General features: G+C 71.4%; 51 protein-coding genes (1 of these 51 cut by a window edge). 24 read left to right on the plus strand and 27 right to left on the minus strand.

Translation table 11 applies throughout. The annotated features are described in order from the left end of the window. Positions 1-92: 92 nt before the first annotated feature. Positions 93-1100, plus strand: a complete 1008-nt coding sequence (locus ARTHRO9V_RS03545) for a GlxA family transcriptional regulator (RefSeq protein WP_159825619.1) — start codon at positions 93-95, stop codon at positions 1098-1100. 81 nt (positions 1101-1181) lie between these two features. Here the strand turns inward: ARTHRO9V_RS03545 and ARTHRO9V_RS03550 are convergent, their stop codons facing one another. Further along, the gene (locus ARTHRO9V_RS03550; RefSeq protein ID WP_157485563.1) at positions 1182-2195 is read right to left on the minus strand and encodes a hypothetical protein; all 1014 of its coding nucleotides are present in this window, start codon (positions 2193-2195) and stop codon (positions 1182-1184) included. Between the two features lie 103 nt (positions 2196-2298). Between ARTHRO9V_RS03550 and ARTHRO9V_RS03555 the strand changes: the two genes are divergently transcribed. Next, a complete protein-coding gene (locus ARTHRO9V_RS03555) occupies positions 2299-3633 on the plus strand; it encodes an ATP-dependent RecD-like DNA helicase (RefSeq protein WP_236557067.1) in 1335 nt (444 codons plus the stop codon). Positions 3634-3684: 51 nt separating this feature from the next. Here the strand turns inward: ARTHRO9V_RS03555 and ARTHRO9V_RS03560 are convergent, their stop codons facing one another. The 3 genes from ARTHRO9V_RS03560 to ARTHRO9V_RS03570 all read right to left on the minus strand — a co-directional run bounded on the left by ARTHRO9V_RS03560 (position 3685) and on the right by ARTHRO9V_RS03570 (position 7593). Then, positions 3685-4329 carry a heme oxygenase (biliverdin-producing) gene (locus ARTHRO9V_RS03560; RefSeq protein ID WP_159825623.1) on the minus strand — a complete coding sequence of 215 codons (645 nt, stop codon included), beginning with the start codon at positions 4327-4329 and terminating at the stop codon, positions 3685-3687. Positions 4330-4471: 142 nt separating this feature from the next. Then, on the minus strand, positions 4472-4924 hold the full coding sequence (locus tag ARTHRO9V_RS03565) for a DUF4383 domain-containing protein (protein ID WP_159825625.1): 453 nt from the start codon (positions 4922-4924) through the stop codon (positions 4472-4474). A 443-nt stretch (positions 4925-5367) separates the two neighbouring features. Then, complete coding sequence (locus ARTHRO9V_RS03570) at positions 5368-7593, minus strand: Ig-like domain-containing protein (RefSeq protein ID WP_159825627.1); 2226 nt, start codon at positions 7591-7593, stop codon at positions 5368-5370. A 217-nt stretch (positions 7594-7810) separates the two neighbouring features. Between ARTHRO9V_RS03570 and ARTHRO9V_RS03575 the strand changes: the two genes are divergently transcribed. Together ARTHRO9V_RS03575 and ARTHRO9V_RS03580 are read left to right on the plus strand one after the other, a co-directional pair. Beyond that, positions 7811-8392, plus strand: a complete 582-nt coding sequence (locus ARTHRO9V_RS03575; protein WP_043597810.1) for a LemA family protein — start codon at positions 7811-7813, stop codon at positions 8390-8392. 25 nt (positions 8393-8417) lie between these two features. Continuing rightward, positions 8418-9323, plus strand: coding sequence for a M48 family metalloprotease (locus tag ARTHRO9V_RS03580; RefSeq protein WP_056048814.1), 906 nt, complete (start codon positions 8418-8420; stop codon positions 9321-9323). On the opposite strand, the gene ARTHRO9V_RS03585 is transcribed toward ARTHRO9V_RS03580, so the two are convergent. Further along, complete coding sequence (locus tag ARTHRO9V_RS03585; RefSeq protein ID WP_236556894.1) at positions 9320-10570, minus strand: winged helix-turn-helix domain-containing protein; 1251 nt, start codon at positions 10568-10570, stop codon at positions 9320-9322. The genes ARTHRO9V_RS03580 and ARTHRO9V_RS03585 overlap by 4 nt on opposite strands. Positions 10571-10700: 130 nt before the next feature. Between ARTHRO9V_RS03585 and ARTHRO9V_RS03590 the strand changes: the two genes are divergently transcribed. Both ARTHRO9V_RS03590 and ilvA read left to right on the plus strand, forming a co-directional pair. Next, complete coding sequence (locus tag ARTHRO9V_RS03590) at positions 10701-11882, plus strand: AI-2E family transporter (RefSeq protein WP_159825629.1); 1182 nt, start codon at positions 10701-10703, stop codon at positions 11880-11882. Then, positions 11875-13113, plus strand: coding sequence for a threonine ammonia-lyase (ilvA, locus tag ARTHRO9V_RS03595; protein ID WP_159825631.1), 1239 nt, complete (start codon positions 11875-11877; stop codon positions 13111-13113). Before ARTHRO9V_RS03590 ends, ilvA begins: the two co-directional genes overlap by 8 nt. 357 nt (positions 13114-13470) lie before the next feature. Here the strand turns inward: ilvA and greA are convergent, their stop codons facing one another. Continuing rightward, the gene (greA, locus tag ARTHRO9V_RS03600) at positions 13471-13962 is read right to left on the minus strand and encodes a transcription elongation factor GreA (RefSeq protein WP_056048805.1); all 492 of its coding nucleotides are present in this window, start codon (positions 13960-13962) and stop codon (positions 13471-13473) included. 142 nt (positions 13963-14104) lie between these two features. Beyond that, a complete protein-coding gene (locus tag ARTHRO9V_RS03605; protein ID WP_236556896.1) occupies positions 14105-14527 on the minus strand; it encodes a DUF4307 domain-containing protein in 423 nt (140 codons plus the stop codon). Between the two features lie 69 nt (positions 14528-14596). On the opposite strand from ARTHRO9V_RS03605, the gene mca reads away from it, so the two are divergent. Both mca and ARTHRO9V_RS03615 read left to right on the plus strand, forming a co-directional pair. Next, complete coding sequence (gene mca, locus ARTHRO9V_RS03610; RefSeq protein ID WP_192122780.1) at positions 14597-15487, plus strand: mycothiol conjugate amidase Mca; 891 nt, start codon at positions 14597-14599, stop codon at positions 15485-15487. Next, positions 15484-15858: a hypothetical protein gene (locus ARTHRO9V_RS03615; protein WP_056048802.1), complete on the plus strand. Its 375-nt coding sequence runs from the start codon at positions 15484-15486 to the stop codon at positions 15856-15858. Before mca ends, ARTHRO9V_RS03615 begins: the two co-directional genes overlap by 4 nt. 58 nt (positions 15859-15916) lie before the next feature. On the opposite strand, the gene ARTHRO9V_RS03620 is transcribed toward ARTHRO9V_RS03615, so the two are convergent. Continuing rightward, entirely contained in the window at positions 15917-16693 is a 777-nt protein-coding gene (locus ARTHRO9V_RS03620) for a hemolysin III family protein (RefSeq protein ID WP_159825635.1), read from the minus strand. 85 nt (positions 16694-16778) lie between these two features. Between ARTHRO9V_RS03620 and ARTHRO9V_RS03625 the strand changes: the two genes are divergently transcribed. From ARTHRO9V_RS03625 to ARTHRO9V_RS03635, 3 genes are all read left to right on the plus strand, one after another. Further along, entirely contained in the window at positions 16779-17567 is a 789-nt protein-coding gene (locus tag ARTHRO9V_RS03625; protein ID WP_043597826.1) for an isoprenyl transferase, read from the plus strand. 478 nt (positions 17568-18045) lie between these two features. Continuing rightward, a complete protein-coding gene (locus tag ARTHRO9V_RS03630) occupies positions 18046-19173 on the plus strand; it encodes an aminotransferase class V-fold PLP-dependent enzyme (RefSeq protein WP_056048799.1) in 1128 nt (375 codons plus the stop codon). Positions 19174-19431: 258 nt separating this feature from the next. Continuing rightward, positions 19432-20775 (plus strand): PhoH family protein, encoded by a 1344-nt coding sequence (locus ARTHRO9V_RS03635; RefSeq protein WP_236557068.1) that lies wholly within the window; start codon positions 19432-19434, stop codon positions 20773-20775. Between the two features lie 1174 nt (positions 20776-21949). Here ARTHRO9V_RS03635 and ARTHRO9V_RS03640 read toward each other — a convergent pair. Beyond that, positions 21950-22306 carry a hypothetical protein gene (locus ARTHRO9V_RS03640; protein WP_159825637.1) on the minus strand — a complete coding sequence of 119 codons (357 nt, stop codon included), beginning with the start codon at positions 22304-22306 and terminating at the stop codon, positions 21950-21952. A 512-nt stretch (positions 22307-22818) separates the two neighbouring features. Between ARTHRO9V_RS03640 and ARTHRO9V_RS03645 the strand changes: the two genes are divergently transcribed. Next, positions 22819-23304 (plus strand): hypothetical protein, encoded by a 486-nt coding sequence (locus tag ARTHRO9V_RS03645; RefSeq protein WP_159825639.1) that lies wholly within the window; start codon positions 22819-22821, stop codon positions 23302-23304. A gap of 276 nt (positions 23305-23580) precedes the next feature. On the opposite strand, the gene ARTHRO9V_RS03650 is transcribed toward ARTHRO9V_RS03645, so the two are convergent. The 5 genes from ARTHRO9V_RS03650 to xseA form a co-directional block, all read right to left on the minus strand. Then, entirely contained in the window at positions 23581-24981 is a 1401-nt protein-coding gene (locus tag ARTHRO9V_RS03650) for a class II fumarate hydratase (RefSeq protein WP_255350807.1), read from the minus strand. An 85-nt stretch (positions 24982-25066) separates the two neighbouring features. Continuing rightward, positions 25067-25657: a carbonic anhydrase gene (locus ARTHRO9V_RS03655; RefSeq protein WP_056049244.1), complete on the minus strand. Its 591-nt coding sequence runs from the start codon at positions 25655-25657 to the stop codon at positions 25067-25069. Positions 25658-25799: 142 nt separating this feature from the next. Beyond that, complete coding sequence (locus ARTHRO9V_RS03660; protein ID WP_056048791.1) at positions 25800-26483, minus strand: DUF4245 domain-containing protein; 684 nt, start codon at positions 26481-26483, stop codon at positions 25800-25802. Then, positions 26480-26710: an exodeoxyribonuclease VII small subunit gene (locus ARTHRO9V_RS03665; protein ID WP_123571591.1), complete on the minus strand. Its 231-nt coding sequence runs from the start codon at positions 26708-26710 to the stop codon at positions 26480-26482. The genes ARTHRO9V_RS03660 and ARTHRO9V_RS03665 overlap by 4 nt, the downstream gene beginning before the upstream one ends. Before the next feature lie 9 nt (positions 26711-26719). Further along, a complete protein-coding gene (gene xseA, locus ARTHRO9V_RS03670; RefSeq protein ID WP_159825641.1) occupies positions 26720-28009 on the minus strand; it encodes an exodeoxyribonuclease VII large subunit in 1290 nt (429 codons plus the stop codon). Between the two features lie 124 nt (positions 28010-28133). On the opposite strand from xseA, the gene ARTHRO9V_RS03675 reads away from it, so the two are divergent. Both ARTHRO9V_RS03675 and ARTHRO9V_RS03680 read left to right on the plus strand, forming a co-directional pair. Continuing rightward, positions 28134-29198: a 4-hydroxy-3-methylbut-2-enyl diphosphate reductase gene (locus ARTHRO9V_RS03675; protein ID WP_233568507.1), complete on the plus strand. Its 1065-nt coding sequence runs from the start codon at positions 28134-28136 to the stop codon at positions 29196-29198. Continuing rightward, positions 29195-29776 (plus strand): DUF6264 family protein, encoded by a 582-nt coding sequence (locus ARTHRO9V_RS03680; RefSeq protein ID WP_159825643.1) that lies wholly within the window; start codon positions 29195-29197, stop codon positions 29774-29776. Before ARTHRO9V_RS03675 ends, ARTHRO9V_RS03680 begins: the two co-directional genes overlap by 4 nt. Positions 29777-29852: 76 nt before the next feature. Here ARTHRO9V_RS03680 and fbaA read toward each other — a convergent pair whose 3' ends face one another. Then, positions 29853-30881: a class II fructose-bisphosphate aldolase gene (fbaA, locus tag ARTHRO9V_RS03685; protein WP_159825645.1), complete on the minus strand. Its 1029-nt coding sequence runs from the start codon at positions 30879-30881 to the stop codon at positions 29853-29855. 111 nt (positions 30882-30992) lie between these two features. Between fbaA and glpX the strand changes: the two genes are divergently transcribed. Next, a complete protein-coding gene (gene glpX, locus ARTHRO9V_RS03690) occupies positions 30993-31991 on the plus strand; it encodes a class II fructose-bisphosphatase (RefSeq protein ID WP_043597850.1) in 999 nt (332 codons plus the stop codon). 58 nt (positions 31992-32049) lie between these two features. On the opposite strand, the gene ARTHRO9V_RS03695 is transcribed toward glpX, so the two are convergent. Then, positions 32050-33324 carry a DNA recombination protein RmuC gene (locus ARTHRO9V_RS03695; protein ID WP_159825647.1) on the minus strand — a complete coding sequence of 425 codons (1275 nt, stop codon included), beginning with the start codon at positions 33322-33324 and terminating at the stop codon, positions 32050-32052. Positions 33325-33429: 105 nt separating this feature from the next. After that, positions 33430-34059: an exonuclease domain-containing protein gene (locus tag ARTHRO9V_RS03700; protein WP_159825649.1), complete on the minus strand. Its 630-nt coding sequence runs from the start codon at positions 34057-34059 to the stop codon at positions 33430-33432. A gap of 119 nt (positions 34060-34178) precedes the next feature. Here ARTHRO9V_RS03700 and ychF point away from each other — a divergent pair, with 119 nt between their 5' ends. Beyond that, positions 34179-35252: a redox-regulated ATPase YchF gene (gene ychF / locus ARTHRO9V_RS03705; protein WP_159825651.1), complete on the plus strand. Its 1074-nt coding sequence runs from the start codon at positions 34179-34181 to the stop codon at positions 35250-35252. A 42-nt stretch (positions 35253-35294) separates the two neighbouring features. After that, positions 35295-36482 carry a N(5)-(carboxyethyl)ornithine synthase gene (locus ARTHRO9V_RS03710; protein ID WP_159825653.1) on the plus strand — a complete coding sequence of 396 codons (1188 nt, stop codon included), beginning with the start codon at positions 35295-35297 and terminating at the stop codon, positions 36480-36482. A 34-nt stretch (positions 36483-36516) separates the two neighbouring features. On the opposite strand, the gene ARTHRO9V_RS03715 is transcribed toward ARTHRO9V_RS03710, so the two are convergent. After that, positions 36517-37065, minus strand: a complete 549-nt coding sequence (locus tag ARTHRO9V_RS03715; protein ID WP_159825655.1) for a TetR/AcrR family transcriptional regulator — start codon at positions 37063-37065, stop codon at positions 36517-36519. A gap of 53 nt (positions 37066-37118) precedes the next feature. Between ARTHRO9V_RS03715 and ARTHRO9V_RS03720 the strand changes: the two genes are divergently transcribed. Next, the gene (locus tag ARTHRO9V_RS03720; protein WP_159825657.1) at positions 37119-37832 is read left to right on the plus strand and encodes an MBL fold metallo-hydrolase; all 714 of its coding nucleotides are present in this window, start codon (positions 37119-37121) and stop codon (positions 37830-37832) included. Positions 37833-37883: 51 nt separating this feature from the next. Here the strand turns inward: ARTHRO9V_RS03720 and ARTHRO9V_RS03725 are convergent, their stop codons facing one another. From ARTHRO9V_RS03725 to ARTHRO9V_RS03745, 5 genes are read right to left on the minus strand one after another with little or no spacing between them, the layout of a single operon-like run. Further along, positions 37884-40196: an FdhF/YdeP family oxidoreductase gene (locus ARTHRO9V_RS03725; protein ID WP_159825659.1), complete on the minus strand. Its 2313-nt coding sequence runs from the start codon at positions 40194-40196 to the stop codon at positions 37884-37886. Continuing rightward, the gene (gene fdhD, locus ARTHRO9V_RS03730; RefSeq protein WP_159825661.1) at positions 40193-41200 is read right to left on the minus strand and encodes a formate dehydrogenase accessory sulfurtransferase FdhD; all 1008 of its coding nucleotides are present in this window, start codon (positions 41198-41200) and stop codon (positions 40193-40195) included. Before fdhD ends, ARTHRO9V_RS03725 begins: the two co-directional genes overlap by 4 nt. 53 nt (positions 41201-41253) lie before the next feature. Beyond that, on the minus strand, positions 41254-42426 hold the full coding sequence (locus ARTHRO9V_RS03735) for a molybdopterin molybdotransferase MoeA (protein WP_159825663.1): 1173 nt from the start codon (positions 42424-42426) through the stop codon (positions 41254-41256). Further along, complete coding sequence (locus tag ARTHRO9V_RS03740) at positions 42423-42680, minus strand: DUF6457 domain-containing protein (RefSeq protein ID WP_158612919.1); 258 nt, start codon at positions 42678-42680, stop codon at positions 42423-42425. Before ARTHRO9V_RS03740 ends, ARTHRO9V_RS03735 begins: the two co-directional genes overlap by 4 nt. 9 nt (positions 42681-42689) lie before the next feature. Further along, the gene (locus tag ARTHRO9V_RS03745) at positions 42690-43310 is read right to left on the minus strand and encodes a molybdenum cofactor guanylyltransferase (protein ID WP_159825665.1); all 621 of its coding nucleotides are present in this window, start codon (positions 43308-43310) and stop codon (positions 42690-42692) included. Between the two features lie 187 nt (positions 43311-43497). On the opposite strand from ARTHRO9V_RS03745, the gene ARTHRO9V_RS03750 reads away from it, so the two are divergent. Beyond that, positions 43498-44205 (plus strand): hypothetical protein, encoded by a 708-nt coding sequence (locus tag ARTHRO9V_RS03750; RefSeq protein ID WP_159825667.1) that lies wholly within the window; start codon positions 43498-43500, stop codon positions 44203-44205. Between the two features lie 70 nt (positions 44206-44275). On the opposite strand, the gene ARTHRO9V_RS03755 is transcribed toward ARTHRO9V_RS03750, so the two are convergent. Continuing rightward, positions 44276-45256, minus strand: coding sequence for a bifunctional methionine sulfoxide reductase B/A protein (locus ARTHRO9V_RS03755; protein WP_082460582.1), 981 nt, complete (start codon positions 45254-45256; stop codon positions 44276-44278). Between the two features lie 123 nt (positions 45257-45379). On the opposite strand from ARTHRO9V_RS03755, the gene ARTHRO9V_RS03760 reads away from it, so the two are divergent. Next, a complete protein-coding gene (locus tag ARTHRO9V_RS03760) occupies positions 45380-46996 on the plus strand; it encodes an ABC-F family ATP-binding cassette domain-containing protein (RefSeq protein WP_159825669.1) in 1617 nt (538 codons plus the stop codon). Between the two features lie 44 nt (positions 46997-47040). On the opposite strand, the gene ARTHRO9V_RS03765 is transcribed toward ARTHRO9V_RS03760, so the two are convergent. From ARTHRO9V_RS03765 to ARTHRO9V_RS03775, 3 genes are all read right to left on the minus strand, one after another. Next, positions 47041-47967, minus strand: a complete 927-nt coding sequence (locus tag ARTHRO9V_RS03765; protein WP_159825671.1) for a glycerophosphodiester phosphodiesterase family protein — start codon at positions 47965-47967, stop codon at positions 47041-47043. 71 nt (positions 47968-48038) lie between these two features. Continuing rightward, a complete protein-coding gene (locus ARTHRO9V_RS03770) occupies positions 48039-49700 on the minus strand; it encodes a glycosyl hydrolase 53 family protein (RefSeq protein ID WP_159825673.1) in 1662 nt (553 codons plus the stop codon). A 130-nt stretch (positions 49701-49830) separates the two neighbouring features. Further along, positions 49831-51870 (minus strand): beta-galactosidase, encoded by a 2040-nt coding sequence (locus ARTHRO9V_RS03775; protein WP_159825675.1) that lies wholly within the window; start codon positions 51868-51870, stop codon positions 49831-49833. Between the two features lie 195 nt (positions 51871-52065). Between ARTHRO9V_RS03775 and ARTHRO9V_RS03780 the strand changes: the two genes are divergently transcribed. The 4 genes from ARTHRO9V_RS03780 to ARTHRO9V_RS03795 form a co-directional block, all read left to right on the plus strand. Further along, positions 52066-53373 (plus strand): ABC transporter substrate-binding protein, encoded by a 1308-nt coding sequence (locus tag ARTHRO9V_RS03780; RefSeq protein ID WP_159825677.1) that lies wholly within the window; start codon positions 52066-52068, stop codon positions 53371-53373. 81 nt (positions 53374-53454) lie between these two features. Next, on the plus strand, positions 53455-54465 hold the full coding sequence (locus ARTHRO9V_RS03785) for a carbohydrate ABC transporter permease (protein WP_123571571.1): 1011 nt from the start codon (positions 53455-53457) through the stop codon (positions 54463-54465). Between the two features lie 2 nt (positions 54466-54467). Continuing rightward, positions 54468-55424, plus strand: a complete 957-nt coding sequence (locus ARTHRO9V_RS03790) for a carbohydrate ABC transporter permease (protein WP_159825679.1) — start codon at positions 54468-54470, stop codon at positions 55422-55424. 79 nt (positions 55425-55503) lie between these two features. Continuing rightward, positions 55504-56510, plus strand: partial view of a LacI family DNA-binding transcriptional regulator gene (locus ARTHRO9V_RS03795; RefSeq protein ID WP_159825681.1) — the 5' portion only. It continues 7 nt past the right edge of the window; only the first 1007 of its 1014 coding nucleotides appear in the window; the start codon lies at positions 55504-55506; its stop codon lies off the right edge, out of view.

The raw sequence follows: 56510 nt of genomic DNA on the forward strand, positions 1-56510 counted from the left end.
GCCCGCCACGATGTGATCACCACGCCACGAGTAAAGATGGCGCGGTGACCACTTCGTGGCGGCGTGCGGCTCGACCCACCCCAGGAGTCCCGATGCCCCCGTTCCGCACCGTCGCCACGATCGTCGCCGACGGCGTCGCGCCGTTCGAGTTCGGCGTGCTCTGCGAGGTGTTCGGCCTCGACCGGACCGACGAGGGCGCGCCTCCGTTCGAGCACCGCATCGTGACCGAGCACCCGGGGCTCGTGCGCACGAACCAGGGCTTCTCGATCACGGTCGACCTCGACCTGGGCGCCGCGGCCGACGCCGACGTCGTGTGCGTGCCGGCCCTGTGGAACCGTCCCGACCAGGCCGAGCTCGTCTCCCCGGCGGTGCGCGAGCTGCTCGTCGCGGCCGAGGCCCGGGGGGCGTGGTTGCTCAGCGTCTGCAGCGGGGCGTTCGTCCTGGCCGAGGCCGGGCTGCTCGACGGCCGCCGGGCGACGACGCACTGGCGGTACTCCGACGCCCTGCAGCGCGAACACCCCGCGATCGAGGTCGACGCCGACGTGCTCTTCGTCGAGGACCGCCGGATCATCACGAGCGCGGGCACGGCCGCCGGCATCGACGCCTGCCTGCACCTCGTCCGCCGCGAGCACGGCGCCGCCGCGGCGAACGTGATCGCCCGCCGGATGGTCGTGCCGCCGCACCGCGACGGCGGTCAGAGCCAGTTCATCAAGACGCCCCTCCCGGTCGAGGTCGACGACTCGCTCGCGCCCCTGACCGACTGGATGCTCGGACACCTCCGCGACGACCTGAGCATCGAGGGGTTGGCCGCGAGGGCGCACATGTCGCCGCGCACCTTCGCCCGACGGTTCAAGGCCGAGCTGGGGGCGACGCCGGGGGCGTGGCTCACCCGCCAGCGCCTCCTGCGGTCGCAGGAGCTGCTCGAGGCGACGGGGCTCGGCATCGACGCGATCGCCGACGAGGTCGGCTTCGGTTCGGCAGCCGTCCTGCGACACCACTTCGCCCGCGTCCTCGGCACCACCCCGCGGGCCTACCGAGCGACCTTCGGCGGCGTCGACGACCTGCGCGACCTCGAGCGGGCCGGGGCGGCCACCGCCTGAGCGGGACCGTCCTCGACGGGCCGACCCGCGCTCCCCGCGTCCGGTCGACCCCGGGTGGCTACCGGGCGGCCACGGGCGGGCCTAGTCGAACGTCAGCTCGTCGGACGTGCTGATGCGCATCAGGTACGTGACGGTGAACGGGACGTCCTCGTCGATCGTGTAGCGCTTCCCGTCGAAGAGCGACTGGGCGCCGACGACGAGGTGGGCGGTGCCGGCCACGCCGGGCACCTGCCACTGCCCCGACGGGCCGGGCACGATCGAGACGACGGGGTGGACGGGCACGGTCCACGTCGGGTCGTCGGTGACCCGGTCGTCGACCTGGCGGCCGAAGGGGCACCCGGCCGGCAGCAGCACCTGCTGCGGGACGCACTGCTCGTCGAGCTGCTGGTCGACCATGTCCTGCACGGCCTCGACGAACTCGTCCCGGGGCTGCACCTCGATCGACACCCCCGACGTCGCCCCCACGCTGAGCACGTCGGCCTCGACGGTCGGGGCCTCGAGGTAGCGCGACGCATGGTCGAGCTCGAACCGCGAGGGGGCGAGCACCGTGAACCGGGTCGCGACGTCGGGGGCGTCGGTCGTCACGTCGCGGCCGTCCACCGTGAAGCGGGAGTCGTGCTGGGGCGTCACGTCGAGCTGCGCGGTGGGTGCCTGCACGAAGCGCCAGGCGTGGAACAGCCCGAACCGGGTCCCGGCCCGCTGGACGACGAACTGCGACTGCGCGGGCGCCTCGGCCGTGGCCGACGTGCCCTGCATCGAGTACGAGAGCGTGATCGCGTGCGTGTCGTCGCCGAGGTCGACGTCGCCCACCTCGGTCACGTCGTCGACGCCGCCGAGCGAGGGCACCTCGAGCAGGGCGTCGGCCAGCTGGTCGGTCGGCGTGACGCCGGCGAGGGTCAACGCGCTCGACGTGTCGCCGCGGTCGACCGCCGCCACGTAGCCGCGGACGAAACCGGCGCCGCTGTAGACGGTGGCGTTCAGTGCCACGACGGTGACCCAGAAACCGATCAGCACGAAGAGCAGCGCCCCGCCCCAGATCGCGACGAAGGGCCAGCCGAGCGGTGGGCGCGTCTCCTCCCCCACAGACGACGACATGACGACAACAATAGGAGGCGCGGGTCACGAAGAACCGAGCGTCACGCCCGTCACGGGTAGATTGGTGGCCTCCCCCGCCCCCTCCCGAAAGGTGCTCGTCGTCGTGAGCGTGGCCCTCTCCGCCGAACAGCAGGCGCTGTACGACGCGATCGAGAACACCCGCGAGCACATCTTCGTCACGGGACGGGCCGGCACGGGCAAGTCGACGCTGCTGAACCACCTGTCGTGGAACACCTCGAAGCAGATCGTCATCTGCGCCCCCACGGGCGTCGCCGCCCTCAACGTCGGCGGCCAGACGATCCACTCGCTGTTCCGCCTCTCGGTGGGGCTCATCGCCGACCACGACATCGAGCAGAACGCCGAGCTGCGCAAGCTGCTGAACACCATCGACACCCTCGTCATCGACGAGGTCTCGATGGTCAACGCCGACCTGATGGACGCCATCGACCGCTCGCTGCGGCAGGCCCGGCAGCGCAAGCACGAGCCGTTCGGCGGCGTCCAGGTCGTGCTGTTCGGCGACCCGTACCAGCTGCCGCCGGTGCCGGGCGACGCCGAAGAGCGCGAGTACTTCCGCGACAACTACCGCTCGATGTGGTTCTTCGACGCCAAGGTCTGGGCCGAGGCGAGCCTGCGCATCTACGAGCTGGCCTTCATCCACCGCCAGACCGAGGGCGACTTCAAAGAGATGCTCAACGCCGTGCGGCACGGTCGGGTCACGGCCGAGATCGCCGGGGCCCTCAACGGCGCCGGGGCACGACCCGTTCCGACCGACGGCGGGGCCATCACCCTGGCCACGCGCAACGACACCGTCAACCGCATCAACAAGGTCGAGCTCGATCGCCTGTCGGGCAAGGTGATGACCGCCAAGGCCGAGGTCAGCGGCGAGTTCGGCGGCCGGGCCTACCCGGCCGACGAGGCCCTCGAGCTCAAGGTCGGGGCCCGGGTGATGTTCCTCCGCAACGACTCCGAGCAACGCTGGGTGAACGGCACGACGGGCGTCGTCACCCGGGTGCGCGACACGGTCTTCGTCGAGGTCGACGGCGAGGTCCACGAGGTGCAGCCCGTCGTGTGGGAGAAGCACAAGTACTCGTACTCGGCGACCACCAAGCAGCTCAAGAAAGACGTCGTGGCCGAGTTCACGCAGTTCCCGCTGCGCCTCGCCTGGGCCGTCACGATCCACAAGTCCCAGGGCAAGACCTACGACCGGGCCATCGTCGACCTCGGCTCACGGGTGTTCAGCGCGGGGCAGACCTACGTCGCCCTCAGCCGCATCACCTCGCTCGAGGGGCTGTACCTGTCGCGCCCGCTGCGACCGGCCGACATCATCGTCGACCTCGACGTGCGCCGCTTCATGAGCGAGGCGTCACGCGTGCCGGCCATCAGGGCCGCAGCCGACGCCGGCGTGGGCGACGACGCGACGACGGCCGCCACGGGCTGACGACCCGGTCCGACCACGCGGTGGCCCGGGACCCACCCCGTCGGCGAACGGCTAGGCCGCGGCCTTCGCGGCGGCGAGGTCGGCGAACAGCTCCGTGCTGAAGCGGTACGCGGCGCACACCTCGTCGAGCACGTTCTCGCGCTCGTCGGCCGACCAGGCGACGGCGTCGAGCTGGCGGCGGTAGGTCGTCTTGAACGACTTCGGCTCGGCGATCTCGGCGAACAGGAAGAACCCGACGCCGTTCGTGTCGAATCCGAACCGTCGCTGCAGGATGCTGCGAATCAGGTGCCCGCCCGACAGGTCACCGAGGCAGCGCGTGTAGTGGTGCGCGATGAAGCCACCGGCCCAGGCCGACGCCTGCTCGATGCGATCGACGTACGCCCGAGTGGTCGGCAGCGGTGAGATCCGGGCCCGCCAGTCGGTACCGAGCAGGAACGCCAGGTCGGCCTCGATGGCCGGCAACCGGGTCAGCCCCGGCGCGAGGAACGGAGCCACCACCGCGTCGCCGGACCACCCCGCGGCGGCGTCCTCGAGGGCGGCGTAGACGAAGTAGTGCTGAGCGAGCAGCTGCACGTAGTCGTCCCGCGTGCCCCGGCCGATCAGCAGGTCGGTCATGAACGAGCAGCCGACGTCGGCGGGGACCCGCTCGGCCGTGCGCTCGCGCACCGCCTCGGAGAAGGGGATGACGACGGTCATGGTGCGCACCTCCTGGTCACCTGGGTTAGGTGACCCTAACCCTAGCCAGGGAGGCGCGGTGCCGGTAGCCCCCGGGGCCGATCCCGGCGGACGTGCAGCCGGATCGCAGCCCGTCGAGAGGTGCGGCGCCCTGCGGCAAGGGTCAACGGCGGCGGCGCTCGGCCCCCACGGCGGTCGCGAGGAGCAGCAGGCCGCCGACGAGGTGCGTGACGTTGTCGCCGAGGTTGAAGGCCAGGAAGTTGACGTCGGTGCCCTCGAGGAAGAAGCCGGCGACGCCGAAGATGACGAAGATCAGGCCGATCCAGGTGTTGATGTACCGCGCGCTCGCTCGCGACGACGCGCCGGCGATGATCAGCGCGGCACCGGCCAGCACCCAGACGACGACCAGCGCGGGGTTGAGGTTCCAGACGAACCAGAGCGACGCGCCCTGCGTGGAGAAGAACGTGCCCATGTCCTCGACGAGGAACCCGATGGCGCCGAGCAGGAGGAACACCGTGCCGACGAACAGGCCGGCCCCGCGGTTGGGCGACTCGCGGATGGTCGGCTCGTAGGGGGCCGGGGTCGCGGTCGTCGTGGTGCCGTGGGTGCTGCTCATGGTGAAGATGCCTCTCGTCCGTGGGTCAGCGTCCAGTATGCCCGCCGTGCGACGCACCCGCCTCGGCGTCACACCCCCGGCCCGGCGTGACGCCCCGGGAACGCGGGGTGTCGCGCCGGAACAGGGGTGTCACGCGGCCCGCGGGGCGCGTGACACCCCTGTTCCGGCGCGACACGCCCTGCCTAGCCCTGCCCTGCTCTACGTCGACAACTCAGGAGATCGGAGGATCGGCAGGCCGGCTCCGTCCGTTCGTGCGTCGGTTTCCTGAGTTGACGACGACGACGACGGTGACGACGGCGGCAGGCAATGCGGCAAGACCGGGACCACCGGCAGCCCGACGGCCTGGCAGCCGTCCGCGCGACCGCCGCCGCCCCGCCCGCCGCCGCCCCGACCGCCGTCGCGTGGACCGCAGTCGGGACGGCCGGCGACGGAGGCGCGTCAGGTCAGGCGTCGTCGGTGTCGATCTCGACGAACGACGTCCAGAGCCAGGCCGCGACGCAGAGGCCCGCGGTCACGGCGGCGGCCACGACGGCGCCTCCGATCGGGAAGGACGACGAGCCGCCCGTGAGCACGGCGGCGGCCGCCGTGACGCCGACGACCGTGAGTGCCACGTGCAGCGGGCGCGACCAGGCCCAGAGGCGTCGACCCGGCAGGGAGCCCACCGGCACGAGCGCGAGCACGAGCGATCCGAGCCCGGTCAGGCAGACCGTCGCGCTCGTCTCGAGGGCCAGCTCGGTGATGAACCCACCGGTGGCGGGGAGGGCGCCGTGGACGGCCCAGGCTCCGGCCGACACGACCACCAGGGCGGCGACCTGGAGGAGCGCGAGCAGCCCTGCCTCGCGATCGCCCACCTCGCCGGTCCGGCCGTGGTGCGCCTCCGACCGGGGCGCTGCGGTGAGGCTTCCGACGAGCACCACCCCGAGCACGAGGGGCGGGTCCAGGCCGAGCGACCGCGTCACCGCGCAGGCGACGACGGCGACGAGGAGGAGGCGCGGTGACATGCGGATGCGCGCCTCGCGGTCCGGGGAACGCCCCATCACCAGGGTGGGGACGACGACCGCGAGCACGTTGACCAGGGCGACTCCGACGACGATCCCGGCGAACAGGCGTGCGTAGCGGACCTCGTCGTCGAGGCCGGCCGCCAGCCCGACCACGGCGGCTCCGGCCGCGATGGTCAACCCGGCGGCGAGGCGCGGGTCGAGTGTGGCGGTCGAGAACGAGGTCGGGAGTTCCCGACGACGGTTCCGGCCGGTGAGCCGCGGGGCGCGAGGCGCGAGGCGACCTCGCATCGCCGTGGCCAGCAGACGTGCCGGGGCGACGACGAGCAGCACGAACGCGGCTGCGAGGCCGAGAGCGATCAACCATCCCGTCCCGGTCATCGTCCGGCCGAGGGACGGCAGGTCGCGACCGAACGTCGTCGCAGCCGCCCAGGAGTCCGCCTCCGGTGTGGTCGCTCCGGGTGGTACCTCGCCGACGCCACCGGGAGCACCTCCCGGCCCGCCACCGGTCCCTGGGGCTCCGGGCGTACCGGGAGACGGCACGGAGGGGACGGCGCCCCCGGACGCACCGGGCGCCGCCGTCGGTGCCGGAGCGGCCGAGGACGAAGGAGGCGCGGGCTGCGCGGCCGACGACGTCACCGTGATCGATATGCCCGCGCTGGGCGGCCCGACGTTCACCGACGGGTCGATCTGGGCGGCCTGGACCACGTGCTCTCCGTCGGCGAGGGCGGCGTCGGACGACGTGCAGGCCCATGCGCCGCCGGAGACCGTGGCCTGGCAGACGGGGGTGCTGTCGACGTAGGCGGTGACGGTCGCGCCGTCTTCTCCCGTCCCCGAGAAGGTGAGCGGTTGCGAGGTGACCCGTTCGCCGGCCCGGGGCGAGAGCACGGCCGGCGGGGCGGGTGGGTCACGGTCGATCGTGACGGTGACGCCGGTGGAGGTCGAGGACCGGGGCACGGCGGGAACGGAGTCCGAGGACTGGGACGCCGTGACCGTGTACCGGCCGGTCGGCCAGGTCGCCGACGGGAGCACCGCCGACCAGGCCCCGGCGCCGTCGGCCGTCGCCGAGACCGGCGCCGCGCCTCCGCCGACGCTGATGCGGGCACCGGGGAACGCGGTGCCCGCGACCTTGCCACCGACGGCGGGTCCGCCCTGGACCGTGGGAGGGCCGAGCACCGAGAACGGAGCGCTGACCGCGTCGTCGACCACGGCGGCGTTCGTCACGTCTCGGACCGTGAGGGTCTGGTCGGCACCGTCCTCCAGCGTCACCGGGCACGACCAGGGGACGCCGGCCGGGTCACCGGTGGGCAGGGTGACCTCGCAGAGGGCTCGACTGGGGACGCGGGGGTCGAGCACCCTCACGGTGGCTCCGGGCGTGCCGGTCCCGCCGACCACGACGGCGTTCACGTCCCGGTCTCCGACGTCGCCGATCGTGGGTGCGACCGGACCGGGAGGGGACTGGCCGAGCGACGGGCCGGGTGCGGGGGTGCCCGACGGGCTGCCCGCGGCGAGCGCGCCGACTCCGCCCGACAGGGCGAGCGAGAGACCCAGCACGACCGTCGCGAGGGTCGAGGCGACACGTCGTCCGTGTCGCGGCTCGACCACGAGCCGTCCGTCGACGGGGGTCGACGGACGCGGGGGACGCAGGGTCGGCGGCTCGAACACTGTCACCCATTCAGCACGTTCGCGGGGTACAAGTCAATCCGTTGTGCGGGGGAGATGCCCGGTCGGGCCCTCCTCGGGAGTCTGCTTCGAGATCACCCGGCGGGCAGGGACCCCACATGCAGCGCATTTATAGTGTCCAACGGACTCCCGACGACCCGACCCCGGTCGCGGGCGACCATCCGGCGCCCGCCGTCATCGGTCCACCACCTAGGAGTGACACGTCATGCAACCGGCCACGATCGGCATCTTGGTAGCAGCAGGGATCATCGTCCTGCTCGCGGTCATCATCGGCATCTACCTCTGGGCCACCTACAACTCGTTGGTGACCCTGAAGGTGCGCGTCGACGAGGCGTGGAGCGACATCACGATCCAGCTCAAACGCCGGGCCGACCTGATCCCCAACATCATCGAGGCGGTCAAGGGATACGCCTCGCACGAATCGTCCGTCTTCCAGAACGTGACGGCGGCCCGTGCCGAGACCATCGGGGCGGGCACACCGGCCGAGGCATCGGCTGCCGAAGGGCACATGCAGACCGCTCTGAAGAGCATCTTCGCCGTGGCCGAGGCCTACCCGCAGCTCCAGGCGAGCCAGAACTTCCTGCAGTTGCAGTCCGAGCTGGTCGACACCGAGGACAAGATCCAAGCCGCGCGCCGCTTCTACAACGGCGGCGTCCGCGAGTTCAACACCAAGAACCGCGTCTTCCCCAACTCCCTCTTCGCGAAGCGGCTCGGCTTCAGCGAGCGGGACTTCTTCGAGGTCTCCGAGCCGTCGGCGATCGCCGAACCGCCGCGCGTCCAGTTCTGATCCAGTCCGAGTCGTCCTCGACACCGTGTACTCCGCGATCTCGCGCAACAAGCGCAACACCGTCTTCATCGTCCTGATCTTCCTGGTGATCGTCGGGGCCCTCGGGTTCGCCGCGAGCGCCATCTGGAACAACGGGTCGATCGGTTTCCTGGTTCTCGGCGGTGCCGCGGTGTACGCCGTGATCCAGTACTTCGCGGCAAGCGGGCAGGCGCTCTCGATGAGCAACGCCCAGCAGGTCGACGGTGTGACGGCTCCGCGGTTGTACCGCACGGTCGAGAACCTCAGCATCACGATGGGCATGCCGATGCCCAAGGTCTACGTCGTGGTCGATCCGGCCCCCAACGCCTTCGCCACGGGCCGCGACCCGGAACACGCCGTGGTCGCCGCCACGACCGGCCTGCTCGAGATCATGGACGACAGTGAGCTCCAGGGCGTCATGGCTCACGAGCTCGGTCACGTGAAGAACTACGACATCCGTGTGTCGACCATGGTGTTCGGCCTCGTCGTGGCCGTGGGCTTCCTGGCCGACATCCTGTTGCGCATGTCGTTCTTCAGCGCGTTGTCAGGGGGGAACCGCAACTCGAACAACAACGGTGGGGGCGGCGGGAACCCCGTCTTCCTGGTGCTCGGTCTGGTGGCCATGATCATCGCCCCTCTCGCCGCGGCAGGTGTCCAGGCGGCCGTCTCGCGTCAGCGCGAGTACCTCGCCGATGCCACCGGGGCGTTGACGACGCGGTACCCCGAGGGTCTCGCCCGAGCCCTCGAGAAGCTCGGTGCCCAGGGGCGGCCCATGCGGCAGCAGAACACCTCGATGTCACACCTCTGGATCAGCGATCCGATGAAGCCCGGCGTGATGGACCGACTCTTCAGCACGCACCCTCCGCTCGCCGATCGCATCCAGCGGCTGCGACAGAACGCCGGGACCTTCTAACCGAGGGGGTCGGCCGGGCCGGCCGCGTCGGCCCGGCCGGTCAGCACCGTGCGGAGTCGGCCCGCCAGGTCGCCCCGATCAGCCACCTCGACGGCGTCCAGCCCCTGCCAGGCGGCCGCTCGGCGCAGCGTCGTCACGAGCCGCTCGACGTCGACGGGGAGGTCGCGCTCATGCCATGCCGCCTGCACCCGCAGGACGCCCGCCTGACGATCGCTCTTGAGGTCGACCCGTGCCACCAGCTGGTCGTCCTGCAGGACGGGGAGGACGTAGTAGCCGTGCACGCGTTTCTCGCGCGGGGTGTAGATCTCGATGCGGTAGCGGAAGTCGAAGAGGCGTTCCGCCCGGGGCCGGTGCCAGACGACGGGGTCGAACGGTGACAGCACGGCGTCGGCCTCGAGCCGACGGGGTACGCGGGCGTCACGGTGCAGCCACGCGGTCGCACCCCAACCCGGCAAGTCCACGGGTTCGACGACACCGTCGTCGTGGAGCTCGCGCAGGGCGGGTACGACGTCGGCGGCCTTGAGGCGGAAGTAGTCGGCGAGGTCGGCGGCCGTCGCGACCCCGGAGGCGCGGGCCGCGTGGGCGACGAGGCGCCGGTGGGCCTCGTGACGGTCGACGTCGACGGCCAGGACCTCGGCCGACAGCACCTGTTCGGGCAGTGCGTAGACGCGCTCGAACCGACGGCGACCGGCACTGACCAGGGCGCCCGTGCGGAACAGCGACTCGAGGCCGCGCTTCACGTCACCCCACCCCCACCACGGGCCCGTCCGGTCGGGCTGGGGGAAGAGGGCGGCGTCGGCCTCGACCAGGCTGGCCGGCAGCGGCCCCTTGTCGCGGATCTCGTCGAGCAGCCAGCGTTCCATGCGCGGACTCGTCGACAGCCACGAGGAGGCGTCCCCCCGCCATTTCGCGTCGTAGTCGCGCATGCGCCACCGCAACAGGGGCCAGGTCGACACCGGGACGATGGCGGCCTCGTGGGCCCAGTACTCGACGTACCGCCCACGGGGAGCGAAGGTGAGGCGGTCGAGGGTCGCGCGGTCGTACGCGCCCAGTCGTGCGAACGCGGGCAGGTAGTGGCTGCGCTCGAACACGTTCACCGAGTCGATCTGCAGCAGGCCGAGGCGATCGACGAGGCCGTTCAGCTGCCGCGTCCCCGGGCGGGCAGGGCCGTCGACGGGCCTCCCGAAGCCCTGCGCCGCCAAGGCGACGCGACGGGCCTGGGCGGGGGAGAGCTGCTGACGGGGCACGCGGACGACTGTAGCGACGGCCACCGACGCGCGCCGCGCCTCCTGGTGTCGCCTGGTCCCCGTCGACACATGCGTGCACCGGCATGTGGAGGGGTAGGTGACCGGCCCCGCAGGGCCATAAACTGACGCGATGATCTGGCGGAACCGCCCCACGCGCGGCGACGAGGTGCAGGGCGACGTCACGAGCGGTCGCGCGGCCGGTGTCGTCGCCGATCCGTCGGTGCCGCGGGGCATGGTCATCGCCGGGGCCTGGTCCTGGCGCATCCTGGTGATCGTGGCCGTGGCCGGCGTCGTCATCTGGTCGATCACCCAGCTGCGGGTCATCGTCATCCCCTTCTTGGTGGCCCTGTTGATCTCCGCGCTGCTCGTCCCGCTCTCGGGGTGGCTGCAGCGGCACCGCTGGCCCAAGTGGTTGGCGGTCGTGTCCGTCCTGGTGGGGTTCCTCGTCGTGGTCTCGGGCCTCGTCGTCCTGGTCGTCCTCCAGATCGTCGACGGCTGGCCCTCGTTGCGTGATCGCTCGATCGCCTCCTACGGCGACTTCAAGGACTTCCTGCTCACCTCGCCGTTGCACCTCACCGAGGCGCAGATCAACGGGTACGTGTCCGACGCGGTGGCGGCCGTCCAGCAAGACAGTCAGCCGCTCGTGCGCGGTGCGCTCTCGGTCGGGTCGACCGCGGGTCACGTCGCGGCCGGGCTCGTGCTCGGGCTCTTCGCGACGATCTTCGTGCTCGTCGGCGGGTCCGAGATCTGGCGGTGGGTCGTCCGGCTCTTCCCCCGGGCCTCGCACCCGGCGATCGACGGGGCGGGCCGCGCGGGCTGGCTCACCCTGACCAACTTCGTCAAGGTGCAGATCTTCGTCGCGTTCGTCGACGCCGTGGGCATCGGGTTGGGGGCGCTCTTCCTGGGCCTGCCCCTGGTGGCACCGATCGCCATCGCGGTCTTCCTCGGGTCGTTCGTGCCCGTCGTGGGCGCCGTCGCGACCGGAGCCGTCGCCGTCGTCATCGCCCTCGTCTACAACGGCTGGGTCGTGGCCCTGCTCATGCTCGCCGTGGTGATCCTCGTGCAGCAGATCGAGGGGCACCTGTTGCAGCCGTTCGTCATGGGCAGCGCCGTCAAGGTGCACCCGTTGGCCGTCGTCTTCGCCGTCGCGGCCGGCACCCTGGTCGCCGGAATCCCCGGCGCCCTCTTCGCGGTCCCGTTCGTGGCCGTGCTGAACGTCATGATCACCTACGTCGCGAGGGGTACGTGGCGAGAGAAGCCACGACCCGTCGAGCACGACGTCACGCGGCCCGGAGGCCTCACCGATGTCTGAACGCACCCTGGCCGGTCCCACCCTCGTCGAGATCGAGCAGGCGCGCGACCGCGTCTCGCAGGTCGTCCGCGTCACCCCGATGGAGACCTCGCAGTACCTCGCCGAGGTGCTCGGCTCGCGGGTGCACCTCAAGTGCGAGAACCTGCAGCGCACCGGGTCGTACAAGATCCGAGGCGCCTACAACCGCCTGACCCAGCTGAGCGACGACGAGAAGGCGCGCGGGGTCGTCGCCGCGTCGGCCGGCAACCACGCTCAGGGTGTCGCCCTGGCGGCCCGTGAACTCGGCATCGTGGCCACGATCTTCATGCCCGTCGGCGTGGCCCTGCCCAAGCTGCAGGCGACCCGGCACTACGGCGCCGACGTCGTCCTCCGGGGGCACACGGTCGAGCAGTCGCTGCGAGCCGCACAAGAGTTCGCCGACACGACCGGCGCCGTCTTCATTCCCCCGTTCGACCACGCCGACGTCGTGGCGGGCCAGGGCACGCTGGGGCTCGAGATCCTCGAACAGGTGCCCGACGTCGACACCGTGATCGTGCCCGTCGGCGGAGGTGGGCTGGCGGCCGGCGTCGCCAGCGCCCTGAAGCAGAGCGCGGCACGCACCGGGCGCGACGTCCGCATCATCGGCGTGCAGGCGGCCAACGCCGCCCCGTACGCCGTCTCGATGAAACTCGGCGTGCGGACCGACATCGACGCCCAGCCCACGATCGCCGACGGCATCGCCGTGGCGAAACCCGGCGTGCTCAACTTCGAGATCATCCGCGACACGGTCGACGAGATCGTCACGGTCAGCGACGACGACACGGCCCGGGCGATGCTCGTGCTGCTCGAGCGCGCGAAGCTCGTCGTCGAGGCCGCGGGTGCCGTGGGCATCGCCGCGATCCTCACCGAGCAGGTGCGTGACCTCGGCACGACCGTGGTGATCCTCAGCGGCGGCAACATCGACCCGCTGATGATGGAGCGCGTGATCGGTCGCGGCCTCGCGGCCGCCGCCCGCTACGTCAAGCTGCGCATCGGCATGCCCGACCGCCCCGGCCAGCTGACCCGCGTCAGCGAAGTGTTGTCGGACGCCAACGCGAACGTGGTCGAGGTGCTGCACACCCGCCACGGTCGCGGGCTCCAGATCAGCGAGGTCGAACTCGAGCTCAGCGTCGAGACGCGCGGGCCGGACCACGTCGAAGAGGTCCTGCAACGGCTCCGCGACGCCGGGTACGAGCCCAACGTCGACTTCTAGCCGACTCCGCGAGACGCGCCCCGCGCTTCCTGCCGGTGCCCGCGCCTCCTGACCAGGTCTGCGCGTCCTGACCGGGTGTTCGCCTGCTGAACGTGCCCGCGCCTCCTGACCAGGTCTGCGCGTCCCGACCGTGCCCGCGCCTCCTGACCGGGTCTGCGCGTCCCGACCGTGCCCGCGCCTCCTGACGGCACCGTGTCCCCGTCGGCAACTCAGGAGAACGGCCGCCCGCGGGCGCAGGACTGCCGCGGACGACGCCGTAGTCCGGAGTTGCCGACACCCCCGTCGAGGGTCCGGGCCCCCGTGGCCCGGGACGACGAAGGCCCCCGCTCCGTTCGAGCGGGGGCCTCGGCGTCGGACCTACGGCTGGTAGGTCTCGACGTTCGTGATCGACACCGAGATGTCCTTGCCGTTCGGGGCGGTGTAGCTGGTCGTCGTGCCGACCTTCAGCCCGTTGATGGCCTGGCCGAGCGGGCTGGTCTCGCTGTAGACCGAGAGGTCGCTGCCGGCGGCGATGATCTCGCGGTTGCCGAGCAGGAAGGTGCTCTCGTCGCCGGCGATGGTCGCCGTGACGACGGTGCCGGGGCCGACGATGCCGTCGGCGGCCGTCGAGTCACCGACCGTCGCGTGCTTCAGCAGGTTGATCAGCGTGCGGATGCGCGCCTCCATCTTGCCCTGCTCGTCCTTGGCGGCGTGGTAGCCGCCGTTCTCCTTCAGGTCGCCCTCTTCGCGGGCCGCCTCGATGCGTGACGCGATCTCGCGACGTCCCTCGCCGCTGAGGGTGTCGAGCTCGGCCTGCAGACGGTCGCGGGCGTCCGTCGTGAGCCAGGTGGTCTCGTTGTCAGTGCTCATGGTGTCTCCGTTTCGTGCGGCGGCCGAACCCGGTCGGGCGACTCGAGCCGAGGAGGCGCGGTGCCGGGAGCCGGGGCGAGGTCGCCCACCGAAAAAAGGAGACCGGCCGAGTGGCCGGTCTCGTCGTGCGATTCCGAGCAGTCTAGGGAAGCCAGCACCGGTAGATCAAGCCCGTGACCGCCCGTTCCGACGTCGCGAGCGAGGTCGTGTAGGTCACCGAACGGCGCTCCGAGGCGGGCAGGTGCACGATCTTCCAGCCGACGACCGCGAAGCCGCTGTTCTGCGCTTCTACCGCACAGTCGACCGCCGCGCCCGTGTCCGCGGTGACCGTGTACTGGACCTCGACGGCCCGGTCGGAGGTGACCTGGTAGCCCACGTCGGCGGATTCGAGCTGGGACGAGGTCCCGTCGAAGGCGGCGAAGACGACCCACGCCGCGAAGACGACGACGAAGGCGACGGCGACGGACAGGCCCACGACGAGGCGCCTGCGCCGACCCCGCGGCGAACGCCCGTACCGTGCGTCGAGGCGCGACGAGGGCGAGGTGACACGGGGCGTGGACGTCACGCGGATCTCCGTCCGATTAAGCTGTCCCCAGGGTAGCAACGTCTGCCCGGCACACATTGCGAGGAAGAATTGACCCTGCGCCTGCTGGCGGTCCACGCCCACCCCGACGACGAGTCCAGCAAGGGCTCGGCGACCTACGCCTACTACCGCAGCCTCGGCGTCGACGTCCTCGTCGTCAGCTGCACCGGCGGCGAGCAGGGGTCGATCCTCAACGAGCAGCTCGAGGCCCGAGCTCACGCCGAGCGTGACATCGCGGGCCTGCGCGTGCACGAGATGGCGGCCGCCCAGGCGGCGATGGGCATCGACCACCTGTGGCTGGGCTACGCCGATTCGGGCCTGCCGGCCGAGGGCGAGTCGGTCGCGGTCAACTCGTTCTCCACCATCCCGCTCGAGATCAGCGCCGAGCCGCTCGTCGCGATCATCCGTCGGTTCAAGCCGCAGGTGCTGGTGACCTACGACGAGAACGGCGGGTACCCCCACCCCGACCACATCCGCACGCACGAGATCTCGATGGCGGCCTACCGCGACGCCTCCGACCCCGAGCGCTACCCGGCGACCGGCGACGCGTGGCAGATCGACAAGGTCTACTACGACCGCATGTTCAGTGCCGGACGCATCGGCGCGATGATCACGCACCTGCGCGAGAGCGACCCCGAGTCGCCCCTCATCGAGTCGTTGACCGAGATGCTGGCCCGCTTCAGCGACCGGCCCGACCTGGCCACGACCCGCGTGCCGGTCTCCGACTTCTTCCCCGTGCGCGACGCCGCCCTTCGGTCGCACGCCAGCCAGGTGCCGCTCGACAGCGCGTTCTTCTTCTGGCCCCACGACCTCCAGGTCGCCGCCTGGCCCACCGAGGACTTCCAGCTCGTCGAGTCGAACGTCGGGTCCGACCTGCCCGAGGTCGACCTCTTCGCCGGGGTCGTCGACCCCGACACCGGCCTCGTGGGGGTGCAGCGATGAGCGTGCTCTCCGAATCGGTGGTCGCGGTCACGACCCGTCTGCTGGCGCAGCCGCAGACCCCCGACCCGACGCTGCCGCCGTCGACCATCCCCGACGAGGCCGTCACGCCCGGCGTCTGGGGTTTCGTCGCCATCGCGTTCGTCGCCGTCGCGACGGTGCTGATCGTCGTCGACATGACCCGTCGGGTCCGACGCACCCGGTACCGAGGCGAGGTGCGCGAGCGCATCCAGGCCGAGCGCGACGAGGCGACCCTGGCGGCCGCGGCTCTCGACGACGAAGAACTCCCCGGAGACGCCGATCGGCGGGCTCGCCCCGTCGAGGGCGACCTCGACGACGACGGCGACCGCAGGAGGCGCGAGCGCGACTCGTGACCGACGCGACCGGTGCCGGGGTGGCGACCCGCGCCTCCTCGGCTCGGACGACCTCGCGCTAGAAGGTCGGCGGGTCCAGGGCCACGAGCAGGATGCCCGTCCAGTGGCAGAGGTACGCCAGCACCGTCATGGTGTGGAACAGCTCGTGGAATCCGAAGTGCCCCGGTACGGGGTTCGGCCTCTTGATGCCGTAGAACACGGCACCCGCGATGTAGAGCGCGCCGCCGACCAGCACGAGCACCATCATCGCGACGTTCGCGTCGAGCAGGTCGACGATGAACCCCAGGGCGCCGACGCCCAGCAGGACGTAGAGCGGCACGTACAACCACCGCGGCGCGTTCAGGAAGAACACCCGGAAGAGGATGCCCAACACGGCGCCCGTCCAGACGAGCACGAGCAGCGTGACGCCCTTCGACGGCGGCAGGGCGATGACCGCGATCGGCGTGTAGGTGCCGGCGATCAGCAGGAAGATGTTGGCGTGGTCGAGGCGCTTCAGGAAGCGTTTCGCGTTCGGGCTCCACGGGAAGCGGTGGTAGGTCGCCGAGATGCCGAAGAGCAGGAGCGACGTGGTCATGAAGACCGCGCAGGCCCAGGTCGCCGCCACGCCCTGCGCGAGGACGACGAGCACCACGCCGGTCGCGATCGCGACCGGGAAGGTGGCCGCATGGATCCAGCCGCGCCAACTCGGTTTGCGCTCGATGTCGGGGTAGGCGAGGGCGTCGTCGAGCAACGGCAGGTTCGGGATGTCGGCCCCGTCGGACCCGTCTGCCCGGTCGGCCCCGTCGACCTCGTCGGCCCGGAGGCTCGCGCGATCTCCGTCGGTGTGGCTGGTCATGGGGCCGAGCCTAGGGGAGCGTCCGAGGAGGCGGGCTGAGAATCCTCGGCTCTGTGGACGGCCCGCCGTGGGCTACCGTAGCCCTGTGAAAAAGCGCCGTCCCTCTCCCCTCGCCAGGGGAGTCCTGTACGGCCTCTACCAGAACCGCATCCGCCGGAGCCTCGACGGTCAAGAGCTGCCGCACCACGTCGCCATGATCGTCGACGGCAACCGGCGCTGGGCCAAGCAGCGCATGCTCGAGACCGCTGCCCACGGGCACCGCGCGGGTGCCGCGAAGATCAGCGAGTTCCTCACCTGGTGCGACGACCTCGGCATCAAGGTGGTCACGCTGTACCTCCTCTCCGCCGACAACCTCGGCAACCGACAGTCCGACGAGTTGACCGAGCTCTTCGGCATCATCGGCGACGTCGCCGACGAGCTCTCGCGTCAGCGGGACTGGCGCGTGCAGCACGTCGGCGCGACCGACGACCTGCCGCCGGCGCTCTGCTCGGCCCTCCGCGAGGCCCAGGCCCGGACCGCCGACAAGACGGGGCTGCACGTGAACCTCGCCGTCGGCTACGGCGGGCGCCGTGAGATCGCCGACGCCATGCGCAGCATCGTGCGGGCGCACGACGCCGCGGGGGGCACTCTCGACGCCCTGGCCGAGGTGCTCACCCCCGAGCTCATCGCCGACCACCTCTACACCGGCGGCCAACCCGACCCCGACCTCGTGATCCGCACGTCGGGCGAGCAACGCTTGAGCGACTTCATGCTGTGGCAGAGCGCCCACAGCGAGTTCTACTTCGTCGAGGCCTTCTACCCCGACCTGCGCGAGGTCGACTTCCTCCGGGCCGTGCGCGACTTCGCCCTTCGGCACCGGCGCTACGGCAGCTGACGCCCGAGCGGCCGCCGACGCACTGACGGGGCTGGTGTCGGCAACTCCGGAATCCGGCTGCGCCGCGCCTCCTGAGGGGGTTCTGGTGTGTCGTTCTCCTGAGTTGCCGGCTGTGCGCGCGGTGACGGGGCTGGTGTCGGTGACTCCGGAATCCGGCTGCGCCGCGCCTCCAGGTGGGGTTCTGGTGTGTCGTTCTCCTGAGTTGCGGGCCGTGCGCGACTTCGCCCTCCCGCACCGGCGCTACGGCAGCTGACGCCCGAGCGGCCGCCGGCGCGGTGACCGGGCTGGTGCCGGCAACTCCGGAATCCGGCTGCGCCGCGCCTCCAGGTGGGGTTCTGGTGTGTCGTTCTCCTGAGTTGCCGGCCGTGTGCGGGCCTGCCGCGCACGCCCCCGCGCGGACGACCGGACGAGGAGGCGCGGGTCGGCGGACCGCGGACGGCACTACGGTGGACCAGTCACCGCCGCCTAGGAGAACACCGTGAAGACCATCGACGACCTCGCCTCGGGGTTCACCGACGAGCCCGGATACTTCGACTTCGCGAAGTGGGGTCCCATCTCGAGCTCCGTCGCCGACGAGCAGCGCTCGTTGGTCGAGGTGCAGGCGAGGGCCCGCTTCGGGTCCGAGATCGCCCTGACCGAGCAGGCCGGTCGCGTCGGACGGGCGATCTCGTCCCTCGTCGGCTTCGCACCCGACCACGTCGTCTTCCAGCCGAACACGAGCGAAGGGCTCACGCACACGCTGTTCGGTCTCACCGGGCAGGTGCTCATGTCGCCGCGCGACTACCCGAGCATGCCCGTCGCGGCGACCCGCTCCTCCGAGGCCCTGCGCGTGCTCGAGCCGGTCTGGATGGACCTCGACCACGACGTGGTCACGCCGGCCGTGGTGCAGCGTCACCTCACCGACTCGGTCACCGCCGTGGCCGTCAGCCTGGTGGACTACCGCACGGGGTACCTGGTCGACCTCGAGGGCATCCGCCAGGTGATCGGCGACCGGTTGCTGATCGTCGACGCGATCCAGGGGTTCGGTGTGGTCGACGCGCCCTACGCCGTGGCCGACGTCGTGGCGTCGGGCGGTCAGAAGTGGGTCCGCGCCGGGTGGGGGACGGGCTTCCTGGCCCTGAGCGACCGCGCTCTCTCGGCCCTGACACCGGTGTTCAGCGGTGTCGCCGGGAGCGACCTGACCCTCGGCGGCTCGTACCACGGACGGCAGCCGACCCGCCCGGGTGCTGCGGCGTTCCAGCTGACGAATCCCGACCCCATCGCCCAGGCGCGCCTCGCCACGGCCCTCGAGGACCTCGCCGACGTGGGCGTCGCCGCCGTCTCGCGGGCCGTGGCCGAGCGGGCCACGCGGGTGATCGACCTCGCCGACGAGTTCGCGGTGCCGGTGGTCTCGCCGCGCGACGAGGCGGAGCGCGCCGGCATCGTCGTGCTCGAACCCGCCCTCGACCAGATGACGACGCTGACGGCCGCACTGATCAACCACGGGGTCACGGCCACCGTGCGCGACACGACCGTGCGGCTGAGCGTGCACGTGTCCACGGGCGACGATTCGTTCGAGATGCTGCGGGGTGCGTTCACCTCGTTCGGCACGACCGTCTTCTACTAGGCGGGACCGCCCTGCGGGGTGGGGCTCGCGCGCCGCACCCTCGACCGTTACATGAGGGTCGTTCACCTGATCGTCACACGACACGGTGGCGTCGATGATGCGGATGTCGGAGGCGCGTCGTAGGTTCTTCACATCGGGCAAGGAGCCCGATCGAGACGGCCACGAAAGTTCGCCTCGCAACTGCTCCGCGGCCGTCTCTGCCGAAGGTACCCGGGTGCCCAGCCGCCCGAGGACGGAGTGGTCGTGACCGCGTCGAACATCACCTCAACCGAACGCAACACCGCAGCAACGGCGGGGGGTGACCAGTCGGTCGCACAACGCACGTACGTGCTCGACACCTCGGTGTTGCTGTCCGATCCGCAGGCGCTCTTCCGCTTCGCCGAGCACGACGTGGTGCTTCCCGTCGTCGTCGTCAGCGAACTCGAGGGCAAACGTCACGACCCCGAGCTGGGCTACTTCGCGCGTCAAGCCCTGCGCCTGCTCGACGACCTCCGCGTGAAGCACGACCGTCTCGACTTCCCGGTGGCCGTGGGTGACGGGGGCTCCCTGCGGGTCGAGCTCAACCACTCGAACATGTCGGTCCTGCCCTCGGGCCTGCAGTTGAACGACGCCGACTCGCGCATCCTCGCCGTCGCGTCGAACCTCGCCGCCGACGGGCTGGCCGTCACGGTCGTCTCGAAAGACCTGCCCCTGCGGGTGAAGGCCGCGTCGATCGGACTGGCCGCCGAAGAATACCGGGCCGAACAGGTCGTCGACAGCGGGTACACCGGGCAGACCTCGATCGACGTCTCGAGCGAGCAGATGGCCTCGTTCTACGAGTCCGAGAAGATCTCCGCCCGCGCACTCGCGGACGTCCCCGTGAACACCGGGGTGGTGGTGCACTCGGAGCGCGGCTCGGCACTGGGGCGCGTGGTCGCCCGCGGCGAGGCTCGTCTCGTCCGCGGCGATCGCGACGTCTTCGGGCTGCACGGTCGATCGGCCGAGCAGCGCCTCGCGATCGACCTGCTGCTCGACCCCGAGGTGGGCATCGTCTCGCTGGGCGGCAGCGCCGGCACGGGCAAATCGGCCCTCGCTCTCTGCGCCGGCCTCGAGGCCGTCCTCGAGAAGCAGCAGCACAAGAAGATCATGGTGTTCCGCCCGCTCTACGCGGTGGGCGGCCAAGACCTGGGGTTCCTCCCGGGCGACGCCGGCGAGAAGATGAACCCGTGGGCGCAAGCCGTCTTCGACACGCTGGGCGCGATCGTGTCCCAGAACGTCCTCGACGAGGTGGTCGAGCGGGGCATCCTCGAGGTCCTGCCCCTGACGCACATCCGGGGCCGGTCGTTGCACGACGCCTTCGTGATCGTCGACGAGGCGCAGTCCCTCGAGCGCAACGTGCTGCTGACCGTCCTGAGTCGCATCGGCCAGAACTCGCGAGTGGTGCTGACCCACGACGTGGCGCAGCGCGACAACCTGCGCGTCGGCCGGCACGACGGGGTCGCCTCGGTCATCGAGACGCTCAAGGGTCACCCGCTGTTCGGTCACGTGACGCTGACCCGCTCCGAGAGGTCCGCGATCGCCGCCCTCGTCACCGAGATGCTCGAGTCGAACGACCTGGTGTAGCAGGGACGCAGGAGGCGCGGGTCACCTGACCCGCGCCTCCCGCGGTCCGGCGCCGCGGCTCCTGCGGTCTGGCGCCGCGCGTCCGGCGTGTCCGGCGCCGCGCGTCCGGCGTGTCCGGCGCCGCGCGTCCTGCGTGTCTGGCGCCGCGCGTCCTGCGTGTCCGGCGCCGCGCGTCCTGCGGTCTGGCGTCGCGCCTCCTGCGTGTCCGGCACCGCGCGTCGTGTCGGCAACTCCGGCGATCGGCAGGCTGCGAGGAGTCAGGGCCGCACCTGGTCGCCGTTCTCCTGAGTTGCCCACCGGACCGTGCTCGGGGTCGCCTGGTTCTCGGTGGTCCGTGACGAGTCGGCGTCTCGGTGCGACCCGTGCCGTGCTCGACCGGCACGAGGGACCACCTGCCGGTCGGCAACTCAGCAGTCCGACACGGTTCGAGGCCGTGTCGAGGTCGGTGGGCGGTATTCTCCGGACTTGCCAGCATGGTCGGGAACGCCCGGACGGGCGCGGGGCGCGGGCGTGGGCGCGGGCACGGGCGCGCCGCGGGGTCGACGAGCCGCCGTGAGGGACGCCTCGGCCCCACCTCGCGCGACGCGGACGTTCTCCACCGGCGGGCTCTCGTGCGCCGCGGAGGAGGCGCGGGTCGCGTCAGCCTGTCGGCATGCAGCAGATCGCGACCCACGTCAGAAAAGCGGGCGGCGTCCTCCACAAGCGGGATCTCGTCGCCCTCGGAGCCACCGACCGGATGCTCACCGCAGCAGTGCGATCGGGGCACGTTCACCGTGCCCGACGCGGGTGGTACACGACCTTCGCGCCGGGGGACGCACGGTACGAGGCCGTGCGCATCGGGGGCAGGTTGACCGGGACGTCGCTCTTGGCCCTCCTCGGGGCGTGGATGTGGACCACCGTTCCGATCGTCAGCGTCGTGGTGCCCCCTGGAGCCTCACGTCTCCGGGCCAGGCACGGTGCGAGGGTGCTGTGGCGCTCCGACGGGCGCGTGCCCCCTCGTCCGTCACCCGGGACGGTGCCCCGTCCGCCGGATGACGACGAACACGGATCGGAGGACGCACGGCGAGCGGCCTGGGCCGTTCCCGTCGGCACCGCCCTGGTGGACGCCGTGACGGCGGCTCCTCTCGACGAGGCCGTCGCCCTCCTGGACTGGGCGCTGTCGAGCGGTCACTTCTCAGTCGCCGGACTGCACGCGGCCTTCGCCGAGGCTCCTGCGGATGTGAGGGGCATCGTCGACTGGGCCGATCCGCGGAGCGAGAGCTTCATCGAGAGCGTCATGCGGGTGACGTTCGCCGACCTGGGGCACCGCGTCGAGTCCCAGACCCGGGTCGACCCGGAGGATCGCCGCCGCATCGACGTCGTCGTCGACGGTGTCGTCGCCCTCGAACTCGACGGGCGCAGGTGGCACGGCGACACGTTCGACGCGGACCGTCTGAAGGACCTCGCGATCACGGTCCAGGGACGAACCGCCCTTCGAGCGAGCTACGAGATGGTGCGCGACCATCGATCGCTCATCGTCGAGGCCGTGCACGCGGTGCTCGACGACGCCCGGCGACCTCGACGGCGACTCGTCGTGACGATGGGCCGTGCCCCCCGTCCGCGAACCCGGCGCACGCGAGGTCGACGCCCGTGGCATCTGGTCCGACCAGCTCGGGGACGTACTCCGCCGCCGGGTCGGTCAGGATCGGCGTCGGCTTCGTCATCAGGAGCATCGTGAGCTCGCCGGAAGGTCTCGTGGACGAGTCGGTGTCGCCGGACGGGACGGGCTCGCCGGACGGGACGGTGTCGCTGGACGAGACGGTGTCCCCGGACGGAACGGTGTCCCCGGACGGGACGGGCTCGCCGGACGGGACGCGCCCGTCGGACGGGGAAGCGGTTCGAGGCGGTGATGGGCCGCGACAGGAGCGCACGCAGGCCCTCGAAGCAGTCGCCGCGGCTGCACTGTCGGCGGTCACGGTCGCTGCCGCCACACTGCATGCCGGTCCCCTCACGGGCGCGAGCGCCGGGGCGGTGATGCTCGTCGGGTGTCTCGGAGTCGCAGCCGTGACTCCGGCCCTGGTCCGGATCGACATCGCCGAGCGTCGACTGCCGAACGTCCTCGTCGGAGTGGCCGCGGGTGCGTGGGGGGTGTCGACCGTCCTGCTCGTCGCAGGGGGCGGTATCGCCACGGCGGCCACGAGCTTGGCCTTCGCCCTGGTCGCCGCCGGGCTCGGCCTGGTGGCTGCCATCGCCGGCGGCCTGGGCATGGGGGACGTCAAGCTCGGCGCCGTGTTGAGCGGACTCGTCGCGACGGGTAGCCCGGCGGCCCTCCTGGGTCTCTGGGCTCTTGCCGGAACGTTTGCGATCGGTGTGGCCGGCGTTCGGACGTTGGGCTCGAGGCCGCGACGGGCCGGCACGCCTCCGCGGCCAGGGCTGGCATCGGTCAGCCGAGGCATCCCTTTCGGGCCGTGCCTGCTCGCGGCGTTCTGGTGTGTCGTGGCCAGCCCGTCGGTGGCCGTCGCCGTCGATGCCGTCGTGACGGTTCCGTGAGGTCCGCGTCGCGGCGTGCCACCGTCGACGGGAACGGGAACGGGAACGGGAACGGGAACGAGAACGGGAACGGGAACGGGAACGGGAACGGGAACGGGAACGGGAACGCGAACAGGCAGGCGAGAGAGGGTAGAGAAGCCGAAACGCCGAGGAGGCGCGTGTCCGTCGATGACGGACGCGCGCCTCCTCGACGTGCTGTGGTCCGGGCCGGCCGGGGATGGGCTCAGGCCGGAGGGCTCGACCCGGACCGCTCTGGGCTGGACGCAGGCCGGAGGCTCAGCCCGGGTGGGTCATGCTGAGCACGTCGAGTGCGGTGTCGAGCTGCTGCTCGGTGACCTCGCCCCGCTCGACGAACCCGAGATCGACGACGGCCTCGCGAACGGTGAGCTTCTGGGCCACCGCGTGCTTGGCCACCTTCGCCGCGGCCTCGTAGCCGATGACGCGGTTCAGCGGCGTCACGATCGACGGAGACGACTCGGCGAGGGCCCGGGCGTGCTCGACGTTGGCCTCGAGGCCGTCGACGGTCTTGTCCGCCAGCGCTCGGGTGGCGTTCGAGAGCAGGCGGATCGACTCGAGCAACGCCGTCCCCATCACGGGGATCGCCACGTTGAGTTCGAAGGCTCCGGACGCGCCGGCCCAGGCGATCGTCGCGTCGTTGCCGATCACCCGTGCCGAGACCATGAGGACGGCCTCGGGGATGACCGGGTTGACCTTGCCCGGCATGATCGACGAGCCGGGCTGCAGGTCGGGGATGTGCAGCTCGCCGAGACCCGCGTTGGGCCCCGAGCCCATCCAGCGGATGTCGTTGTTGATCTTGGTGAGGCTCACGGCGAGCACGCGCAAGGCACCGGAGGCCTCGACGAGCGCGTCGCGGGCCCCCTGCGCCTCGAAGTGGTCGAGCGCCTCGGTGACGGGCAGCCCGCTGTCGTCCGCGAGGGCGGCGATGACCCGCTGCGGGAAGCCTTGGGGCGTGTTGATGCCGGTGCCGGTGGCCGTTCCGCCCAGGGGGACCTCTGCCACGCGCGGCAGGGCGCTCTGCACCCGTTCGATCGCGAGACGGATCTGGCGGGCGTAGCCGCCGAACTCCTGCCCGAGCGTGACCGGCGTGGCGTCCATGAGGTGGGTGCGGCCCGCCTTCACCACGTCGGACCAGGCCGTGGCCTTCTTCTCGAGGGCGACCGCCAGGTGGTCGAGGGCGGGCACCAGGTCGTGCAGCAGCGCGCCCGTGACGGCGACGTGCACCGAGGTCGGGAACACGTCGTTCGACGACTGCGACGCGTTGACGTGGTCGTTGGGGTGGACGGCGACGCCGTCGACCGTTCCGGCGAGGGTGGCGAGTACCTCGTTCATGTTCATGTTCGAGGACGTGCCGCTGCCGGTCTGGTAGACGTCGACCGGGAACTGGTCGTGATGGCTGCCACCGATGATCTGGTCCGCGGCCGAGACGATCGCATCGGCGACGGGTCGGTCGATGATGCCCATCTCGCCGTTCACCAGGGCGGCCGCGCGCTTGATGCGAGCGAGCGCGACGATCTGCGCCGGCTCGAGACCGGCCCCGCTGATGGGGAAGTTCTCGACGGCACGCTGCGTCTGGGCGCGGTAGAGGGCCGATGCGGGCACCCGCACCTCGCCCATCGTGTCGTGCTCGATGCGATACTCGGTCTCGGATGTGGTCACGACGTCGTGGTCCTTTCCTCGGGCCCTGCCGGGCTGCTGCGCCCGTGGAGGGCGCGGGGCGTCGGAGCGTTCGCCCCGACTCGGTTCAGAGTCGGCCGACGACGACCGAAGGGTCGACCCGCCCGTTGGCGAGGTCGTAGTTCGCGCCGACCACGGCCAACTTACCGTCCGCGACGGCGGACGCGATGAGGGCGGACCGGTCGACGAGCGTGCGGACCGACGCCTCGATGTGCAATTGGCCGACCGTGCGGGGGTCGAGGTCGGCACCCGTCTCGAGGTCGAGCTGGGCACGCTCGACCGACGGCATGATCATGTCGATCAGCCCACCCAGGAAGGCCGACCCGGGGGCGGCGTCGGAACCGATGGAGTCGATGGCCGAAGCGACGGCGCCGCAGCTGTCGTGGCCGAGCACCACGATGAGGGGGACGTGGAGCACCGAGACCGCGAACTCGAGCGAGGCGATGACGGTGTCGCCGACCACCTGTCCGGCGTTGCGCACGACGAAGAGGTCACCGAGGCCGACGTCGAAGATGATCTCGGCGGCCAGTCGCGAGTCGGCGCATCCGAAGAGGGCTGCCACGGGCTCTTGACCGGCAGCGAGGGACGATCGCCGGTCACTGTCCTGGTGGGGGTGGCGAGGTGCCCCCTCGACGAAGCGGTGGTTGCCGTCCACCATCCGGCTCCATGCCGTCCCCGGCTCGGACGCGCTCGCCGGCGCGATGGCCGAGACGTCCGTGGGCAGGGACGTCGCGGTGTTCTCGGGTGCGGAAGGGGCCGCGGTGGCGGGCACACCGGCGGCGGGGTCGTGTCGGGTCACGTCATTCGCTTTCTTGGCTGGAGATCTGCTCGGCCAGGGAGGTGGCCAGGACGTCGAACTCGGCGTCGTCGGCCGTGCCGTAGAGCACGTACGAGCTGCGGTCGACCGTGGTGGTCAGGGCATAGGCGTAGTTGCCCGGGTCGTCGGCGTCGCGCCGATCGTAGACGTCCCAGGTCAGACCGCCGATCGACCGGGTCGACGTCGCCGCCGCGTTCTGCACCTGCAGGCTGACCCAGGTCGGATTGGCGTCGATGCCCTGTTCGAGCCCGATGAACTGCTGGGCCGGCGTGATCAACCCCACGTACCAGGTCGGTACGTCGTCGCGGGTCGTGGAGCGGACCTCGGCGGCGTTCGAGCTCCAGCCGTCGGGCAGCGGAGGCGCGGCCAGGGGGGCGTCGACGCTCGCCTGGGCCTGCGACGCGACCTGGACGTAGTCGATCTCCTGCCGGTTCACCGTGCCACTCGGGCGGACCACGACGAGCACCAGGAAGAGCACGATGCCGAGCGAGGCGACGATCGACAGGGTCAGGTTGATCGCCGTCTGGTTCGCGTAGTGCTTGCGGGTGTTCTCGGCCTTGCGCGCGGCGGTCTCGTCCGGGGTCTCGGGTCGGCCGAGTTCGGCGACGATGCGGGGCTCTCGGGGGCGTCGCGAGCCCCGGGGGCCGCCGTCGGAGGGGGAGGTCATTCTGCCGACACCTGACGGCGGGCCGCCTCGAGGCGCTCGCGCGCCCCCATCAACCATTCTTCGCAGCGCCGGGCGAGCGCCTCGCCGCGTTCCCAGAGGGCCAGCGAGCGCTCGAGGGTCGAGGCGCCCTGCTCGAGTTCGGACACGACGGACACGAGCTCGTCGCGGGCCTGCTCGTAGCTGAGCGACGAGACGTCGGGCGGGGTGCTGGTCGGGGTGGTGTCCACGTGACGATCCTAACGAGGGGTGCTGGCGGAGGTCGTGGCGGACGCCACGGGTGACGACTCGTCGGGAGCGTCGGAGCCTGGGGAGGAGGCGCCGGTGCTGACGGCGCCCACCGCGCCTCCGTCGGTGGTCACGAGCAGGCGCGTCTCCGCGGGGGCCTCGGCGGGGGACCGCAACACCCCGCCCGACGGCAGCTGCACGATCGCGTAACCGCGGCGCAGCGTGCCCTGCGGCGACAGGGCGCGCAGCTGGGCCGTGAGCTCCGAGACGCGGGTGTGCGCGCTCTCGACGGCCCGGCCGACGAGTTCTTCGCCGCGGGCCACCGCCCGGACGACCTCGTCGGCCCGGACGTCGACGAGGGTCTGGGGCGACGCCAGCACCGGCCGGCTGTGGATCTGTTCGAGCCGGTCGATCTCGGTGGCGACCAGCGAGGTCAGACGCACTCCGATGCGGGTGCGCGCCTGTTGCACGCGCGACAGTTCTTCGGTCACGTCGGGGACGACCCGTTTCGCGGCGTCGGTGGGCGTGGACGCGCGCAGGTCGGCGACGTCGTCGAGCAGCGGCCGGTCCGCCTCGTGCCCGATGGCGCTGACGACCGGCGTGGTGCACTCCGAGACGGCGCGGACGAGGCCTTCGTCGCTGAAGCCGAGGAGGTTCTGGAAATCGCCGCCGCCTCGCGCGACGATGATGACGTCGACCTCGTCGTCGGCGTCGAGGCGCTGGATCGCCGCCGTGACCTCGCCGACCATGCGATCGCCCTGCACCGCGGCGTGCACGACGCGGAACGAGACCGAGGGCCATCTCAGCTGGGCGTTGCGCAGGACGTCTTTCTCGGCGTCGCTGTCCTTGCCGGTGACGAGGCCGATGCAGCCGGGAAGGAACGGCAGGGCTCGCTTGCGCTCGGGGGAGAAGAGCCCCTCGGCCGTGAGCTGGCGTCGGAGGCGCTCGAGTCGTTCGAGGAGGTCGCCGAGCCCGACGTGGCGCATGTCGAAGACCTGCATCGTGAGGCTGCCGCCCTTGACCCAGTAGTTCGGCTTGACGGCGGCGATGACCCGGTCGCCCTGCTTGAGGTCGGCGGGTACGCGTGACTTCACGCTGGACCAGATCGAGAACGAGACGGTCGCGTCTTGTTCGAGGTCGCGGAGCTTGCCGTAGACGTTCCCGCCCGAGACGTTCCACTGGGTGATCTCGCCCTCGACCCAGGCCGTCCCGAGGCGGTCGATCCAGTCGCGCACCTTGCTCGCGAGGAGCCCGACGGGCCACGGGGACTCGGCGGTGGGGGGAGGGGGAACGATCGTCATGGAGCTCCGTTCGAGGGGTGGTCGACACCGGCAGGACGAGCGGCGACCCCGGTGATCGACCGGCCGCGCGGTCGCTCCCAGTACGCGACCAGTCCGGCACACCTAGACTCGTCGGGTGAGCCACATCTCCAACGGCGCCCTCGCCATCGACCTGCCGACACCGCGTGTTCCTGCGGTGCGGAACAGGCTAAAGGATACCCCCGTCAACGGACGCAAGCAGGTGCTGCTCGCGGCACCCCGCGGGTACTGCGCCGGCGTCGACCGCGCCGTCATCGCGGTCGAGAAAGCCCTCGAGCACTACGGCGCGCCCGTCTACGTCCGCAAGCAGATCGTCCACAACGTGCACGTGGTCGCGACCCTCGAGAGCCAGGGGGCCATCTTCGTCGACGAGGTCGACGAGGTCCCCCCGGGGTCGCACATCGTCTTCAGCGCGCACGGCGTCTCGCCGGCCGTCGTGAAGGGTGCGGCGGATCGCGAGCTGCAGGCCATCGACGCGACCTGCCCCCTCGTCACGAAGGTCCACCGCGAGGCCGTGCGCTTCGGCAACCAGGGCCGGCACATCATCCTGATCGGCCACGCCGGGCACGAAGAGGTCGAGGGCACGATGGGCCACGCGGCGGATCGCACCACCCTCGTGCAGAACCCGGGCGAGGTCGACGACCTCGTCGTCGCCGACCCCGACAACCTCGTCTGGCTGTCGCAGACCACCCTCAGCGTCGACGAGACGATGGAGACCGTGCGTCGACTGCGTGAGCGGTTCCCGAACATCCAGAACCCCCCGAGCGACGACATCTGCTACGCCACGCAGAACCGCCAGGTCGCCATCAAGAAGGTCGCCCAGGGCGCCGACCTCGTCATCGTCGTCGGATCGGCGAACAGCTCCAACAGCGTGCGTCTCGTCGAGGTCGCCCTCGAGCACGGCGCCAAGGCCGCCTACCGCGTCGACTACACGAACGAGATCAAGCAGGAGTGGCTCGACGGCGTCGAGACGGTGGGGGTCACCTCCGGCGCGTCGGTTCCCGAGGTGCTCGTCGACGAGGTGCTGGCCGACCTGTCGGACGCCGGCTACGTCGACGTCCACGAGGTCGTCACGGCTGAGGAAGACCTGATGTTCTCACTGCCGAAAGAGCTGCGGAAAGACGCGACGGGCCAGGTCGACGCCCGCGGCCTCGGCGGTCGCACCCGATGACCGACGACCGACCGAAGCCGCGCTACGGCGAGTACGCGCCCGAGGGCTGGGTCAATCCGGCCGCGGCCGAGGCCGACGCCACCGAGGAGGCGCGGGTCGCCGGTCAGGACGCCCGGCCCGCGGTCTCGACCGACGTCCGCCCCGGTGACGAGACCCGCACCGCGCCTCCTGCGCTCTCGACCGGGCGGCGCATCGACCGGGTGGCGACGTTCGCCCTGATCGGACTGGGAGCCTTCGGGGCGATCCAGGCCGTCGCCCGCGTGCCCGGTTACGCGACGACGCAGCTCGCCCAGTTCGAGACGTTCGGGCTCGACCTCTCGGGGTTCGGCTCGTCCGCTGCGCTGCAGACCTTCGGGGTCGTCATGGCCGTGTTGGCCGTGACGCTGTTCGCCGTCTCGACCTGGTGGACCCTCCGGCGGCTGCGCGCCGGGCGTCTCGGCTTCGTGGTGCCCCTCGTCGCCGGTGTGGTCTTCGGCCTCGTGCAGGGCTTCGGGGCGGCAGCGATCTTGATGGGCGATCCGGCTTTCGCCGAGGCGATGCAGAGCTTCACGAACGACTACTTCTCGGGGTCGAACTGACGTCCACCCCTCGCTCCCACGACGAAGCCCCCGAGCACTCGCTCGGGGGCTTCGTCGTGCGACCAGGAGGCGCGGGTCAGCTCGCCGACTGACCGTACGACCCGAGCTGCTTCGTCGCCTCGACGACGCGGGCGGCCATGGCGCTCTCGGCGACCTTGCCCCAGGCGCGGGGGTCGTACTGTTTCTTGTTGCCGACCTCGCCGTCGACCTTGAGGAACCCGTCGTAGTTCTTCAACACGGTGTCGGCGATGGACCGGCTGAAGGCGTACTGCGTGTCGGTGTCGAGGTTCATCTTGACGACGCCGTTCGAGACTGCCTCGGCGATCTCGGCGTCGGACGACCCCGAACCACCGTGGAAGACGAGTTCGAGGGGCTTCGCGGCGGTGCCGAACTTCTCTTGGATGCCCTGCTGGATCTCGCCGAGCAGTTCGGGACGCAGCTTGACGTTGCCCGGCTTGTACACGCCGTGCACGTTGCCGAAGGTGAGGGCGGCGATGTAGCGGCCGTGTTCGCCGAGGCCGAGCGCCTCGACCACGCGGGTGACGTCGCCCACCGTGGTGTAGAGCGCGTCGTTGGTGCCTTCGTGCTGCACGCCGTCTTCTTCGCCGCCGACGACGCCGATCTCGACCTCGAGGATGGCGTTGATGGCCTTGGTGCGCTTCAGCATGTCCTGCGCGATCGAGATGTTCTCGTCGAGCGGGACGGCCGAGCCGTCCCACATGTGCGACTGGAACAGCGGGTTGCGACCGGCCCGGACCTCTTCTTCGGAGGCGGCGATCAGCGGGAGCACGAAGCCGTCGAGGGCGTCCTTCGGGCAGTGGTCGGTGTGGAGGGCGACGGTCACCGGGTAGTTCTTCGCGACCTCGGTCGCGAACTTGGCGAAGGCGATGGCTCCCGCGGCGCGGTTCTTGACGGTGTGGCCGGCGAAGTAGTCGGCGCCGCCGGTGGTGACCTGGATGATGCCGTCGCTGCCCGCTTCGGTCAGGCCCTGCAGCACGGAGTTGATCGTCTGCGACGACGAGACGTTGACGGCGGGGTAGGCGAAGCCCTTGTTCTTCGCCTTGTCGAGCATCTCGGCGTACTGCTCGGGGGTTGCGACGGGCATTGAATCTCCTTCGATCACGGCTGGTGGCTCATCCACCCTAGTCAGCGCACGTCTGTTCGTCCTGGTCGTCGAAGCCCGGTCGGGAGGCGCGGCGCGGGTAAGATCCGGAGCATGGCTGACACGGATTCCGGAACCCTCTACTCGCACCCCGACCGCAACCTCGGCATGGAACTGGTCCGGGCCACCGAGGCGGCCGCGATCCGTTCGGCGCCGTTCATCGGCAAGGGCGACAAGAACGCCGCCGACAAGGCCGCGGTCGACGCCATGCGCAAGTTCTTGGGCACGGTGGCGTTCGACGGCGTGGTCGTGATCGGCGAGGGCGAAAAGGACGAAGCCCCGATGCTCTTCAACGGCGAGCACGTCGGCAACGGCTTCGGCCCGGCCTGCGACATCGCCGTCGACCCCATCGACGGCACGAGCCTCACCGCGGCGGGACGCATGAACGCCCTCTCGGTGATCGCCGTCAGCGACCGCGGCAGCATGTACGACCCCAGCGCCGTCTTCTACATGGACAAGATCGTCACGGGCCCCGAGGGCCGCGGCATCATCGACCTCGACCGTCCCATCGGCGAGAACATCACCGCCCTGGCCGCCGCCAAGGGCATCGCCGTCGAGGACATGCAGATCGCCGTGCTCGACCGTCCCCGTCACGCCGACCTCATCGCCGAGATCCGGGCCGTGGGCGCGTCGACCCGCCTGCTCCTCGACGGTGACGTCGCCGGTGGCATCAACGCCGCCCGTCCCGACTCCCGCATCGACATGTGCGTCGGTGTCGGTGGCACGCCCGAGGGCATCATCACGGCCTGCGCGGTCAAGGCCCTCGACGGCCTGATCCTCGCCCGCCTCGCCCCGAAGGACGACGCCGAGCGCCAGAAGGCGATCGACGCCGGTCACGACCTCGACCGCGTCCTCGACCAGGACGACCTCGTCACGGGCGACAACGCGTACTTCGTCGCCACGGGTGTCACCGACGGCGCGCTCGTCGCGGGCGTCACGCGCAAGCAGGGCATGATCCGCACCTCGAGCATCGTGTTGCGCTCGCACTCGGGCACCATCCGCCGGGTCGAGGCCGACCACCTCGTCTCGAAGTGGTACGGCGAGAAGGCCTGATCGGCGCGACACCCGCCTGACACGACGAACGCCCGGCCTCGGCCGGGCGTTCGCCGCATCAGGGGTAGGCGTGGTCGGTGCTGCGGTCACCGAGAGCCGACGCGAGCTCGGGGGCGGTGAGTTCTCGGGGGGACTCCTCGACGATCGTCGGGGTCGCGAGGACCTTGGACTCGTCGAGCATGCTGAGCCGACGGGCCGATGGGAGGACCGTCCGCTCGAGCGACCCGACGAACCGGTTGTAGTCCGTGACGCCGGCGCGCAGCGACCGGCCGAGCTTGTCGACGTGGCCGGCCATGGTCGACAGCCGACCGTAGAGTTCGCGGCTGAGGTCGAAGAGCTCTTTCGCCTCGGCGGTGACGACGTCCTGTTGCCAGCTGAAGGCGACGGTCTTGAGCACCGACCAGAGGGTCACGGGCGAGGCGAGGGCGACGCGCTTCTGGAAGGCGTAGTCCATCAGGGCCGGGTCGGCCTCGAGGGCGGACGACACGAGCGACTCGCTCGGGATGAACGCGATGACCAGCTCGGGCGAGGACTCGAGCCCGGCCCAGTACGTCTTGCCCGCCAGGGCGTCGACGTGGGCCCGCAGTGCCTTGACGTGCTGCCGGACCAGCTGGTCGCGTCGTGCGCCCTCGTCGCCCGTGGCGGATGCGGGGATGGCGCTGGCCTCGAGGTAGGCGGAGAACGGCACCTTGGCGTCGACCGCGATGTTCTTGCCGCCGGGGAGGTGCACCACCATGTCGGGGCGACCGGAGCCGGCGTCCGACGAGATCGACGTCTGCACGTCGAAGTCGACGCGCTCGACGAGACCCGCGGCCTGCACGACGTTGCGCAACTGGGTCTCGCCCCAGACGCCGCGCGTGCTGTTCGACTTCAGCGCGGAGGCGAGCGACTCGGCCGTCCCGCGGAGCCGTTCACCCGATTCGGCGGCGGTGCGGAGCTGCTCGCTGAGGGCGCCGTACTGGAGGGTGCGTTCGGCTTCGAGCTCGGCCACCTTCTGCTGGACGGCCTGCAGGCTCTCGGCCACCGGGCTGAGCGCGACGAGCACCTGACCGTCGGTGCGTGCCCTCTCGGCCTCGGCGATGCGGACGTCGCGGAGGCGGTCCTGGAACTCACGGAGGCGGTCTTCTTGCTGCGCGATCTGTCGACGGTACTGGTCGTCCTGACCCTCGAGGCGCTCGCGCGATGCGTCGGCCACGGCGCGGGCTGTGGCGAGGTCGGACGACAGGCGTGCCGTCGCCTCCGCGGCGCGGGTGCGGGCGACCAGTGCCCCGACGGCGACGCCGAGGACGAGACCGAGCAGCAGGGCGAGGAACAGCGCGAGCGGAAGGGGCATGGCGGAAGTGTGGCAGCGGCCACCGACACCGGTCGGGAGTCGACGCGGTGGGGTCGAGGGAGACCGACGTGCCCCGAACGTGCCGGGCTGGCGTGACGGAGGCGCCTAGCCGAAGGCCATCGGGCGTCGGTCGGCCCGGGGCACGACGGGCGCCGTCGGCGCCCCGGCCGGCTGCAGCACCTTCACCTTGACCGACGCGATCGTCGCGAGTTCGGCCAGGTCGGAGGCGCCGTGGAACAGTGCGGCGTGGGCGACGATGGCCGCACAGGCCTCGGCGTCGGCGAGGGCGTCGTGGTGGGAGAAGGCGTCGAACCCGGCGGCCGTCGCGGCGATCGGCAGCCGGTACGAGTCGAGCGAGTAGGTCTTGCGGGCGACCTGCAGGCTGCAGAGGTACGACCACGGGGGAGGGGTGAGCCCGGTCGCCGCGCAGGCGGCCTTGATGACGCCCATGTCAAAGCCGGCGTTGTGGGCGACGAAGACGTCGTCGCCGGCGAAGTCGGCGAGCAGCTCGAACTGTTCGGCCCAGCCGAAGGCGCCGACGACGTCGTTCGCGACGATGCCGTGGATGCGGGTGTTCCACTCGGAGAACTCGTCGTGCCCGGTGGGTGGCTGGATCAACCAGCCGACCTTGTCGACGACGACGCCGTCGCGGACCTTGACGAGGCCGACGGAGCAGGCACTGGCGCTGCTCGAGTTCGCGGTCTCGAAGTCGATCGCGGTGAAGTCGATGGGCATTGACTCATGCTCTCACGCGCCTCCGACACCGCCTCCACAGGCGCGGTGGGCGACCGTTCCCTCCACAGCGGACGCGGTTCCGACGGCACGGCTCGGCAGGCCCGGTACGCTTGACCCTCGTGGCTCTCACTATCGCGATCGTCGGACTGCCCAACGTCGGCAAGTCCACCCTGTTCAACGCCCTGACCAAGAACCAGGTGCTGGCGGCGAACTATCCGTTCGCGACCATCGAGCCCAACGTGGGCATCGTCAACCTGCCCGACCCGCGCCTCCAGGTGCTGGCCGGTCTCTTCGGCAGCGAGAAGATCCTGCCCGCGCCGGTGTCGTTCGTCGACATCGCCGGCATCGTCAAGGGGGCGAGCGAGGGCGAGGGCCTGGGCAACAAGTTCCTGGCGAACATCCGCGAGGCCGACGCCATCGCCGAGGTCGTGCGCGGCTTCGACGACCCCGACGTCGTGCACGTCGACGGCAAGGTCGACCCCGAGAGCGACATGGGCACGATCAACACCGAGCTGATCCTCGCCGACCTCGAGACGGTCGAGAAAGCGCTCGTCCGGTACGAGAAAGAGCTGCGGCTGAAGCGCGTCGAGCCGATCGTGCACGAGACGGCCGTGGCCGCCAAGGAGGCGCTCGAGCGAGGCGAGGCGCTCTCGGCCACGAGCATCGACCTCGAGCCGATCCGCGAACTCGGGTTGCTCACCGCGAAGCCCTTCATCTACGTCTTCAACGTCGACGAGGCCGTCCTGACCGACGAGGGGCGCAAGGCCGAACTGCAGGCCCTGGTCTCGCCGGCCGAGGCGATCTTCCTCGACGCGCAGGTCGAGTCCGAGCTGATCGGCCTCGACGACGAGGACGCCGCCGAGCTGCTCGCGTCGCTCGGGCAGGACGAGTCCGGTCTCGACCAGCTCGCCCGCATCGGCTTCGAGACGCTCGGGCTCCAGACCTACCTGACGGCGGGCCCGAAAGAGACCCGCGCCTGGACGATCGGCAAGGGCTGGAAGGCCCCGCAGGCCGCCGGGGTCATCCACACCGACTTCGAGAAGGGCTTCATCAAGGCCGAGGTCATCTCGTTCGACGACCTGGTCGAGACCGGCTCCATCGCCGAGGCCCGTTCGGCCGGCAAGGCCCGCATCGAGGGCAAGGAGTACGTCATGCAGGACGGCGACGTGGTGGAGTTCCGCTTCAACAACTGACCCTCCGGCTCGGGGGCGAGCGCCACTCATCTACTCTCAAGCATGAGCCAAACGGATTCCCCGCCCACCGGCACCACCTCCGGCGCCCCCGCACTGCTGCGCCTCGGCGTCCTGGCCACCTCGCGCAAGCCCGACGAGCGGCGCCTGCCGATCCACCCCGCCCACCTCGACCGCATCGACGCCGACCTGCGCGCGAGCATGACCCTCGAGCGCGGCTACGGCCTGCGCTTCGGCATCCCCGACGCCGACCTCGAGCCCCTCGTGGCGATGGCCGACCGCGAGCAGATCGTCGCGGACAGCGACGTCGTCCTGCTGCCCAAGCCCCAGGCCGCCGACCTCGAGGGCCTGCGCGACGGTCAGACCCTCTGGGGCTGGCCGCACTGCGTCCAGGACCGCGAGATCACCCAGCTCGCCATCGACAAACGGCTCACCCTCATCGCGTGGGAGGCCATGAACCACTGGCAGTCCGACGGCGGCTACGGCCTGCACGTCTTCCACAAGAACAACGAGCTCGCCGGCTACTGCTCGGTGCTGCACGCCCTCCAGCTCTGCGGCTCGACCGGCGACTACGGCCGTCGCCTCAGCGCCGTCGTCATCGGCTTCGGCGCCACCGCCCGCGGCGCCGTCACGGCCCTCAACGCCCACGGCATCCACGACGTGCGCGTCCTGACGAACCGCAACATCGCCGCCGTCGGGTCGCCGATCCCGTCGGTCGACATCTTCCAGTTCGAACACGACCCCGAGACGCCCGGCGCCAGCACCGTGAACACCCCCGACGGGCCGGTCGCCCTCGCTCCGTTCCTCGCCGCAGCCGACATCGTCGTCAACTGCACCCTCCAGGACCCGAACGCCCCGCTCACCTACCTGCGCGAGACCGACCTCGACGCCTTCCGCCCCGGCAGCCTCATCGTCGACGTCTCGGTGGACGAAGGCATGGGCTTCGACTGGGCCCGCGCCACGACGTTCGCCGAACCGCTCGTCACGGTGGGCGCCACCACGAACTACTACGCCGTCGACCACAGCCCGTCGCTCCTCTGGAATTCCACGACGTGGGAGATCAGCGAAGCCCTCCTCCCGTTCCTCCGCACCGTCATGGAGGGGCCGACCTCGTGGGCGGCGTCCGACACGATCCGCCGCGCCGTCGAGATCGCGGAGGGGCGGGTCGAGAACGAGGCGATCCTCGAGTTCCAGCACCGCGCCTCCTCGTACCCGCACGCACCGCTCGACTGAGCGGAGCCGCAGGCCGGGCGGTCGCGGGGACGGCTCAGACCGCAGGAGGCGCGGCGAGGGCCGCGAGGACGCGCCCGGCCCCGAAGTCCCACGCCTCGTCGACGTCGCCGCCCAGCTGGAAGCCGCCGTTGAGCTCCATGATGACGAAGCCCGCCACCCACGCCGTGAGGGTGCGGGCGGCGTCCAGGGCGTGCGCCGGCCCGACGAGCTGCTCGCCGACCCGGAGGGCGGCCGCGCTCGCCGCGGCGCCGAACTCGCGTCGCGCGGTGGGGACGCCGGGCCCGGGCGTCATGACCAGTTGGAACGCGGCCGGACGTTCGTGCCCGAAGGCCCGGAAGGCGTCGAGCACCTCGCGGGCCGACCCCGCCCCGTCGAGCCGCGCGGCCAGGTCGGTGAGGGTGGCCTCCGCGACCGACCGCAGCAGCGCCTCCCGGTTCTCGACCCTCTTGTAAAGCGAGGGTGCACGCACGCCGACCCGTGCCGCGACCGCGGCCATCGTGAGGCCGGACGGGCCGTCGGCCTCGAGCAGCTCGCGCGCGGCGAGCAGGATGGCGTCGGGTGAGGTGCGGTCGGGTGTGGGCATCCGTCGAGTATAGCTATTGACAATAGCCATGATGGCTAACTACCGTAGCCATCATGGAACTCGCCCCCTCCCTCCACCGCATCGGCAACGACATCGTCGCCGCGTACCTCGTCGTCACGCCCGCGGGCGTGACCGTGATCGACGCCGGTCTGCCCGGCCTCTGGTCCGAACTCGTCTCCGAGCTGGCCTCCGTCGGACGCACCCTCGACGACGTGAAGGGCGTCGTCCTCACCCACGGTGACTCCGACCACGTCGGCTTCGCCGAGCGGCTGCGTCGCGACCACGGGGTGCCCGTGTACGTCCACGCCGCCGACGCCTCGCGGTCGAAGGGCGGGCCGAAGCCGGGGAACGGCATGCCGCCGATGAAGCTCGGCCCCCTGCTGGGGTTCGCCGGCTACAGCCTGCGCAAGGGCGGGGCGAGGACCGCCTGGCTCACCGAGGTCGTCGAGGTGCACGGGGGCGAGACGCTCGACCTGCCGGGTGCGCCTCGGATCATCCCGATGCCCGGGCACTCCGAAGGCAGCATCGCCGTGTTCGTCCCGGGCGTCGACGCCGTGTTCGTGGGCGACGCCCTGACCACGCGCCACGTGACGACCGGGCACGTCGGGCCCGCACCGGCTCCGTTCACCGACGAGCCCGAGCAGGCCCTGGCGTCGCTCGACGCCCTGCTCGACACCGGTGCCACCTGGGTGCTGCCCGGCCACGGTGCCCCCTGGGACGGTGGCGTGGCCGCGGCCGTCACCGCCGTCCGCGCCGCCGCCCGCTGACCCGACCGGGCCGGCTCGGACGGCGCCGCCCGGCGACGGGCCGACCCGGGGTCAGACCCCGACCGGCACCGCCGCTGGCGTCACCCGCACGAGCACGGCCTTCGACACCGGGGTGTTGCTGCCGATCGACGCGCTGTTTAGCGGCACGAGCACGTTCGCCTCGGGGAAGTACGCGGCGGCGCACCCGCGGGCCGTGGGGTAGGCGACGATGCGGTAGTCGCGGAGCACCCGCTCGACGTCGTCGGTCCAGACCGTCGACACGTCGACCTTCTGGCCGTCGGTGAGCCCGAGGTCGTCGAGGTCGAGCGGGTTGACGAAGACCACGTGCCGACCCTTCTTGATGCCGCGGTAGCGGTCGTTGAGGCTGTAGATCGTGGTGTTGTACTGGTCGTGCGAGCGCAGGGTCTGCAGCAGCAGCGTCCCCTCGGGGCGCTCGACGTGCTCGAGGTCGTTGACCGTGATCATCGCCTTGCCGACCTTCGTCGCGAAGGTCCGCGAGTCGCGCGGCCCGTTCGGCAGCACGAAGCCGTCACGGCTGCGCACCCGCTCGCTGTAGCGCTCGAAGCCCGGCACGACCCGGCTGATGTGGTCGCGCAGCCTGTCGTAGTCGTCCTCGAAGCCCTTCCAGTCGATCTCGAGGTCGGCCCGGTCGCCGAGCGTCGCCCGCGCCAGGCGACTGACGATGGCGACCTCGCTGAGCAGGTCGGGCGCGACCGGCGGCACCTGGCCGTGGCTCCCGTGCACCGAGCACACGGTGTCCTCGACCGAGACGAACTGCGGCCCGGCTTCCTGCACGTCGATCTCGGTGCGGCCGAGCGTCGGCAGGATGAGCGCCTCGGCGCCGACCACGGCGTGCGAGCGGTTCAACTTCGTCGACACCTGGACGGTCATGTCGGTCCCGCGCATCGCGGCCTCGGCGAGCTGGGTGTCCGAGATCGCGGCCACGAGGTTGCCGCCCATGCCCATCCAGAACTTGATGCGCCCCTCCTGCATGGCCTTGATGCCCTTGAGGGCGTCGACGCCGTGCTCGCGCGGCGGGTCGAAGCGGAACTCCTTCTGCAGGGCGTCGAGGAACTCGTCCGAGACCTGCTCCCAGATGCCCATCGTGCGGTCGCCCTGCACGTTGCTGTGCCCGCGGATCGGCGAGGCGCCGGCACCCGGCTTGCCGATGTTGCCGCGCAGGAGCAGCAGGTTGATGATCTCCTTGATGGTGTCGACGGCCTTGCGGTGCTGCGTGATGCCCATCGCCCAGGTGATGATCACGCGGTCCGAGGCCAGGTAGCGGTCGGCCAGCTCGTCGATCTCGGCCCGGTCGAGCCCGGTCGCCAGCAGCACCTCGTCGTCGTCGACCTGCGCGATGTGCTCGCGGAAGGCCTCGAGCCCGACGGTGTGCTCGGCCAGGAACTCGTGGTCGAGCACCGTGCCGGGGGCGGCGTCCTCGGCCTCGAGGACGCGCTTGGCGACGGCCTGCAGCAGCGCCATGTCGCCACCGAGCCGGATCTGCAGGAACTGGTCGGCGATCTCCGTGCCGCGACCCGCGACGCCGCGCGGCAGCTGCGGGTTCTTGTAGCGACGCAGGCCGGCCTCGGGCAGCGGGTTGACCGCCACGATCTTCGCGCCCTTGAGCTTGGCGTCCTCGAGGGCCGTCAGCATGCGCGGGTGGTTGGTGCCCGGGTTCTGCCCGAGGATGACGATCAGGTCGGCCTGCTCGAAGTCGTCGTAGGCGATGGTCGACTTGCCGATGCCGACCACCTCGGCCATGGCGAGGCTCGTCGACTCGTGGCACATGTTCGAGCAGTCGGGCAGGTTGTTCGTGCCGAAGGCGCGCACGAACAGCTGGTACGCGAAGGCCGCCTCGTTCGAGGTGCGGCCCGAGGTGTAGAACGACGCCTCGTCCGGGCTGTCGAGCGACCTCAGCTTGTCGCCGACGATGCGGAACGCCTCGTCCCACGACACCTCGCGGTAGTGGTCGCTGCCGGCGGGCTTGTGCACGGGCTTGGTGATGCGGCCCTGCATGCCGAGCCAGTACTCGGTCTTGTCGAGCAGGTCGGTCACCGAGTGCTCGGCCCAGAACGTGTCGGGCACGAGCACCGGGTTGGCCTCCCAGGTGACCGCCTTGGCGCCGTTCTCGCAGAACTCGGCGACCTTGCGGTGGTTCGGGTCGGGCCAGGCGCAGCTCATGCAGTCGAAGCCGTCCTTCTGGTTCAGCGACGTCATGAGCTTGACGGTGCGGGCAAGCCCGAGCTGCTTGATGGCCGGGTCCATCGAGTGCAACACGCCGGGCACGCCGGCGGCCCACTCGCGCGGGGGGCCGACCTCGATGTCGGCGTCGGTCACGTCGGAGACGGGGGGTTTCTCGGTCACGGTCTGGTTCCGATCGTCAGGGGGACGGGCGAGGAGGCGCGCGTCGCGCCGCCGGGGAAGTCGGGGGCGTGGGCGTCGGCGGCGTCGGCGGAGTCGGGGGACGAGGAGGCGCGGGTCGCGTCGCCGGCGTCGCGCGAGCGGGCCGACGGCTCGGTCCCGTCGGGCTCGCCGAGCCGGTCCGGTCGCGAGTAGACGACCATCGACCGACCGCGGAGGAACCCCACGATCGTGACGCCCAGCTCGGTCGCGAGGTCGACGGCGAGCGACGACGGTGCCGACACGGCGGCGAGCACCGGGATGCCGGCCATCGACGCCTTCTGCGTGAGCTCGAACGAGGCGCGACCCGAGACCATCAGGACGGTCCCGCCCAACGGCAGCCGCGCCTCCTTGACGGCCCAGCCGACGACCTTGTCGACGGCGTTGTGCCGACCGACGTCCTCGCGCAGGACGAGCAGCTCGCCCGTGCGGCCGTCGAAGAGCGCCGCGGCGTGGAGCCCGCCGGTCTTCTCGAACACGTCCTGGCCCTCGCGCAGGCGGTCGGGGAAGGTCGCGAGCAGGGCGGGGTCGACGACGAGGGGGTCGTGCCGCACGTCGTGTTGCGACGTCGTGCGGACGGCGTCGATCGAGGCCTTGCCGCACAGCCCGCACGAGCTGGTCGTGTAGAACGCCCGCTCGAGGCTCGGGTCGGGCGCCGGCACCCCGGGCGCGAGCGTGACGTCGAGCACGTTGTACGTGTTGAGCCCCTCGGCGGTGGCCCCGGCGCAGTAGCGGGCGGCGAAGAACTCGTCACCGGTCGAGATGACGGCCTCGGACACGAGGAACCCCGCGGCCAGGTCGAAGTCGTGACCGGGCGTGCGCATGGTGATGGCGAGCGACGTGCCGCCGACGCGGATCTCGAGGGGTTCCTCGACCGCGAGGGTGTCCATGGTCTTGCGGACGCCCGCGCTGCCGTCGTCGCCGACCGTGATGCGGGTCACCGGTTTGCGGGACGTGATGCGTGCCATGGGTCAGGTCTACCCCTCGAACCCCGGAATCGAAAGCCGGCGGGGTCCGCACCTCACCACGGGAGGCCGAGCGAGGGGACGACGTCGCCCGCCCGCGCCCCGCCCTCGGGCACGACGAGCAGCCCGTCGGCGTCGGCCAGGCCGCGCAGCATCGCCGACGACTGGCGCTCGGTCGGCACGGCTCCGTCCGGGGTCGCCCGGTACGCCTGCACGAGCGCGCCGGGTCGGGGGTGGGCCACGTCGACGGCGAGCGTGACGGACCCGGGAGGCGCGGGTCGCCTCCCGAGGAGGCCGTCCACCACCGCGGTCCCCACGACCACGAGCCCCACGTAGGCGGCCATCGGGTTGCCCGGCAGGCACAGGTAGACCGTGTCGCCGCGGCGCGCGACGACCAGGGGCTGCCCCGGACGCATCGCGAGACCGTCGACCACCAGCTCGGCGCCCAGCCGGTCGAGGGCGGCGCGGACGTGGTCGGTCGGGCCGTGCGCGGTGCCTCCGGTCGTCACCACGAGGCGACGGTCCGAGCGGTCGAGGGCGGCGATCGTCGCGTCGAGGTCGTCGGCCACCCGCGTCGTGGTCGCGGACGCCGTGCCGAGGGAGCCGAGGAGGCGCGGCACCGGCACCGAGAACACGTCGCGGACCGTGCCGCGCTCGGGCACGCCCTCGGCCACGACCTCGTCGCCGAGCACGGCCAGGGCCACCGTCGGGCGGGTCACCACGGGCACGGCGTCGTGCCCGCCGAGGGCCAGCACGGCGACGCGGGGCGGGGTGAGGAGCGTGCCCGCGGTGATCAGGGCGTCGCCGCGGTCGATCTCCTCTCCGGCCCGCCGGACGTGCGGCGGGCGGCGGGGGTCGTCGGCCGTCAGGACGCCGTCGGCCACGTGCCCGGACTCCGAGCGCAGCACCCGGTCCGTCCCGTCCGGGACGACGGCGCCCGTGGTGACCGGTCGTGCGACCCCGGTCGGCAGCGACCCGCCGTCGTCGGCCGCGACCCGGCCCGCGACGATCGACGGGCCGAGTCGCCAGGGGCCCTCGCCGGCGACCGCCCAGCCGTCCATCGCCGAGACGTCGGAGCCGGGCACGCGCGCGAGGCTCGTGGCGTCCCGGGCCAGCGTGCGACCGACCGCGTCGGCGAGCACGACGGTCTCGAGGTCGCGGGGCAGGGCCCGGGCGGCGTCGGACGCCTCGGCGCGGGCCACCCGCCAGTCGGCCCGCCGGACCGTCACGCCGGGTCGGCCGTGGCCAGGGCGGTGGCGGTCGCGGTCGCCCGGTCCAGCTCGGCCTGCGAGCCGCCGGCGAGCCCCGCGGCGTAGCCGACGAGGAACGTCGTCAGCGGGGCGGCCGGGCGGGCCACGCCGTGCGCCGCGTCGCGGGCGAGGTCGAGAACCACGGGGACGTCGACCACGAAGTCGTCGGGCAGGCCCAGGGCCCGGACGAGTCGTGCGGCCCAGGCGTCGAGTTCGGCAGGTGTGTCGGTCATGGTCGACACTCAACCAGTCGCGTCGGCCTCGCGCCGGACGACACCCAGGCGGTCGGCGTCGGCGACGGTGTCGACGTCGGCGCAGAGCGCGTCGGGCACGGGGACCTCGAGCAGGTCGAGCCCGTCGAGCAGACGGCGGAGCGACAGGCCCTCGAGGGGGCCGTCGGCCCGCAGTCCTCCGAGTCGCGTCCGCAGGGCGTCGGTCCGGTAGAGAGCGAGCAGTGGCTGACGTCGCCCGTCCGAGTCGACGGCGAGCCGACCGTCCCGGTGTTCGTCGTCCTCGGCGCCGCCGGCGAGGAGGGCCGCCACGGCCTCGGGCGCCCGCGGCAGGTCGCAGGCCAGCACGAGTGCCCACGGTGACGGGTCGCCGACGACGGCGAGACCGGCCGCGAGGGCGGCCACCGGCCCGGACCAGGCGGGCTCCTCACGGGTGAGCAGGGCTCCGGCGGGCGGCACCCGACCGTCGCGCAGGCCGACCACGACGAGGGTCCGGGCTCCGGCCGCCGCCTGGACGGCCCGGTCGAGGAGCGTCGCGTCGCCACTCGTGAAGCCGGTCTTGTCGGCACCGTGCACCCGGGAGGCGCGACCCCCGGCGAGCAGGACGGCGTCGAACCCGGCGTCCCCGGTCATGCCCTGCCACCCGCGTCCACGCCGCGAGCCTAGACCTGCCCTCGACCGGCGTCCTCGGGGCGAGGCCATCCCGGAGGATGATCCGATGTCGTCCTCGGAGCCGAGGCTTCCTCGTGTCGTTGTCGTTAGGCTGAAGAGATCAGCCGACAGACCGGTCCGGCATCGGCCTGGCGAGGGGGAGACGACCATGAAGCGTTCCGTGAACACCGCCCTCGTCGGTCTTGCACTGGCCGGACTGCTGGCCGGTTGCGCGCCGGCGACGGGTGGAGCGGGCGCGTCGACGTCCGGTCCGACCGCCCCGGCGACCGACGTCGCCGCCTCGCCCGAGGCCACCGCGACCCCGTCGGAGACCCCGACGGCGACTCCGTCGCAGACCCCGACGACGCGGCCCGTGTCGATCCCGACGGACTGCACCGACCTGGTGGACGCCGCGACCTACGCCGCCACGATGGGCGACGCCCCCCTCAACGACCCCGCCTACTTCGGTCAGCCGATGGGACAGGTCGCTCCCACGGCACCCGGCGCCGACGCCGACCTGAGGGACGTCGTGGCGTCCGCCCAGGTGCTCCGCTGTGGCTGGGCCGACGTGCGGGCCGACATCACGGGCCTCTTCGCCGACGTCAGCACGGTGGACGCCGCGACGGCCGAGGCGTATCCCGCCTGGCTCGCCGAGGGACGCGAACCCACCTCGGTCTTCTGGCTGGACGGCGTGGTCTACGACTGCTCCGAGGCGTACGGCGGCTCGCTCTGCCAGTACGTCACGACCGACCCGATGTACGGCGTCGACATCGCGGACACCGTGCTGGTGCGCGACGACGTCGTCGTCACGGTGTCGCAACGGAATTTCCCGACCGACGACCTCATGGGATCGATCGTCACACGCCTCTGGGGCTGAGGAGCGACCGGACGCGAGGAGGCGCGGTGCCCGACGAACGGGCACCGCGCCTCCTGGGGCCTGACGGGCGTCAGCCCGCGGCGACCTGCTGGTCGCGCTTCGGCAGCACCCAGCCCGGACGGACGAAGTGGCAGGTGTAGCCGTAGGGGTCCTTCTCGAGGTAGTCCTGGTGCTCTTCTTCGGCCTCCCAGAAGTCGCCGGCCGGGGTGACCTCGGTGACCACCTTGCCGGGCCAGAGGCCGGACGCGTCGACGTCGGCGATGGTGTCGAGGGCCGTGGCGCGCTGCTCGTCGTCCGCGTAGAAGATCGCCGAGCGGTAGCTGTCGCCGACGTCGTTGCCCTGGCGGTCCTTCGTCGACGGGTCGTGGATCTGGAAGAAGAACTCGAGGATCTCGCGGTACGAGGTCAGACCCGGGTCGAACACGATCTCGACGGCCTCGGCGTGGCCGCGGTGGTTGCGGTACGTCGCGTTCGGCACGCTGCCGCCCGAGTAGCCGACGCGGGTCGAGACGATGCCCGGTCGGCGGCGGAGCAGCTGCTGGGCGCCCCAGAAGCAGCCGCCGGCGAGGATCGCGGTCTCGGTCGTGCCGCTGGGGGCGGGGGTGGATTCGGGGGAGAAGAGCGTCATGTAGGCACCGTATCCTTCGGTTTCGAGTGAGGCGTAGGGGACGAAGCGGAGAGCCGCCGAGTTGATGCAGTACCGCAGCCCGCCGGTCGCGGTGGGTCCGTCGCGGAAGACGTGGCCGAGGTGGCTGTCCCCGGCGGTCGAGCGCACCTCGGTGCGCTTGAAGAACAAGCCCTCGCGCTTCTCGACGACGTGTTCGGCATCGATGGGTCGCGTGAAGCTCGGCCAGCCGGTGCGGCTGTCGAACTTGTCGACCGAGGCGAACAGGGGCTCGCCCGAGACGACGTCGACGTAGATGCCCGCGTCCTTCGAGTCCCAGAACTCGTTGCGGAAGGCGGGTTCGGTGCCACCGCCCTGGGTCACGCGGCGCTGGGTCGAGGTGAGGCGGGCGACCGCCTCGGGGTCTTTCCGGTACTGGTCCGACATGATGCCTCCTGTTCGTCGGCGTCGGTGCGATCGGATGGGTCGGGTGCCCGCGGTCGCCTCGATGCCTCTCACGACAACAACCGGGCGGCGCCGGGTGTTCCGTCGGCCTGCGAGGATCGACGCATGAGCCTGATCCGACTGAACGACGTGACCGTCCGCTTCGACGGCACCCCGGTGGTGCGCGAGGCGTTCTTCCGCCTCGACGAGAAGGAGCGCGTGGGGATCGTCGGTCGCAACGGCAGCGGCAAGTCCACGCTGCTCAAGCTGATGCTCGACCAGGTGCAGCCCGACGAGGGCACGGTCACGCTCGAGCAGGGCGTCCGGGTGGGGTACTTCTCGCAGTTCTCCGAACTCGACGGCACGCAGACCATCGTCGAGGTGCTGACCGGGCTCTTCGCCCACGAGCGGGCGATCGAGGCCGACCTGGCGCAGATCGACGCCGACATCGCCGTGGTCGCGATGGACCCCGAAGGCGGGGACGCCCTCGACCAGCTGATCCACCGACAGTCCGAACTGTTCGCCGAGATGGACCGGGTCGACGGCTGGGAGTACCCGCGCCGCATCGACACGGCACTGAGCGTGCTCGGATTCAGCGACGCGCACCGCACCAGCCCGATCGACGACCTCAGCGGTGGTTGGCGCAACCGGGCGGCCCTCGCGAAGATCGTCCTCGAGGACCCCGACGTGCTGCTGCTCGACGAGCCCACGAACTTCCTCGACGTGGCCGGCGTCGAGTGGCTCGAGTCGTGGTTCCGCGACTTCCACGGCGCGGCCGTGGTCGTCTCGCACGACCGCAGCTTCCTCGACGCGGTCGTCACCCGCATCGTCGAGGTCGAGAACTTCCACCTGCACGACTACCCGGGCGACTTCGCCGAGTACGTCGTGCAGAAGCAGTTCCGGCTGAAGAGCCTCGAGCAGCAGTTCGTGCACGAGTCCGAGCTGCTCGCGTTCGAGGCCGAGGGCATCTCGGACCGCCGCGACGCCGCCAAGGCCGCCAAGCGCCAGGACGGCGGCGACCTGCTCAAGCAGCTCGCCAAGGTCAAGAAGTCGCGGGCACCCCGCCCCGTCGACCAGATCATCACCGAGATCTACTCGGGGCTGCACGTCAAGGACGTCCTGTGCCGGGTCGACGGTCTCGGCAAGGCCCGCGACGACCGGACGCTCTTCGACGACCTCACGTTCGAGCTGCGGCGCGGCGACCGCCTGGTGATCACGGGGGCGAACGGCAGCGGCAAGAGCACGTTGCTGCGGGTGCTGACGGGGGAAGAACGTGCCGACGCCGGTCGGGCCGCCTGGGCGGGCGGGGTCAAGGTGGTCTCGTACGACCAGGTGCTGGCCGAGCTCGACGACGACGACACCGTCACGCACTCGGTCAACGCGATGCCCGACAGCCTCGCCCTGACCGCGACGCGGAAGTCGGTCGGGCGGTTCCTCGCGATGTTCCAGTTCAGCGAGGCCGATCTCAAGAAGCGCATCGGCACGCTCTCCGGTGGTCAGCGGGCCCGCGTCGCGATGGCGCAGTGCCTGCTCTCGGGGGCCTCGGTGCTGCTGCTCGACGAGCCCACCAACCACCTCGACGTGCCGAGCGCCCAGGTCATGGAGCGGGCGCTGCAGCACTTCCCCGGGGCGGTCGTCGTGGTCAGCCACGACCGGTTCTTCGCCGACAAGGTCGCCACGCGGCGTCTGGTCTTCGGCGCGGACGCCGACCGTCCCGAGCGCGTGGTCGTCACCGCCGCCTGAGCCGCGGGGCGCCGGGCGGGGGTCGGGTCCGCGTGCGACCGGGCTCAGCCCTCGGTCGTCAGCTGCCGGACGACCTCGGCGACGCCAGAGACGACGAGCCCGGACGCACCCCCGTCGAGTGCGGCGCGAGCGGCGTCCAGGTCGGACACGATGTGGCCGAGGACCGGCTTGCCGGTGGCCGTCATCGTCGCCCAGGTCGCGGCCGGGGCGGACCAGTCGAGGCCCAGCATGCTCCAGCTGGCGGAGGTCCGGGTGAGCAGCTCGGGGTCGGCCGCCAGCTCGTCGGCGTAGTAGTACCCCCAGGTCGCGCACCCCTCGGAGGCGGCGAGGTCGCCCCACTCGGTCTGCGTGCAGTACCCCTTGCCGACGAGGGTCTGCGCCACCTCCGACGTCCCGAGGTGCATCCACGCGATCTCGAACAGCTCGGGGTAGAAGCGGGCGTCGACGTACTTCGGGTCGACGAACAGGGCGTGTTCCCGGCCGAACTCGCGCACGATCTCGTCGAAGCGGGCGTACGGCTGGTCGGACTGCTCGGGGTCGTTCGTCTCGGCCGCCGAGATGCGGTACTGCTGCACCTCGCTCCACGTGTGGTCGGCGGGGACGAACCCGGTCGTGCCCGAGGTGCGGTCGAGGGTCTCGTCGTGCAGTCCGAACCAGACGCCGTCCGAGGTGCGGGAGAGCGACACCTCGAGCCCGTCCACCCCGGCGGCGACCGACTGCCGGTAGGCGAACATCGACATCTCGGGCCAGTCGCCGGACCCGCCGCGGTGGGCGACGGTGGAGGGCCGAGCCGCCAGGAGGGCGTCGACGGGCCGAGGAGGCGCGGCCCGGGTGACCGGCGCCTCCTCGCTCAGTCGCGCGGAACGCAACCCGAGGGCGACGGCGGCCGTCCCGAGGACGGCGACGCCGCCGACGCCGAGCAGGACCGTTCGACGGGAGAGGCGTGCCAGGGGCTCGGGCGTGCGGGGCATGTGCCCACTATGGGGGGAGACCGGGTGCCGCGACGACCACCGCCCGCCGGATCACCCGGCGTTCGCCCGGTTCAGTCGGCCGCGTACTCGTCGAGTGCGGGCAGCGGGCGACCGTCGTGGTCCCACATCGCCTGGTTCTCCCACGCGTTGCCCGAGGTCGGGTCGTCCGGGTCCCACCCGGCACCGTCGACCGCGGTCCACGCGGGTTCCCACGCGACGACGCCGATTCCGCGGCCGCCCGGGGCCGAGGCCACGACGTCCTGGATCGCACGGAAGTTCGCGGCCTGCCCCTCGGGCGTCGCGGGGTAGCCCGCGACGAGCTGCGACGGGTCGACGACGACGTTCTCCCAGAGGTGGTCGGGGTCGTCCTCGAGCGTCCAGGGGTACGACGTCTCGACGATCAGCACGTCGCGGTCGTAGCGCTCGGACAGCGTCGTGACCGCCTGCTGCATGCCCGACAGCCCGCCGTGCCAGTAGCCGTAGTACGACAGGCCGATCAGGTCGAACGGCACGCCGCGCGAGGTCGCCTCGTCGAACCACCAGGTGAGGCCGTCGACGCCGGCGTTGATGTTGGTCAGGTGCAGCACCACCTGCGTCGTGGGCGAGACCTCCTTCACCGCCGTCGCTCCGGCCGTGAGGAACATCGCCAGGTTGCTCCACTGCGCGCCGCTGACGCCGTCGCTCGGGTCGACGTCCCAGGTCTGGCCCAGCGGCCAGACCATGCCGGGGTTGATCTCGTTGCCGACCTGCACGGCGTCCGCCGTGATCCCCTCGGCGGCGAGGGCGTCGAGCACGCTGCGGGTGTGGTCGTGGATCCTCGTGGCGACCTCGGGGGCGCTCAGCCCGAGCCAGTCCCTCGGCATGGTCTGGGCGCCCGGGTCGGTCCACCGGTCGCTGTAGTGGAAGTCCACGAGCAGTTGCATGCCCGCCGCCTTCACCCGCGCCGCCATCGCGACGACGTCGTCCTGGTCGTTGTACCCGTCGGTCGGGTCCACCCAGACCTTCAGCCGCACCATGTTCGCCCCGTGGTCCGCCAGCTGCGTCACCGGGTCGGTGGGGCGGCCGGCGGCGTCGAGGTAGACGGCTCCGCGATCCTCGTTGCGGGGCAGACCCGACAGGTCGGCACCCCGCACGTCGCGCGTCACCCGCCCGGGCGTGACGGTGACGTCGTCGATGCTCGCCCAGGCACCGGCCGCGCCACTCGTGGTGAACGTCGGAGTGCACTGGCTGTGCGTCACCTCGGCCGAGACCGAGAGGCGCAGCCACCCGTCGTCGGACTCGGTCGAGGGGATCACCGTCGTCGCCGCGGCGTCCTTGCTCGAGCCGGTGCCGCACCCGGTCAGCGAGAGCGTGCTCGAGGCCAGGCCGCCACCGCTCTTCACCCAGGCCGAGAAGGTCCACCACCCGGGCGTCACCTTCTTGAGCTTCTGGCTGGTCGTGGCCGTGCCGGCCGTCGACAGCACGTGTGTCAGGCGCGTGGCCGAGTCGTGCCCACCCGCCTCGAGCGTCGTGGTGCCCGACCCCTTCGAGACCCAGCCCGTCGCGCCGTGCTCGAAGCCGGGGTCCTGCACGACGACGGGGCGAGGAGCCGGGCCGCCGGGCACCGCGGTCGCGGGGGTGCCCGACAGCAGGCCGGCTCCCAGGGCCGCCGTGGCGAGGGCGGCGCCGACGGCGAGACCGCGCCGGCCCCTCTGGTCGACGGGGGGCCGGGGTGTGGTGGTGGGTCGTGTCATCGCGTCGTCCTCCTTGACGATCGGTGTGGCGGGGTGCTGCGGGGCGGTACGGGGTTCGGGACGGTGGGGCGCAGGAGGCGCGGTGCCGGTCTCGACGCCGGCACCGCGCCTCCTGCGGTCGCCTCGCGGCTCAGCCGCGCGGGCGGCTCACGACGCGGACCGCACCGGCGGGGACGCCCACGCGGCCGTCGACGGCGTCGCCGGTGATCAGCTCTGTGCCCTGACCGACCACGACGTCGATCGCGGTCTCGGCGTGGTTGACCAGGAAGGTGAAGTCGACGTCGTCCCCGTGGCGCACGACGACCTCGAGCCCCTCGGGGTGGTCCACCGGCAGCGGCACCCCGGCGTCGTCGAGCACCGACCGGACGAGACCCTCGAGGTCGGCCCCGGTCGTGCGCGTCGAGACGTACCAGGCCGAGCCCTCGCCGTGGGCGTGGCGGGTGACCGCCGGACCTCCCGCCGCCGGGCCGTCGACGTAGCTCGCGACCGCCACGGCGCCCTCGAGCACGATGTCGTCGGACCAGCCCGTGCCCGTCGTGCCGTCGTCGAGGGTGACGACCTGGTCGGCGTACAGGGGCAGGAACTCGGGCACCGAGAGGCCGAGCACCTCGCGCAGGGCGCCGGGTGCACCACCGGCGTGGACGGTGTCGTTCTCGTCGACGACGCCCGAGAAGTACGACGCGACGAAGGTGCCGCCCTCGCGGACGAACGCGCCGAGGCCGTCGGTCGTCCGCCGGTCGGCCAGGTACAGCGAGGGGGCGAGCACGAGGTCGTAGCCCGAGAGGTCGTCGTGCGGGTGGCGGAAGTCCACCGTCACGCCGAGGTGCCACAGGGCGGAGTACCAGGCGACGACGCGCTCGCGGTGCTGGAGTTCGACCGACGGCCGCCATTCGAGGTCGTGGGCCCAGAAGGACTCGATGTCCCAGAGGATCGCGACCCGCGCCTCCACCCGGCTGCCGCGGACGGCCGAGAGCCGACCCAGGTCGGCGCCGAAGTCGACGACCTCGCGCCAGGTGCGGGTCGAGGTGCCGGCGTGCGGCAGCATCGCGGAGTGGAACTTCTCGGCGCCGTACCGCGACGCCCGGAACTGGAAGAACAGGATCGCGTCGGCGCCCCGGGCCAGGTGGCTCGCGGCGTTCCGGGCGAGCTCGCCGGGGCGCTTGGCGATGTTGCGCGGTTGCCAGTTGACGGCCGAGGTCGAGTGCTCCATCAGCATCCACGGGGCACCGCCGGCCAGCGACCGGGTGAGGTCGGCGTCCATGGCGAGCAGCACGTGGTTGTCGCGGCGCTCGGCCACGAGGTAGTGGTCGTTCGCGATGACGTCGACCTCGCGGGCCCACCTCCAGTAGTCGATGGAGGGGCAGTTGGTGGCCATGAAGTTCGTGGTGACCGGGAGGTGCGGCGCGTGTCGTTTGATCGCGTCGCGTTCGGCGGTGAAGCAGGCCAGCAGGGCGTCGGAGGTGAAGCGGGCGAAGTCGAGGCGCGAGGTCTGGTTCACGACCGTGGCCGAGGTGCGCGGGGCGTCGATCTCGTCCCACTCGCCGTAGGTCTGGCCCCAGAAGCGGGTGCCCCAGGCCTCGTTGAGCGCGTCGAGGGTGACGTACTTCTCCTCGAGCCAGGTGCGGAAGGCGAGCACCGAGTGGGGGCCGTAGTCCTCGCTGATCGGGGCGCCGTACTCGTTGTGGACGTGCCAGAGCACGACCGCGGGGTGGTTCGCGTAGCGCTCGGCCAGTCGCTCGGTGATCGCGAGGGCCGCCCGGCGGTAGTCGGGGCTGCTCGGGCTGACCATGCCGCGGGAGCCGCGGCCCAGGGTGACGCCGTCCCGCGTGACCGGGTGGGAATCGGGGTAGGCCTTCCAGAACCAGGCCGGCGGGACGGTCGTCGGGGTGGCCAGGTCGACGTCGATGTCGGCGTCGTGCAGCAGGCCCAGGATGTCGTCGAGGAAACCGAAGTCGTACTCGCCCTCGCGGGGTTCGAGCAGGGCCCACGAGAAGATGCCGACGCTGACCAGGTTGACGCCCGCCTGCTTCATCAGGGCGATGTCCTCGAGCCAGACCTCGCGCGGCCACTGTTCGGGGTTGTAGTCGCCGCCGTAGCGCAGGTCGGCTCGGCCGGGCAGCCAGGTCGTGGTGGCCTGGGGCGTGGGTCGGGCGTCGAGCTCGAGTGACATGCGTTGATCTCCTTTGACTGTGTGCGCTCCCAGTTGTAACACACCGGTATCGAGCGGCGAAAGGGCCCCTAACGGTGTTGACAAGCGAAAACCGCTGTGCGTTACTGTAACCGCTCACAGGCACAGCGACGTGGTTCTCCGAAGCACGCGCTGTCCCGCCCCCACCACAGCTCTTGCTTTCCTCAAGGAGGACGAATGCGCAGCTCATTCCGCCGTCTCGGTGTCGCCACGGTCGCGACCGCCGCCCTACTGCTCACCGCCGGGTGCTCCGGCGCCGGGGGAGGCGCGGCCGATGACGGTCCCGTCGAGCTCAGCTACTGGGCCTGGGCCCCGAACCTCGACAAGGTCGTCGACCTCTGGAACCAGGACAACCCCGACATCCAGGTCACCGTCAACAAACAGGACGGCGGAGACCCGGCCATCACCAAGCTGCTCACCGCCATCAAGGCCGGGAGCGGCGCACCGGACCTGATCCAGGCCGAGTACCAGAAGATCCCGACGCTCGTGTCCTCGGACGCGCTCGCCGACATCTCCGACCAGGGTGCCGCCGACCTCGAAGGCGACTTCTCGGAGGGCACCTGGTCGTCGGTGACCCTCGGCGGTGACGGCGTCTACGCCATCCCGCAGGACTCCGGCCCGATGATGGCGTACTACCGCACCGACGTCCTCGACCAGTACGGCCTGAGCGTCCCGACCACGTGGGACGAGTACGCCGACGTCGCCACCAAGCTCCACGCCGCGGACCCGACGAAGTACCTCGGCACCTTCTCGGCCAACGACGCCGGCTGGTTCGCCGGCCTCACGCAGCAGGCCGGGGCCTCGTGGTGGTCGATCGACGGCGACAGCTGGGGCGTCGACATCGAGGGCGGCCCGACGGAGAAGGTCGCCTCGTACTGGGGCGGGCTCGTCGAGAGCGGAGCGATCGACAACAAGCCGATGTACACCCCCGAGTGGAACGCCGGTCTGAACGACGGCAGCCAGGTCGGCTGGATCAGCTCGGTCTGGGCGCCGGGCGTGCTGGGCGGCAACGCCCCCGACACCGCCGGCAAGTGGACCGCGGCCCCGATGCCGCAGTGGGACGCCTCGAAGCCGGCGGACGGCAACTGGGGCGGCTCGACCACGGCCGTGACGACCCAGTCCGAGCACAAGGAGGCGGCGGTCGAGTTCGCGACGTGGCTCAACACCGACCCCACGGCCGTGGCGGCGCTCGCCGACATCGCCGGCGTCTACCCGGCGGCCACCGACGCGGCGTCGGACGCGCTGACCACCAGCCCCGAGTTCTTCAGCCAGCAGGACGACTTCTACGACATCGCCGCCGAGGCGTCCGAGTCGGTGCAGCCGTTCACCTACGGCCCGAACGTCAACGTGGCCTTCAGCGCCTACAACGACGAGTTCGCCAAGGCGGCCGACGCCAAGACGCAGGCGGCCTTCGAGGACGCGGTCACGGCCATGCAGAAGATCACCGTCGACGACCTGACCAAGAGCGGCTTCTCGGTCAAGTAGCGACATCGGGCGGGGCGGCCGGGGTCGCCCCGCCCGCCCCGTCACCCCTCCGTCACACCCGTCTCGACCCAAGGACACGGCATGGCCGACACCCTCACCCCCCTCAGCCCGCGAACCGACGGGGCCGGCCCTCCGCCGTCGTCGGCCGGCCGCGAGGCACCCCGCCCGGCGACCCGCAAGGGCAACGGCAGCTTCCGCACGCGGGTGCTGACCCCCTACGCCATGCTGGCCCCCGGCATCGTGCTGTTCGTGCTGTTCATGGCGGCGCCGATCGTCTACACGCTGTTCCTCAGCTTCCAGAAGAAACAGGTCGTCGGCCTGGGGCTCGGCTCGGGCGGCGAGAGCCAGGTGTTCGCCGGGTTCGAGAACTACGTCGGTTCTCTCACCGACCCCGAGTTCGCCTCCAGCGTGGGTCGCGTCCTGCTCTACGGCGTCGTGCTGATCCCGTGCATGCTCGGCCTCGCGTTGCTCTTCGCCCTGCTGCTCGACTCGAAGCGCACGCGGGCCACCGCCTTCTCGCGGGTCTCCATCTTCCTGCCCTACGCGGTGCCCGCCGTGATCAGCTCGCTGCTCTGGGGCTTCCTCTACCTCCCGGCCGTGAGCCCCTTCTACTACGTGTTCGACCGGCTCGGCTGGGACGTCGACGGGGTGCTCGGCTCGGGAACCGTGCTGTTCGCGATCGCCAACATCGCCCTCTGGGGCGGTGTCGGCTTCAACATGATCGTCATCTACACCTCGCTCAAGGCCGTGCCGACCGACGTCTACGAGGCCGCCCGCCTCGACGGTGCCAGCGAGGTGCAGATCGCCCTGCGCATCAAGATCCCCATGGTCGCGCCGGCGCTCGTCATGACCGCGCTGTTCTCGATGGTGGCCACCCTGCAGGTGTTCGCCGAGCCGACCACCCTCCGTCCGCTCACGAACAGCCTGTCGACCAGCTGGTCGCCGCTCATGCTCGTCTACCGCGACGCCTTCACCCGCGACGACATCTACTCGGCGGCGGCGACCTCGGTCGTCATCGCGCTCGCCACCTTCATCGTCAGCTTCTTCTTCCTCCGGGTCGTCCAGAAGCGCGCATTCGGCCAGGAGGACTGACCATGACCACCATCGACCTCGACGGCTCCCGAGACGCCACGGCCCCGGTGCCCGACCCGACCCGCGCCTCCTCGACGAACCGCCGTCCCTCGGGCAGGGTGCCGCGCGACCCGTCCGCACCGCGCCTGCACGCCGAACGGCCGAGCGTCGTCTCGACGGTGCTGCTGCTGATCGGCGCCGTCTACTGCCTGTTCCCGGTGCTCTGGGTCGTCATGGCCTCGACCAAGGACGGCGGCGAGCTCTTCTCGACCTTCACCCTGGCGCCGAGCGGTCACCTGCTCGACAACGTCGTCGCCCTGACGCAGTACCGCGACGGGCTGTTCTGGCGATGGATGCTCAACACGGCCCTCTACGCCGGCCTCGGCGCGATCGCCTCGACCTTCGTCTCGGCGCTCTCGGGCTACGTGCTCGCGAAGTTCGAGTTCCCGGGCAAGAAGGTCGTCTTCAACGTGCTGCTGATGGGCGTGCTCGTGCCCGGCGTCATCCTGGCGATCCCGCAGTACTTCCTGCTCGCGAACGTCGGCCTGACCAACACCTTCTGGGGCGTGCTGCTGCCGCAGATCATCAGCCCCTACGGCATCTACCTCGCCCGCATCTACGCCGCGGCCGCCGTGCCCACCGACGTGATCGAGGCCGCGCGCACCGAGGGGGCCCGCGAGATGGGCATCTTCTCGAGGATCGCCGTGCCGATGCTGCTGCCCGGGCTCGTGACGATCTTCCTGTTCCAGTTCGTCGCCATCTGGAACAACTTCATGCTGCCGTACATCATGCTCGGCGACGACTCGCTGTTCCCGCTCACGGTGGGACTCAACGGGCTGCTCAACCAGGGGGCCTCGGCGCCGGCGTTGTACACGCTCGTCATCACGGGTGCCCTGCTCTCGGTCATCCCGCTGATCGCGATCTTCCTCGTGCTGCAGCGCTTCTGGAAGGTCGACCTCGCGGCCGGCGCGGTCAAGTAGTGCGGCCTCGACGACCGGTCGTGCCGGCGGGGCGGAGCGCGCCGCCGGCCCGGCGGTCGCCGCACCCTATGCTGGCCGCGTGAGCAGCACGACCGGCCGCGGCCGACCGACCATCGACGACGTCGCGACCGCCGCCGGCGTCTCGCGGGGCACGGTGTCGCGGGCCCTGAACGGCGGCCGGTGGGTCAGTCCCGAGGCCAAGACCGCGGTCGACGCCGCCATCAAGGCCACCGGGTACCGCGTCAACCCGCACGCGCGCAGCCTCGCGACGAACCGCACCGGCTCGGTCGCCTTCCTGCTCACCGAGGACCACGAACAGCTCTTCGAGGACCCGAACTTCTCCATCCTGCTGAGGGGGGCGGCCTCGGCGCTCGCCGAGCGCGACGTCTCGCTCGTGCTGATCATGGCCGGGTCGCCTGCCGAACAGCAGCGGGCGTTGGCCTACATCGGGGCCGGGCACGTCGACGGCGTCCTGCTCGTCTCGGCGCACAGCGGCGGCAGGCTGCTCGCCGACGTGGTCGAGTCGGGGGTCCCCGCGATCGCCTGCGGCATCCCGATCGGCCACGAGAAGAAGATGGGGTGGGTGGCCGCCGACGACCGCGAGGGCGCGCGCGAGATGGTCGCGTACCTCCGCGGCCTGGGGCGCAGGCACATCGCCACGATCGCCGGCCCCGCCGACACCCCCGGCGGCATCACCCGCCTCGAGGGGTACCGGGCCGAGCTGGGCGACGACGCCGACGACGCGCTCGTGCGCCACGGCGACTACGGGCGTGAGAGCGGCCGCGTCGCGATGGAGTCCCTGCTCGCCGAACGGCCGGACCTCGACGCCGTCTTCGCCGCCAACGACCGCATGGCCGCCGGGGCGATCGACGCCCTGACGGCCGCGGGGCGGCTCGTGCCCGACGACGTCGCGGTCGCGGGCTTCGACGACTCGAGCGTCGCGACCGCGACGTCGCCGGCCCTCACGACCATGCGTCAACCGTTCGACCGCATCAGCAGCGAGATGGTGCGCCTGCTCCTGCAGGTCATCGACGGCGAGAAGCCGGCCGCCATGACGTTGCCGACCGAGCTGGTGGTGCGCGCGTC

Origin of the sequence: Frigoribacterium sp. 9N, assembly GCF_902506305.1 — a bacterium.
Lineage (GTDB): Bacteria > Actinomycetota > Actinomycetes > Actinomycetales > Microbacteriaceae > Frigoribacterium.

What these genes read in the sequence shown, in the direction of transcription:
- ARTHRO9V_RS03770 (WP_159825673.1), bottom strand. Translation starts at nt 49,700, where the DNA reads ATGACACGACCCACCACCACACCCCGGCCCCCCGTCGACCAGAGGGGC.
- ARTHRO9V_RS03720 (WP_159825657.1), top strand. Translation starts at nt 37,119, where the DNA reads ATGGAACTCGCCCCCTCCCTCCACCGCATCGGCAACGACATCGTCGCC.
- ARTHRO9V_RS03760 (WP_159825669.1), top strand. Translation starts at nt 45,380, where the DNA reads ATGAGCCTGATCCGACTGAACGACGTGACCGTCCGCTTCGACGGCACC.
- xseA (WP_159825641.1), bottom strand. Translation starts at nt 28,009, where the DNA reads ATGACGATCGTTCCCCCTCCCCCCACCGCCGAGTCCCCGTGGCCCGTC.
- ARTHRO9V_RS03775 (WP_159825675.1), bottom strand. Translation starts at nt 51,870, where the DNA reads ATGTCACTCGAGCTCGACGCCCGACCCACGCCCCAGGCCACCACGACC.
- fbaA (WP_159825645.1), bottom strand. Translation starts at nt 30,881, where the DNA reads ATGCCCGTCGCAACCCCCGAGCAGTACGCCGAGATGCTCGACAAGGCG.
- ARTHRO9V_RS03785 (WP_123571571.1), top strand. Translation starts at nt 53,455, where the DNA reads ATGGCCGACACCCTCACCCCCCTCAGCCCGCGAACCGACGGGGCCGGC.
- ARTHRO9V_RS03695 (WP_159825647.1), bottom strand. Translation starts at nt 33,324, where the DNA reads ATGCCCCTTCCGCTCGCGCTGTTCCTCGCCCTGCTGCTCGGTCTCGTC.
- ARTHRO9V_RS03745 (WP_159825665.1), bottom strand. Translation starts at nt 43,310, where the DNA reads ATGACCGGGGACGCCGGGTTCGACGCCGTCCTGCTCGCCGGGGGTCGC.
- ARTHRO9V_RS03780 (WP_159825677.1), top strand. Translation starts at nt 52,066, where the DNA reads ATGCGCAGCTCATTCCGCCGTCTCGGTGTCGCCACGGTCGCGACCGCC.
- ARTHRO9V_RS03550 (WP_157485563.1), bottom strand. Translation starts at nt 2,195, where the DNA reads ATGTCGTCGTCTGTGGGGGAGGAGACGCGCCCACCGCTCGGCTGGCCC.
- ARTHRO9V_RS03545 (WP_159825619.1), top strand. Translation starts at nt 93, where the DNA reads ATGCCCCCGTTCCGCACCGTCGCCACGATCGTCGCCGACGGCGTCGCG.
- ARTHRO9V_RS03790 (WP_159825679.1), top strand. Translation starts at nt 54,468, where the DNA reads ATGACCACCATCGACCTCGACGGCTCCCGAGACGCCACGGCCCCGGTG.
- ARTHRO9V_RS03765 (WP_159825671.1), bottom strand. Translation starts at nt 47,967, where the DNA reads ATGCCCCGCACGCCCGAGCCCCTGGCACGCCTCTCCCGTCGAACGGTC.
- ARTHRO9V_RS03715 (WP_159825655.1), bottom strand. Translation starts at nt 37,065, where the DNA reads ATGCCCACACCCGACCGCACCTCACCCGACGCCATCCTGCTCGCCGCG.
- ARTHRO9V_RS03755 (WP_082460582.1), bottom strand. Translation starts at nt 45,256, where the DNA reads ATGTCGGACCAGTACCGGAAAGACCCCGAGGCGGTCGCCCGCCTCACC.
- ilvA (WP_159825631.1), top strand. Translation starts at nt 11,875, where the DNA reads ATGTCTGAACGCACCCTGGCCGGTCCCACCCTCGTCGAGATCGAGCAG.
- ARTHRO9V_RS03680 (WP_159825643.1), top strand. Translation starts at nt 29,195, where the DNA reads ATGACCGACGACCGACCGAAGCCGCGCTACGGCGAGTACGCGCCCGAG.
- ARTHRO9V_RS03750 (WP_159825667.1), top strand. Translation starts at nt 43,498, where the DNA reads ATGAAGCGTTCCGTGAACACCGCCCTCGTCGGTCTTGCACTGGCCGGA.
- glpX (WP_043597850.1), top strand. Translation starts at nt 30,993, where the DNA reads ATGGCTGACACGGATTCCGGAACCCTCTACTCGCACCCCGACCGCAAC.
- ARTHRO9V_RS03710 (WP_159825653.1), top strand. Translation starts at nt 35,295, where the DNA reads ATGAGCCAAACGGATTCCCCGCCCACCGGCACCACCTCCGGCGCCCCC.
- ARTHRO9V_RS03560 (WP_159825623.1), bottom strand. Translation starts at nt 4,329, where the DNA reads ATGACCGTCGTCATCCCCTTCTCCGAGGCGGTGCGCGAGCGCACGGCC.
- ARTHRO9V_RS03565 (WP_159825625.1), bottom strand. Translation starts at nt 4,924, where the DNA reads ATGAGCAGCACCCACGGCACCACGACGACCGCGACCCCGGCCCCCTAC.
- ARTHRO9V_RS03620 (WP_159825635.1), bottom strand. Translation starts at nt 16,693, where the DNA reads ATGACCAGCCACACCGACGGAGATCGCGCGAGCCTCCGGGCCGACGAG.
- ARTHRO9V_RS03700 (WP_159825649.1), bottom strand. Translation starts at nt 34,059, where the DNA reads ATGCCCATCGACTTCACCGCGATCGACTTCGAGACCGCGAACTCGAGC.
- ARTHRO9V_RS03590 (WP_159825629.1), top strand. Translation starts at nt 10,701, where the DNA reads ATGATCTGGCGGAACCGCCCCACGCGCGGCGACGAGGTGCAGGGCGAC.
- ARTHRO9V_RS03740 (WP_158612919.1), bottom strand. Translation starts at nt 42,680, where the DNA reads ATGACCGACACACCTGCCGAACTCGACGCCTGGGCCGCACGACTCGTC.
- ARTHRO9V_RS03660 (WP_056048791.1), bottom strand. Translation starts at nt 26,483, where the DNA reads ATGACCTCCCCCTCCGACGGCGGCCCCCGGGGCTCGCGACGCCCCCGA.
- ARTHRO9V_RS03655 (WP_056049244.1), bottom strand. Translation starts at nt 25,657, where the DNA reads ATGGTGGACGGCAACCACCGCTTCGTCGAGGGGGCACCTCGCCACCCC.
- fdhD (WP_159825661.1), bottom strand. Translation starts at nt 41,200, where the DNA reads ATGGCACGCATCACGTCCCGCAAACCGGTGACCCGCATCACGGTCGGC.
- ARTHRO9V_RS03575 (WP_043597810.1), top strand. Translation starts at nt 7,811, where the DNA reads ATGCAACCGGCCACGATCGGCATCTTGGTAGCAGCAGGGATCATCGTC.
- ARTHRO9V_RS03615 (WP_056048802.1), top strand. Translation starts at nt 15,484, where the DNA reads ATGAGCGTGCTCTCCGAATCGGTGGTCGCGGTCACGACCCGTCTGCTG.
- greA (WP_056048805.1), bottom strand. Translation starts at nt 13,962, where the DNA reads ATGAGCACTGACAACGAGACCACCTGGCTCACGACGGACGCCCGCGAC.